Origin of the sequence: uncultured Imperialibacter sp., from assembly GCF_963974565.1 — a bacterium.
GTDB lineage: Bacteria > Bacteroidota > Bacteroidia > Cytophagales > Cyclobacteriaceae > Imperialibacter > Imperialibacter roseus.
The window spans coordinates 230,687-288,142 of record NZ_CAXBCJ010000001.1 but is presented as its reverse complement, the minus strand read 5'-3'; the positions used below and the strand labels follow the sequence as shown (position 1 = coordinate 288,142).

At 45.3% G+C, this 57,456-nt stretch carries 55 protein-coding genes and 1 riboswitch (2 of these 56 only partly in view); of the genes, 34 read left to right on the top strand and 21 right to left on the bottom strand.

All coding sequences use genetic code 11. The features are described from left to right. The 3 genes in view from AAC052_RS01345 to AAC052_RS01335 are tightly spaced (at most 25 nt apart) and all read right to left on the bottom strand, a layout consistent with a single transcriptional unit that may run on beyond the window. Nucleotides 1–1,126, bottom strand: partial view of a bifunctional UDP-3-O-[3-hydroxymyristoyl] N-acetylglucosamine deacetylase/3-hydroxyacyl-ACP dehydratase gene (locus AAC052_RS01345; RefSeq protein ID WP_151998717.1) — the 5' portion only. The gene continues 269 nt to the left of window position 1, outside the view; 1,126 of the gene's 1,395 nt are visible here — the first part of the coding sequence; the start codon lies at nucleotides 1,124–1,126; its stop codon lies beyond the left edge, outside the window. Next, entirely contained in the window at nucleotides 1,116–2,174 is a 1,059-nt protein-coding gene (lpxD, locus tag AAC052_RS01340; protein WP_339810329.1) for a UDP-3-O-(3-hydroxymyristoyl)glucosamine N-acyltransferase, read from the bottom strand. The genes AAC052_RS01345 and lpxD overlap by 11 nt, the downstream gene beginning before the upstream one ends. A gap of 25 nt (nucleotides 2,175–2,199) precedes the next feature. Then, complete coding sequence (locus AAC052_RS01335) at nucleotides 2,200–3,429, bottom strand: HD domain-containing protein (RefSeq protein ID WP_317490324.1); 1,230 nt, start codon at nucleotides 3,427–3,429, stop codon at nucleotides 2,200–2,202. A 60-nt stretch (nucleotides 3,430–3,489) separates the two neighbouring features. Between AAC052_RS01335 and AAC052_RS01330 the strand changes: the two genes are divergently transcribed. The 3 genes from AAC052_RS01330 to AAC052_RS01320 are packed head-to-tail and all read left to right on the top strand — an operon-like array spanning nucleotide 3,490 to nucleotide 6,698. Further along, entirely contained in the window at nucleotides 3,490–5,049 is a 1,560-nt protein-coding gene (locus AAC052_RS01330) for a bifunctional response regulator/alkaline phosphatase family protein (RefSeq protein WP_151998714.1), read from the top strand. A gap of 1 nt (nucleotide 5,050) precedes the next feature. After that, a complete protein-coding gene (tsaE, locus tag AAC052_RS01325) occupies nucleotides 5,051–5,479 on the top strand; it encodes a tRNA (adenosine(37)-N6)-threonylcarbamoyltransferase complex ATPase subunit type 1 TsaE (RefSeq protein ID WP_317490325.1) in 429 nt (142 codons plus the stop codon). Next, nucleotides 5,472–6,698 carry an alanine dehydrogenase gene (locus AAC052_RS01320; protein WP_317490326.1) on the top strand — a complete coding sequence of 409 codons (1,227 nt, stop codon included), beginning with the start codon at nucleotides 5,472–5,474 and terminating at the stop codon, nucleotides 6,696–6,698. The genes tsaE and AAC052_RS01320 overlap by 8 nt, the downstream gene beginning before the upstream one ends. A gap of 17 nt (nucleotides 6,699–6,715) precedes the next feature. Here the strand turns inward: AAC052_RS01320 and AAC052_RS01315 are convergent, their stop codons facing one another. After that, the gene (locus AAC052_RS01315) at nucleotides 6,716–7,270 is read right to left on the bottom strand and encodes a DUF4287 domain-containing protein (protein ID WP_339810328.1); all 555 of its coding nucleotides are present in this window, start codon (nucleotides 7,268–7,270) and stop codon (nucleotides 6,716–6,718) included. A 336-nt stretch (nucleotides 7,271–7,606) separates the two neighbouring features. Continuing rightward, nucleotides 7,607–7,798 (bottom strand): hypothetical protein, encoded by a 192-nt coding sequence (locus AAC052_RS01310; protein ID WP_339810327.1) that lies wholly within the window; start codon nucleotides 7,796–7,798, stop codon nucleotides 7,607–7,609. A 222-nt stretch (nucleotides 7,799–8,020) separates the two neighbouring features. Between AAC052_RS01310 and AAC052_RS01305 the strand changes: the two genes are divergently transcribed. The 20 genes from AAC052_RS01305 (at nucleotide 8,021) to AAC052_RS01210 (ending at nucleotide 29,630) form a co-directional block, all read left to right on the top strand. Further along, entirely contained in the window at nucleotides 8,021–8,509 is a 489-nt protein-coding gene (locus AAC052_RS01305) for a hypothetical protein (protein WP_339810326.1), read from the top strand. A 276-nt stretch (nucleotides 8,510–8,785) separates the two neighbouring features. Further along, entirely contained in the window at nucleotides 8,786–9,487 is a 702-nt protein-coding gene (gene cmk / locus AAC052_RS01300) for a (d)CMP kinase (protein WP_152000428.1), read from the top strand. 59 nt (nucleotides 9,488–9,546) lie between these two features. Continuing rightward, nucleotides 9,547–10,446, top strand: a complete 900-nt coding sequence (locus tag AAC052_RS01295; protein ID WP_317490330.1) for a 4-hydroxy-3-methylbut-2-enyl diphosphate reductase — start codon at nucleotides 9,547–9,549, stop codon at nucleotides 10,444–10,446. 136 nt (nucleotides 10,447–10,582) lie between these two features. Then, entirely contained in the window at nucleotides 10,583–11,941 is a 1,359-nt protein-coding gene (locus AAC052_RS01290; protein WP_339810323.1) for a Na(+)-translocating NADH-quinone reductase subunit A, read from the top strand. Between the two features lie 8 nt (nucleotides 11,942–11,949). Further along, the gene (locus AAC052_RS01285) at nucleotides 11,950–13,146 is read left to right on the top strand and encodes an NADH:ubiquinone reductase (Na(+)-transporting) subunit B (protein WP_339810321.1); all 1,197 of its coding nucleotides are present in this window, start codon (nucleotides 11,950–11,952) and stop codon (nucleotides 13,144–13,146) included. 28 nt (nucleotides 13,147–13,174) lie between these two features. After that, on the top strand, nucleotides 13,175–13,894 hold the full coding sequence (gene nqrC, locus AAC052_RS01280; RefSeq protein WP_339810319.1) for an NADH:ubiquinone reductase (Na(+)-transporting) subunit C: 720 nt from the start codon (nucleotides 13,175–13,177) through the stop codon (nucleotides 13,892–13,894). Nucleotides 13,895–13,930: 36 nt separating this feature from the next. Then, complete coding sequence (locus AAC052_RS01275; RefSeq protein ID WP_152000432.1) at nucleotides 13,931–14,593, top strand: NADH:ubiquinone reductase (Na(+)-transporting) subunit D; 663 nt, start codon at nucleotides 13,931–13,933, stop codon at nucleotides 14,591–14,593. A 4-nt stretch (nucleotides 14,594–14,597) separates the two neighbouring features. Beyond that, nucleotides 14,598–15,209: an NADH:ubiquinone reductase (Na(+)-transporting) subunit E gene (gene nqrE, locus AAC052_RS01270; RefSeq protein WP_152000433.1), complete on the top strand. Its 612-nt coding sequence runs from the start codon at nucleotides 14,598–14,600 to the stop codon at nucleotides 15,207–15,209. A 76-nt stretch (nucleotides 15,210–15,285) separates the two neighbouring features. Next, the gene (locus AAC052_RS01265; RefSeq protein WP_317490334.1) at nucleotides 15,286–15,870 is read left to right on the top strand and encodes a DUF502 domain-containing protein; all 585 of its coding nucleotides are present in this window, start codon (nucleotides 15,286–15,288) and stop codon (nucleotides 15,868–15,870) included. Nucleotides 15,871–16,093: 223 nt separating this feature from the next. Next, nucleotides 16,094–16,759, top strand: coding sequence for a GNAT family N-acetyltransferase (locus AAC052_RS01260; RefSeq protein ID WP_339792247.1), 666 nt, complete (start codon nucleotides 16,094–16,096; stop codon nucleotides 16,757–16,759). A gap of 35 nt (nucleotides 16,760–16,794) precedes the next feature. Further along, nucleotides 16,795–17,988, top strand: coding sequence for an argininosuccinate synthase (gene argG, locus AAC052_RS01255; protein WP_339810317.1), 1,194 nt, complete (start codon nucleotides 16,795–16,797; stop codon nucleotides 17,986–17,988). After that, complete coding sequence (argC, locus tag AAC052_RS01250) at nucleotides 17,975–18,961, top strand: N-acetyl-gamma-glutamyl-phosphate reductase (protein WP_339810316.1); 987 nt, start codon at nucleotides 17,975–17,977, stop codon at nucleotides 18,959–18,961. The genes argG and argC overlap by 14 nt, the downstream gene beginning before the upstream one ends. Before the next feature lie 71 nt (nucleotides 18,962–19,032). After that, nucleotides 19,033–19,983, top strand: a complete 951-nt coding sequence (locus tag AAC052_RS01245; RefSeq protein ID WP_339810314.1) for an N-acetylornithine carbamoyltransferase — start codon at nucleotides 19,033–19,035, stop codon at nucleotides 19,981–19,983. A 449-nt stretch (nucleotides 19,984–20,432) separates the two neighbouring features. After that, on the top strand, nucleotides 20,433–23,585 hold the full coding sequence (locus AAC052_RS01240; protein ID WP_339810313.1) for a SusC/RagA family TonB-linked outer membrane protein: 3,153 nt from the start codon (nucleotides 20,433–20,435) through the stop codon (nucleotides 23,583–23,585). 11 nt (nucleotides 23,586–23,596) lie between these two features. Further along, entirely contained in the window at nucleotides 23,597–25,060 is a 1,464-nt protein-coding gene (locus AAC052_RS01235) for a SusD/RagB family nutrient-binding outer membrane lipoprotein (protein ID WP_339810310.1), read from the top strand. A 44-nt stretch (nucleotides 25,061–25,104) separates the two neighbouring features. Beyond that, nucleotides 25,105–25,467, top strand: a complete 363-nt coding sequence (locus AAC052_RS01230; protein WP_339810309.1) for a hypothetical protein — start codon at nucleotides 25,105–25,107, stop codon at nucleotides 25,465–25,467. Nucleotides 25,468–25,614: 147 nt separating this feature from the next. Further along, nucleotides 25,615–26,397 carry an acetylglutamate kinase gene (argB, locus tag AAC052_RS01225; RefSeq protein ID WP_339810307.1) on the top strand — a complete coding sequence of 261 codons (783 nt, stop codon included), beginning with the start codon at nucleotides 25,615–25,617 and terminating at the stop codon, nucleotides 26,395–26,397. A gap of 5 nt (nucleotides 26,398–26,402) precedes the next feature. Next, a complete protein-coding gene (locus tag AAC052_RS01220) occupies nucleotides 26,403–27,482 on the top strand; it encodes a M20 family metallo-hydrolase (RefSeq protein ID WP_339810304.1) in 1,080 nt (359 codons plus the stop codon). 22 nt (nucleotides 27,483–27,504) lie between these two features. Then, nucleotides 27,505–28,842 carry an argininosuccinate lyase gene (argH, locus tag AAC052_RS01215; protein ID WP_339810301.1) on the top strand — a complete coding sequence of 446 codons (1,338 nt, stop codon included), beginning with the start codon at nucleotides 27,505–27,507 and terminating at the stop codon, nucleotides 28,840–28,842. 86 nt (nucleotides 28,843–28,928) lie between these two features. Continuing rightward, nucleotides 28,929–29,630 (top strand): head GIN domain-containing protein, encoded by a 702-nt coding sequence (locus AAC052_RS01210; protein ID WP_339810297.1) that lies wholly within the window; start codon nucleotides 28,929–28,931, stop codon nucleotides 29,628–29,630. Between the two features lie 18 nt (nucleotides 29,631–29,648). On the opposite strand, the gene AAC052_RS01205 is transcribed toward AAC052_RS01210, so the two are convergent. From AAC052_RS01205 to AAC052_RS01190, 4 genes are all read right to left on the bottom strand, one after another. After that, the gene (locus AAC052_RS01205) at nucleotides 29,649–30,218 is read right to left on the bottom strand and encodes a YdeI/OmpD-associated family protein (protein WP_339810295.1); all 570 of its coding nucleotides are present in this window, start codon (nucleotides 30,216–30,218) and stop codon (nucleotides 29,649–29,651) included. Nucleotides 30,219–30,302: 84 nt separating this feature from the next. After that, on the bottom strand, nucleotides 30,303–30,755 hold the full coding sequence (locus tag AAC052_RS01200) for a cold shock domain-containing protein (RefSeq protein ID WP_152000448.1): 453 nt from the start codon (nucleotides 30,753–30,755) through the stop codon (nucleotides 30,303–30,305). Between the two features lie 217 nt (nucleotides 30,756–30,972). After that, the gene (locus AAC052_RS01195; protein ID WP_339810293.1) at nucleotides 30,973–33,561 is read right to left on the bottom strand and encodes an ABC transporter permease; all 2,589 of its coding nucleotides are present in this window, start codon (nucleotides 33,559–33,561) and stop codon (nucleotides 30,973–30,975) included. Then, on the bottom strand, nucleotides 33,554–33,886 hold the full coding sequence (locus AAC052_RS01190) for a PadR family transcriptional regulator (protein ID WP_339810291.1): 333 nt from the start codon (nucleotides 33,884–33,886) through the stop codon (nucleotides 33,554–33,556). Before AAC052_RS01190 ends, AAC052_RS01195 begins: the two co-directional genes overlap by 8 nt. Before the next feature lie 164 nt (nucleotides 33,887–34,050). On the opposite strand from AAC052_RS01190, the gene AAC052_RS01185 reads away from it, so the two are divergent. After that, entirely contained in the window at nucleotides 34,051–35,382 is a 1,332-nt protein-coding gene (locus AAC052_RS01185; protein WP_339810288.1) for an amidohydrolase family protein, read from the top strand. A 2-nt stretch (nucleotides 35,383–35,384) separates the two neighbouring features. On the opposite strand, the gene AAC052_RS01180 is transcribed toward AAC052_RS01185, so the two are convergent. Then, a complete protein-coding gene (locus tag AAC052_RS01180; RefSeq protein WP_339810286.1) occupies nucleotides 35,385–35,777 on the bottom strand; it encodes a response regulator in 393 nt (130 codons plus the stop codon). 11 nt (nucleotides 35,778–35,788) lie between these two features. Next, complete coding sequence (locus tag AAC052_RS01175) at nucleotides 35,789–36,895, bottom strand: HAMP domain-containing sensor histidine kinase (RefSeq protein ID WP_339810284.1); 1,107 nt, start codon at nucleotides 36,893–36,895, stop codon at nucleotides 35,789–35,791. A gap of 333 nt (nucleotides 36,896–37,228) precedes the next feature. Here AAC052_RS01175 and AAC052_RS01170 point away from each other — a divergent pair, with 333 nt between their 5' ends. From AAC052_RS01170 to AAC052_RS01155, 4 genes are all read left to right on the top strand, one after another. After that, nucleotides 37,229–38,284, top strand: coding sequence for a sugar phosphate isomerase/epimerase (locus AAC052_RS01170; RefSeq protein WP_152000454.1), 1,056 nt, complete (start codon nucleotides 37,229–37,231; stop codon nucleotides 38,282–38,284). A gap of 151 nt (nucleotides 38,285–38,435) precedes the next feature. Continuing rightward, nucleotides 38,436–39,335, top strand: coding sequence for a sugar phosphate isomerase/epimerase (locus AAC052_RS01165; RefSeq protein ID WP_317490354.1), 900 nt, complete (start codon nucleotides 38,436–38,438; stop codon nucleotides 39,333–39,335). Further along, a complete protein-coding gene (locus tag AAC052_RS01160; protein ID WP_339810280.1) occupies nucleotides 39,332–41,716 on the top strand; it encodes a TonB-dependent receptor in 2,385 nt (794 codons plus the stop codon). Before AAC052_RS01165 ends, AAC052_RS01160 begins: the two co-directional genes overlap by 4 nt. 2 nt (nucleotides 41,717–41,718) lie before the next feature. Continuing rightward, entirely contained in the window at nucleotides 41,719–42,099 is a 381-nt protein-coding gene (locus tag AAC052_RS01155) for a transmembrane 220 family protein (protein ID WP_317490356.1), read from the top strand. 10 nt (nucleotides 42,100–42,109) lie between these two features. On the opposite strand, the gene AAC052_RS01150 is transcribed toward AAC052_RS01155, so the two are convergent. The 4 genes from AAC052_RS01150 to AAC052_RS01135 all read right to left on the bottom strand — a co-directional run bounded on the left by AAC052_RS01150 (nucleotide 42,110) and on the right by AAC052_RS01135 (nucleotide 46,585). Further along, complete coding sequence (locus AAC052_RS01150; protein WP_339810277.1) at nucleotides 42,110–43,018, bottom strand: phosphatase; 909 nt, start codon at nucleotides 43,016–43,018, stop codon at nucleotides 42,110–42,112. Nucleotides 43,019–43,060: 42 nt separating this feature from the next. Beyond that, nucleotides 43,061–43,663 carry a response regulator transcription factor gene (locus tag AAC052_RS01145; RefSeq protein WP_339810275.1) on the bottom strand — a complete coding sequence of 201 codons (603 nt, stop codon included), beginning with the start codon at nucleotides 43,661–43,663 and terminating at the stop codon, nucleotides 43,061–43,063. Beyond that, on the bottom strand, nucleotides 43,614–44,303 hold the full coding sequence (locus AAC052_RS01140) for a hypothetical protein (RefSeq protein ID WP_339810273.1): 690 nt from the start codon (nucleotides 44,301–44,303) through the stop codon (nucleotides 43,614–43,616). Before AAC052_RS01140 ends, AAC052_RS01145 begins: the two co-directional genes overlap by 50 nt. A 65-nt stretch (nucleotides 44,304–44,368) precedes the next feature. Next, complete coding sequence (locus AAC052_RS01135; RefSeq protein ID WP_339810271.1) at nucleotides 44,369–46,585, bottom strand: sensor histidine kinase; 2,217 nt, start codon at nucleotides 46,583–46,585, stop codon at nucleotides 44,369–44,371. A 70-nt stretch (nucleotides 46,586–46,655) separates the two neighbouring features. After that, a riboswitch (SAM riboswitch) is annotated at nucleotides 46,656–46,787 on the top strand. A gap of 103 nt (nucleotides 46,788–46,890) precedes the next feature. Between AAC052_RS01135 and AAC052_RS01130 the strand changes: the two genes are divergently transcribed. The 3 genes from AAC052_RS01130 to metF all read left to right on the top strand — a co-directional run bounded on the left by AAC052_RS01130 (nucleotide 46,891) and on the right by metF (nucleotide 51,729). Further along, nucleotides 46,891–47,901, top strand: coding sequence for a homocysteine S-methyltransferase family protein (locus AAC052_RS01130; protein WP_339810269.1), 1,011 nt, complete (start codon nucleotides 46,891–46,893; stop codon nucleotides 47,899–47,901). 105 nt (nucleotides 47,902–48,006) lie between these two features. Beyond that, nucleotides 48,007–50,733, top strand: coding sequence for a methionine synthase (gene metH, locus AAC052_RS01125; RefSeq protein ID WP_317490362.1), 2,727 nt, complete (start codon nucleotides 48,007–48,009; stop codon nucleotides 50,731–50,733). A 45-nt stretch (nucleotides 50,734–50,778) separates the two neighbouring features. Continuing rightward, nucleotides 50,779–51,729 (top strand): methylenetetrahydrofolate reductase [NAD(P)H], encoded by a 951-nt coding sequence (gene metF, locus AAC052_RS01120; protein WP_317490363.1) that lies wholly within the window; start codon nucleotides 50,779–50,781, stop codon nucleotides 51,727–51,729. A 3-nt stretch (nucleotides 51,730–51,732) separates the two neighbouring features. Here metF and AAC052_RS01115 read toward each other — a convergent pair whose 3' ends face one another. Together AAC052_RS01115 and AAC052_RS01110 are read right to left on the bottom strand one after the other, a co-directional pair. Then, the gene (locus tag AAC052_RS01115; RefSeq protein ID WP_317490364.1) at nucleotides 51,733–52,815 is read right to left on the bottom strand and encodes a PP2C family protein-serine/threonine phosphatase; all 1,083 of its coding nucleotides are present in this window, start codon (nucleotides 52,813–52,815) and stop codon (nucleotides 51,733–51,735) included. Continuing rightward, nucleotides 52,812–53,168 carry a hypothetical protein gene (locus AAC052_RS01110; RefSeq protein WP_317490365.1) on the bottom strand — a complete coding sequence of 119 codons (357 nt, stop codon included), beginning with the start codon at nucleotides 53,166–53,168 and terminating at the stop codon, nucleotides 52,812–52,814. The genes AAC052_RS01115 and AAC052_RS01110 overlap by 4 nt, the downstream gene beginning before the upstream one ends. A gap of 121 nt (nucleotides 53,169–53,289) precedes the next feature. On the opposite strand from AAC052_RS01110, the gene AAC052_RS01105 reads away from it, so the two are divergent. Continuing rightward, complete coding sequence (locus AAC052_RS01105; RefSeq protein WP_317490366.1) at nucleotides 53,290–53,715, top strand: hypothetical protein; 426 nt, start codon at nucleotides 53,290–53,292, stop codon at nucleotides 53,713–53,715. A 53-nt stretch (nucleotides 53,716–53,768) separates the two neighbouring features. After that, nucleotides 53,769–54,161, top strand: a complete 393-nt coding sequence (locus AAC052_RS01100; protein WP_317492343.1) for a DUF1987 domain-containing protein — start codon at nucleotides 53,769–53,771, stop codon at nucleotides 54,159–54,161. On the opposite strand, the gene AAC052_RS01095 is transcribed toward AAC052_RS01100, so the two are convergent. Further along, nucleotides 54,124–54,681 carry a hypothetical protein gene (locus tag AAC052_RS01095; protein WP_317490367.1) on the bottom strand — a complete coding sequence of 186 codons (558 nt, stop codon included), beginning with the start codon at nucleotides 54,679–54,681 and terminating at the stop codon, nucleotides 54,124–54,126. The two genes, AAC052_RS01100 and AAC052_RS01095, sit on opposite strands and share 38 nt — an antisense overlap. Before the next feature lie 5 nt (nucleotides 54,682–54,686). Beyond that, a complete protein-coding gene (locus tag AAC052_RS01090; RefSeq protein WP_317490368.1) occupies nucleotides 54,687–55,277 on the bottom strand; it encodes a SiaB family protein kinase in 591 nt (196 codons plus the stop codon). Between the two features lie 110 nt (nucleotides 55,278–55,387). On the opposite strand from AAC052_RS01090, the gene AAC052_RS01085 reads away from it, so the two are divergent. After that, nucleotides 55,388–56,233, top strand: a complete 846-nt coding sequence (locus AAC052_RS01085; protein WP_339810268.1) for a hydroxymethylglutaryl-CoA lyase — start codon at nucleotides 55,388–55,390, stop codon at nucleotides 56,231–56,233. A 3-nt stretch (nucleotides 56,234–56,236) separates the two neighbouring features. Here AAC052_RS01085 and AAC052_RS01080 read toward each other — a convergent pair whose 3' ends face one another. Together AAC052_RS01080 and AAC052_RS01075 are read right to left on the bottom strand one after the other, a co-directional pair. Next, nucleotides 56,237–57,292 carry a hypothetical protein gene (locus AAC052_RS01080; protein ID WP_339810267.1) on the bottom strand — a complete coding sequence of 352 codons (1,056 nt, stop codon included), beginning with the start codon at nucleotides 57,290–57,292 and terminating at the stop codon, nucleotides 56,237–56,239. Then, nucleotides 57,289–57,456 carry the 3' portion of a hypothetical protein gene (locus tag AAC052_RS01075; RefSeq protein WP_339810266.1) on the bottom strand. Its footprint extends 471 nt past the window's final position, so 168 of the gene's 639 nt are visible here — the last part of the coding sequence; the start codon falls outside the window, past its right edge; the stop codon is at nucleotides 57,289–57,291. Before AAC052_RS01075 ends, AAC052_RS01080 begins: the two co-directional genes overlap by 4 nt.

The window sequence follows — 57,456 nt, the reverse complement described above, 5'->3', positions numbered from 1 at the left end:
CCCCGGGCATTACCGGATTGCCAGGAAAATGACCCTGGAAGAAAGGCTCGTTGTAGGTTACATTTTTCACTCCCGCTACCCACTTCTCATCCAAATGAAATATTTTGTCGATCAAAAGGAAGGGATACCGATGCGGAAGTATGTTAGTAATCTTATTGATGTCTAATACAGGAGGTATTTTTGGGTCGTAGTAAGGTACGCCGTCGTTGGTAGAGCTCTGCATTACTTTCTTGAGCTTCTTTGCAAAAGCTACATTGGCAGCGTGACCTGGTCTGGCAGCCAAAATCTGGGCCTTAATAGGACGGCCAACAAGGGCAAGATCTCCCATTACATCCAGCAATTTGTGTCTGGCGGGCTCGTTTTTGTACCGTAAATCGACGTTATTGAGGATGCCTTCTTTCTTCACTTGTACCTTGGGCTTGCCAAGAAGCTTCGCAAGGCTGTCCAGTTCGTGTTCTTCAACTACCCTGTCTACTACCACAATAGCATTGCTGAGGTCGCCACCTTTGATGAGGTTGTTTTTATGCAGCGTTTCAAGTTCATGCAAAAAGCAGAACGTGCGGCATGAAGCAATCTCAGTGGCAAACTCGCCTACATTCGTCAATGTAGCATGCTGGCTTCCCAGCACTGGCGAGTTGTAGTCAACCATTACAGTCACCCTGTAGTCGTCCAGCGGGAGGGCAGCAATTTCTATTTCATTGGTTTTGTCTCTGTAGAAGATGCTTTCCGGTACCTCGAAAAAGTTTCGTTGAGCATTTTGCTCTTCAACTCCTACTCTTTGAATCGCTTCTACAAACAGCAACGCACTTCCGTCCATAATCGGCACTTCCGGGCCGTCAAGCTGGATCAACACATTGTCTATTTCCAAGCCCACCAAAGCAGCTAAAGCATGTTCGGTTGTACTCACCCTGGCGCCGTTTTGTTCCAGGGTAGTGCCACGGGAAACATCCACCACTAAGTCCGCATCGGCATCGATAGTTGGTTGATCTTCAAGGTCTACCCTTTGAAACTTTATGCCGTGGTTGGGTGGAGCTGGCACAAACGTCATTGTGGTATGGACGCCTGTGTGTAAGCCTACGCCTGAAACGGTTACTTTCTCTTTTACGGTTTGCTGCCTAATGTTCATCGTCTGTCTTTAGCGACGTCAAATTTATAATTTTTTCTTCAAGTTCTCTGATCTTCTGGTTTAGTTCAGGAAGTCTTTTGAAAAGCATGGCGGACTTCATGTACTGCAAATGATCAAATGCCGGGCTCCCAAAAAGGATTTTTCCTTCTTCCTTGATAGACTTGTTGATGCCCGACTGTGCGGCGATTTTAGTGCGTGCTCCAAGCTGGATGTGTCCTGCAAGCCCCACCTGCCCGCCAATCATGCTGTATTCGCCAACTTTCGAAGACCCCGAAATACCTGTTTGAGAAGCGATGACTGTGTGCTTCCCTATTTCCACATTATGCCCGATTTGAACAAGGTTATCGAGCTTCACGCCTTCCCTGATGATCGTTGAATCAAAAGTGGCGCAGTCAATGGTGGTGTTGGCACCAATGCTTACATGGTCTTCCAGCACCACATTCCCCACTTGCGGAATTGTTTTGTAGCTACCATCGGCTTGAGGAGCAAATCCAAACCCATCGCTACCAATGACAGCACCGGAATGTATCGTGCAGTAATTCCCAATTTTCGTTCTGGAGTAAATTTTTACGCCTGCGTATATAATGGTGTTGTTGCCAATGGTTACATCGTCGCCTATGTAGGTATTTGGATAAACTTTTACATTGTCACCAAGCCTGACATTTTTTCCAACATAAGAGAAGGCCCCTCTGTAGGTGTTTTTTCCCTCGGTGGCCGTATCAGCGAAAAAGCATGGTTGCTCAACCCCCGATTTTTGAAAGCTGACCAATTTATGGTACTCTTCCAGTAGTGCTGTAAAACTTAAATATGGATCGTCGACAAGGATTAGACCGGCCGAAATTTCGCCTTTCGGTTTAAAGCCTTTGCTGACGATCACAGCCGATGCTGTGGTCTTGTAGATGAAAGGCTCGTATTTAGGATTAGACAAAAAGGTAATTGCCCCTTCGCCACCCTCTTCAATTTTGCCTACTCTGTTTACTTTTACTTGACCGTTGCCTTTTAGCTCGCCATTAAGAATGTGAGCGATTTGTGCCAGGGTAAATTCCATGCGAAATGGGCCTCAAATTTCTGTGTTACAAAGATACAATTTTGGGCCAGCATAGATAGTGTTTAGTTACGATTTTGCTCATGGCCTTGATGTTTGGGAGGTCCGACGCAGTGGCAACATCGACAATTTGCCCTGCTTTGGTTAAAATATTGATGGTTTGCCCTTCAGCGATATACGCTTTGTTGCTGATGCTTCCCTTGCCGATAAAGTAGTTGGCTTCGTCCTCGCTTACACCCAGTTGAGATTGAATTTTCGTCTTCAGCCCTTCCGCTACCGACGCCTCAATTTTATCATTTGACATCACAATCTGAAATAGCTTGCGTTGCAGCAGCATGGTGGAGAGCATGCTCAGCACCTTGTCGTCATAACTGGTCCAGAATTTCACAGAGCCCCAAATGTCGTAGTCGTCGAGTGATGCAAAAACATCAAGTAGCTCGGGGTCGTCCTGAAGATCCTTTAGGGAGATGTTTCTTTCAAGAAAAATACTGAAAGCTGGCGTGGCTTTGATAGATGTGCCGTTTTGCACCAGCCACTTGGCTCGTTTAATGAGCTGAATCATCATTTTCTCCGAAGCCACTGAGGTTTTGTGAAGATATACCTGCCAGTACATGAGCCGCCGGGCACTCAGAAAATTTTCGATACTGTAAATGCCTTTTTCTTCCACTACCAACTGTCCGTCCCGGATGTCGAGCATCTTGATGATGCGGTCCGCACCAATGGTGCCTTCGGAAACCCCCGTGAAAAAGCTATCTCTTTTCAGGTAGTCGAGCCGATCTATATCAAGTTGGCTTGAAACCAGTTGGTTGAAAAAGGTACGATGATATTTATTTTTGAAAATATCGAAGGCAAGAGTAAGCTTTCCCTCGAAATACTCGTTAAGCTTACTGATAAGGAGTACAGATATATGCTCGTGACCTATGCCATTCATCAAGCTGAACTCCAGGGTATGTGAAAATGGGCCGTGGCCGATATCATGAAGTAGAATGGCAATGAGTGCCGCTTCGTATTCTTCCGGAGAAATTTCGTGACCTTTGCTCCTCAGGTTGTCGAGGGTAATTGTCATTAAATGCATAGCCCCCAGCGCATGATGAAACCTGGTATGAAGTGCTCCCGGGTAAACAAAGTCGCTCAACCCGAGCTGTTTGATTCTTCTTAACCGCTGAAAGTAAGGGTGTTGGATAATATCAAAAATCAGATCGCTTTGTATGGTGATAAAACCGTATACCGGATCGTTTATTATTTTCTTTTTGTTCAAACTAGTTGTACTGAATTTTGGGTGTAAATTGATCACTCAGCTTCTTAAAGTAAAGCCACTATGCAAAAATATTCCATTCTTTGGGCCGATGACGAAATAGACCTGCTTAAACCTCACATCTTATTTCTTGAAAGCAAGGGATACAAAGTCACACCGGTGATTAGTGGTGCAGATGCGTTGGATCAATGCGATCATAATGATTTTGATATTGTCTTCCTCGATGAAAACATGCCTGGAATGACGGGGCTAGAAACGTTGAGCTATATTAAATCGACCCATCCAAGTCTTCCTGTGGTGATGATTACCAAGAGTGAAGAGGAAGAGATCATGGAGGGAGCGATAGGAGCAAAAATCGCCGACTATCTTATCAAGCCACTTAATCCGAATCAAATCCTTCTGTCTGTCAAGAAAATCCTCGATAACCGCAGGCTGGTGAGCGAGCATACTAACCAAAGTTATCAGCAGGACTTTCGGAACATAAGTATGGCTTTCAGTGAGCACATGGACTACGAGGAGTGGGTGGAGGTGTACAAGAAGCTGGTGTATTGGGAGCTGGAAATAGAAAATACAGAGGATAAAAGCATGGCTGAGGTGCTCGAAATGCAAAAAGCAGAAGCGAGCAAAAACTTCACTAAGTTCATAGCGGACTATTATAAGGACTGGCTTAACGATCCGGAGTCCAAAAAACCAATGCTTTCGCATCAGCTGATGAAGAAAAAGGTATTTCCTCAGCTGAAAGAAAATGACCCGTTGTTTTTTATAGTGATCGACAACCTGAGGTATGACCAATGGGAGATATTAGAACCTGTCATTTCTCAATACTTTAATATTAAAGAGAAGGAAACTTATTTTTCTATCCTTCCCACAACCACAGCCTATGCCCGCAATGCGATATTTTCTGGTATGCTGCCGAGTGAAATGGAAAAACATCATCCTGATCTTTGGGTGGGAGAGGATACCGACGACGGAAAAAACAACCATGAAGAAGACTTTCTGAAGCGGCAAATTCAGCGCAACAGGTTGAATATCAAGTCATCATATCACAAGATAATCCATGTAAATCAGGGCAAGCATTTGTTGGATAATTTCAACAACCTGATGAATAACGACCTTAATGTGATCGTTTATAATTTTGTGGACATGTTGTCGCACGCCCGCACTGACCTGGAAATGATCCGGGAACTGGCTCCGGATGAGGCCGCCTACCGCTCGATTACCAAATCGTGGTTCGAACACTCGCCGCTTTTGGATGCGTTAAAAAAGATATCTGAAAAGAAGTGCAGGACAATTATCACAACCGACCACGGCACGGTCAGGGTGAAAAGGCCTTTCAAGATTGTCGGTGATAAAAACACCAATACCAATTTGCGCTACAAACAAGGCAAGAATCTTGGGTACGACGGGCAGGATGTGTTTGTCGCCAAAAAGCCTGAAGAGATGTTCCTGCCAAAGGTGAATGTTTCTACTTCCTACGTTTTTGCTGTGGAGGATTATTTCTTCGCTTATCCCAACAACTACAACTATTATGTCAATTTTTATAAGGACACTTTCCAGCATGGCGGTGTTTCCCTCGAAGAGATGATCATTCCTATTATTTACCTGACACCCAAGGGAGGCTGAGTTGACTACAGAATTGTTTTGTGAGGATATTGCCCAGCTTCCGGAAATTGCCAGTCAAATAATTGGACAGGCGGGCGAAGGCAAGGTGTGGATTTTTGAAGGTGAGCTGGGTGCTGGCAAGACCACGCTGATTAAGGAGCTTTGCGAGCAACTGGAGGTGGTTGACAATGTGAGTAGCCCCACTTTTTCGATCGTGAATGAGTACGAAACCACTGAAGGGGAGACTATTTATCATTTTGATTTTTACCGGATCAAGTCTGAGGCGGAGGCAGCTGATATTGGTGTAGATGAGTATTTTTATTCGGGAAATTATTGTTTCATCGAGTGGCCTTCTAAAATTCCCTCGTTGCTGCCCGAAGAATACCTCAAAATTACCCTTATCTTAGTGTCAGAAAACCAACGGAAGATTTTGCTCGAGAGATATGGCTGACAAGTACCGAAAGGAAGTGGAGGAACTAGCGAAAGAACAATCCCTGTATCCGCAGGAATCACTTCTGAAGGTAAGAGAGGGGGATAAATCGCTTTTTATCGGCATTCCTCGTGAGCGGTCACTTCAGGAGAACAGGGTAGCGCTGAAGCCATCTTCAGTAGCCGTTTTAGTGGCGGGAGGTCACGAGGTTTGGGTAGAGACGGGCGCCGGAAAAGCGGCTAAATTCCTTGATAAAGACTATAGCGAGGCTGGAGCAAAGATTGTCTATTCTGCCAAAGAAGTCTATTCTGCCGATATCATGCTCAAAGTGGAGCCACCCATGTCGGAGGAGATTAGCTACATGAAAAGTGGCCAAACGCTGTTTTCTGCCATTCAGACAGGGCGTCAATCGGCTCACTTCATCAATGCACTCAACGAAAAGAAAGTAACTGCCCTGGCCTACGAGCTAATTGAAGACAAGGTAGGCGGACTGCCGTTGGTAAGAGCTATGAGTGAAATTGCAGGCAGCACAGTCATGCTCATAGCAGCGGAATACCTCAGTAATGTGAATGGAGGGCAGGGGGTAGTTGTTGGCGGTATTACTGGCGTGCCACCGACGCAGGTAGTTATCCTTGGGTCGGGAACAGTAGCGGAGCATGCTGCGAGAGCCGCACTCGGTCTTGGAGCGGATATTCAAATTTTCGATAACCACATTTATAAATTACGGCGTGTAAAACATGCCCTTGGTCAGCAGGTGTATACATCTACCCTCGATCATACCACTTTGCTGACGGCTCTGAAAAATGCCGATGTGGTCATTGGCGCTATGAGGGTGGAAAAGGGGAGAAACAAATGTGTAGTGACAGAGGAAATGGTGATGGAAATGAAACAAGATTCTATCATCATTGACGTCACCATTGATCAGGGGGGCTGCATTGAAACAGCCGAATTAACAACTCACAACGATCCGGTTTTTAGAAAACACGGTGTTATTCACTACTGTGTACCCAATATCGCTTCCAGAGTGGCCAGAACCGCCTCAACAGCGCTTAGCAACATATTCACTCCGGTGCTGATGCAAATAGCAGAAGTGGGGAGCGTTGGCGATATGATATTTACTCACAAGTGGTTCATGAAAGGCGTATATACTTTCAAAGGAAGCCTTACCAACCCTCATCTCGCCCGCAAGTTCAATCTTAAGTACAAAGATTTGAATTTGTTAATGGCGGCGAGGTTCTGACAGTGTACTGCCTGAACTCACCCTGCCTGCTCGTAGGCTTCTTTCAACCATCCTATAGTTTCAGCGGAGATTTCTCCGGCAGACTCAAGTTTGATTTTGTGCGAACACATGGAATTAGCCGAGGTGATTTTTTCCAAAACGCCACTTGATTCGTCTCCTTTCAAGTTGACCCCAATTTCGAAGCGGGTTTTAGTAGCGGGTGTGAGCATAGCAAACTGCTTTTTGCGTCGCAGGCTCACGTAGGCCTTTTTCGGCGCTACTTCCACGTCGACGCCAAATTTCTTTATTTCCACCATCAGCTGATCGTAAATGGGCTTTAAAGCCTCTTTGCCTTTATATTGTTCTGTAACCAGGTCGGCGAGGTTGGCTGCTGAGCCCGCATCGGATCCCTTCGCCTTGTGAGCCACCAAATTGGCGTACCCGTGTGTGAGGCCGTGCATTTCCTTCAAAAGCTTGATTATTTCACCATGTTTCGAAAGCCCGGTGCTTTTTACTAGTGCTATCCATTCATCCAGCGACTTTCCGGAGTTTTTCTCCAGGTTGTCGATCATAGTTTGCGCTGCCTGATCCATTGCTCCTAAAAGTTTGATGCACTTCCAATATAAGAAGGCTGAATAAAAGATGGTAAAGCCGACAACCGAAGCCGCAAAAATGCCGCCTCAAACCTGATATTTGGTAGCTTGATGTTTCCTCCATCATCAACAGCAGGTAACCGGGCTGACCTTAAGCAATGCGAGATAGCCGTTTGTCAATCTTTCAGAGGGCTCTTATAATTTTCCTGGGTCGCTCTATTTGTGCTGTATTAAATTACGTATCTTCGGCTTGACGAAATATTCTTTGGTGTTCACAACACAATGCCGTTGATCTTCGTTAAAGTATACAATTCGACGATGAAGTTGAAAAGGACACTATTTGTTGTTACGCTTTGCTTCTGGGGGCTGTTGTCCGTCAGTGGTTTTTCGTTGCCCCACCACGGAGGTTCCAAAGTTGACAATGCTGTCCATCTTAAAAGCCAAATTCTCCACTCTCTCGATCTGCAGAGTGTACTGGCCGGAGAGGAAGTTGAAGATGATATCAGATCCAAAAATCATTTCCCTCATTTCGTTGGTCTGGTTGGACGTTTTGTTAGCGTCAGCGAATCGGTATCGCCCGAAGATCGAAGAAATCTCCCTCCTTCAAATACGTTAAAGGTATTTTCACTCTACCATCAGTTTTTTTAAAGTAGCTTTTTGATACCGGTATCCGGTTTGATCCTGCCCTGCACTATTGGTGCCAGGAAGATAGTTTTTTTCACATCTGATCATTCTCAAAAAGTTATTGCAATGAAGACAATAGAAATATTGGTCGCTTTGGCCATTTTGCTCCCAATCGTGCTTTTCTATATAAAGAAAAAGCTTAGTTCCAGAAGAACCCCACCTGATTATTTAAAGAAGATAAGCCTGGAAAACGAGTTGGATATCACAGATTTCGAGGATCTGCCAGGAAAGTTTCTGGTGATGGATACGCTCCACAAAAAACTCCTTTTTAGTAGGTATGCCAGCTCCAAAGTGCAGTCGCTGGTGATTGACCTCAGCCGGATACTTAGTTGCCGGATGGAAAAGGAAGTGATTATTACCTCCGGTCATGCCCACATAGAAAAGATCGGCCTGGTGTTCAAACACAAGTTTCACAAAGGTGAAGAGGATATTCACATTCCTCTTTACGATAGCCATAAGGATGGAATGGACGAGGCCTTTCACTACTATGAAATAGCCAAAGGGTGGGTGAAAAGAGTAGAGCAAGGTCTTGACAGGCAAGTGCAAGTCAATTGAGTGATAGGTTAACGTACACCCTTTCGGACATTTCGAAAGGGTGTATTTCTAGCTAGCTTTTTATCGTTAGCTGATCTATGATTACCTTTAAACCATGAAAAATTTCCCCCGCTCAATACAAGGACTTGCGGCTATATTATTGATTTTTGCATCATCAGTTCTTTTTGAAGGTTGCAGGGCTTCTCAGTTTAAAACCCAGAAAGCCCGCACAATTAAAAAAGGAAAACCCATACCTTGCCCGCTCAAGGACTGCTAATATTCAATAACTGATATTTGATGCAAAAAATAGTAATTGCTATCGATGGTTACTCGGGTTGCGGAAAAAGCACAACAGCACGAGCCGTTGCTGGTCTTTTGGGTTACATCTACATAGATACAGGTGCCATGTACAGATCGGTTACTTTGTATTTTATTGACAACCATGTTTCGCTTACTGACCCCAGGGCAGTTTCGAAGGCACTTGAACAAATTGATATAACATTTCATTACAATGCTACCAAGAAGGTAAATGAGGTGTATTTAAATGGGTTGAACGTAGAAAAAGAAATACGGGGAATGGATGTATCACAAAAGGTAAGCGATGTAAGTGCCATTAAGGAAGTAAGGCATGCCTTGGTAGCTCAGCAAAGAAAAATGGGCAAGAGCAAAGGGGTGGTGATGGATGGAAGAGATATTGGTACTGTGGTATTTCCTGATGCAGACCTTAAAATATTTATGACAGCCGACCTATATGTGCGTGCTGAGAGACGTCAGAAGGAGTTATTAGGCAAAGGCCAGCTCGTAGAGTTGGAGGAAGTGATTGAAAACCTGCGATCCCGAGACGAAATAGACACCTCCAGAAAAGAGAGTCCCTTAAAGAAGGCAGCAAATGCTATTGAAATTGACACCACACATATTACCTTTGAGGAACAAATAGAGCTCATTACCAACCTGGCCACGAGCAAATTAATTTCCGGAGTTGATCGAAACAAGAACTAAAAGCTTGTTTCAAAATTTTGAAATCGATCAACGAAGCAAGTAGGGCAGGAAAAAGCGTTATGAACATTACTATCGACAAAAATTCTGGGTATTGTTTCGGAGTTGAATTTGCCATTAAAATGGCAGAGGATGAAATGGAAGACAATGGTCAGTTATATTGCCTGGGCGACATCGTTCACAACGACATGGAAGTCAGGCGCCTTTACCAGAAAGGTCTCCGGATTATCAGCCGGGACGACCTGAAAAACCTCCACAATACAAGGGTGCTGATTAGAGCACACGGCGAGCCGCCGGAAACGTATCAATTGGCTCTTGAAAACAATATTGAACTAATAGACGCCTCTTGCCCGGTTGTGTTGAAACTCCAGAATAGAGTGAAGCACGCCTACGACAATATGAAAAAAGTGGAGGGGCAGATTGTCATTTATGGCAAGGAGGGGCATGCAGAGGTAATTGGGCTTGCCGGGCAAACCAGAGAAGAGGCTGTTATTATTATGACAGACCAGGATTTGGATAAGCTCGACTATTCCAGGCCAATCACGCTCTTTAGCCAAACTACCAAGTCAACAAAGGGCTTTTATCATATCAAAGCGCTCATTGAAGACCGAATTCGTGAGAATAAGGGTGAGCTGCGAATTCAGGATTTCGATGCCAACGATAGCATTTGCCGCCAGGTGTCGAACAGAGAGCCTCAAATGAGGAAGTTTTCGGAAGAGCAGGATGTGGTGTTGTTTGTTGCCGGAAAAAAGAGTTCAAATGGACGGGCTTTGTACGAAGTATGCCTTTCCATCAATCCAAGAAGTTACTTTATTGAGAGCGAAGAGGAGCTGGACTTGAACTGGCTTGTCGATGCTGAAAATATAGGTATTTGTGGAGCTACGTCCACTCCCATGTGGTTAATGGAGCGGGTAGCAGAATTCATCAAGGAAAAAAGTCCTAGTGAACCAACAATTGCTTAAATGTGCTGTTTATGTAAGTGAAAATGAGGGTGGTAAAAAACCTTCACACGAATAATTTCACTTACCTTTTAGTTGAGTTAAATTTTATTAATTTTGCCACGTTTTAAAGGATTTCGGTCTATTTTACCTATTGAAAATGTCTAAATTCGTAAAGCTCAAAAAAGGGTTTAATATCAATCTCGCAGGCAAGGCCGAGGAAAAAATTGGTGAAATTCAACAACCTGAGACTTTCGCAGTCAAACCAACCGACTTTCAGAGAATTACTCGCCCCAAACTACTGGTGGAAGAAGGAGCCAGCGTGAAGGCTGGTACACCCCTGTTTTTCGACAGGCTTCAGGAAAACGTAATGTACACTTCGCCTGTTAGCGGGGAGGTAGTTGAAATAAAGCGGGGTGAGAAAAGAAAGCTTCTTGAGATCAAGATCCTTGCGGACAAGAAAATAACACACGAGCAGTTTACCAAGTTCACGGTGTCCGAAATGAGCTCTCTTACAAAGGAAACAGCTACGGAGCTCCTGACTAAGAGTGGTGTATGGCCAAATATTATTCAGCGCCCCTTCGGAAGTATAGCCGACCCAACTGCCACACCGAAGGCGATATTTATTTCAGCATTTGATACCAACCCCCTTTCTCCTAACTATGGCATCTTATTTAAGGGGCAGGATCAATTCTTTCAGGCTGGTATAGATGTTCTTAAGAAATTCACACCAGGCGTTGTACATGTTAACACCAATGCTGACGCTGAAGTGCTTCCCATGTTTGCGCATGTGAAAGGTGCCGAAGTCAATAAGTTTTCCGGGCCGAACCCTGCTGGCAATGTGGGTGTTCAAATCCACCACCTTGATCCAATTAATAAAGGAGACCTTGTTTGGACTGTTTCGCCTTATGGCGTGATTCAGATAGGAAAGCTGTTTCTTGAGGGAATATACGATGCCTCTAAAGTGATAGCAGTTTGTGGTTCTGAGGTGAGCAATCCACAGTATTACAGCACATACTCAGGAGCCAATGTAGGCAGGTTCTTAGAAGGTAACCTTAAATCGGATCACGTCAGAGTGATTTCAGGGAATGTGCTTTCAGGCGAAGCAGTTGGAAAAGACGGTTTCTTAGGATTCTTTGCCAACCAGGTAACTGTTATCCCGGAAGGAGATAAGGAAGAGTTTTTGGGTTGGATACTACCAACTTTCAATAAGCTGAGCTTTCAAAGGGCATTTGGGCTGTTTGCCAATACAAAAAGAGAGTTTGTGCTGGACACAAATACCCACGGTGAGCAACGCTCATTCGTTCAGTCTGGCAACCTCGAAAAGGTGCTCCCAATGGATATTTATGTCACTTACCTCATGAAAGCTATTTTGGCTGAGGACTATGATGACATGGAAGCTTTGGGTATTTACGAGGTTATCGAAGAAGACTTGGCACTTTGCGAATTCGTCGATGTTTCGAAAAACGATATCCAGAAAATACTAAGACAAGGACTTGACTTAATTCAATATAGCTAATCGTATTTATGAAGTTCTTACAAGATTTCTTCGATAAACTAAAACCTTTTGTAGAGAAGGGTGGGAAGTATGAAAAGTATCATACGCTTTATGAAGGCCACAGAACTATTGTGTTTGCCCCAGACCTTACCACCGGAAAGAAAGGTTCCCAGGTAAAAGATGCTGTAGACCTGAAGCGAATGATGTTTACTGTTATCATCGCTATGATTCCGTGTTTGCTGTTTGGCATGTGGAATGTTGGTCATCAGCATTTTCTGGCAACAGGGGTTGAGGCTGAACTAATAGATAAAATATTGATTGGAGCATTGAAAGTGGTTCCTATCATCATTGTTTCTTACGCAGTAGGCCTTGGTGTTGAATTCGTTTTCTGTGTGATCAGGCAGCACCCCGTAAGTGAAGGGTTCCTTGTGACGGGCTTGCTGATACCGCTTGTGATGCCAGCCACCATTCCTCTTTGGCAGGTAGCATTGGCTACTGTGTTTGCAATAGTTATAGGAAAAGAAGCCTTTGGAGGCACAGGGATGAACATACTTAACGTGGCGCTTGTAGCCAGGGCGTTCCTTTATTTCGCCTATCCAACTGCTATTAGCGGCGAGGTTTGGACATATCTTGGTGATGCTGCGCCAGTAGCAGCCTACTCGGGTGCCACACCTTTGGCAATTGCTGCCAGCACTGTGGGCAACCCCGGGGCTACCCCGGTTGTGGATTTACTCAACGATTCATGGTCAGCAGGTATTTATGATTTCTGGAATATGTTCCTGGGTATAATGCCAGGCTCAATAGGTGAAACGTCTACTTTGATGTGCCTGATCGGTGCAGCCATCTTGGTTTTAACCGGAGTAGGTAGCTGGAAGATAATTGTGGCGGTTTTTGCTGGTGCTTACTCAATGGGACTTATCTTCAATCTCGTTGGCCTTAATGAGTTTATGTTGATGCCGGCACAGTACCACTGGGTAATTGGAGGTCTGGCTTTTGGTGCCGTATTTATGGCTACCGATCCTGTTACAGCTTCTCAAACTGAAACTGGCAAATGGATTTATGGATTCCTGATAGGATTATTAACAGTCTTGATCCGTGTGTTTAACCCGGCATATCCGGAGGGAATCATGTTGGCGATACTTCTTATGAATGTATTTGCGCCACTTATCGATTATTACGTAGTACAAGCAAACAAAAAACGGAGGCTACAACGTGCGACAGTCTAACGCTTATGTTCTTTTATTTTCGGGAGTGATGACCATCATACTTGGTGGCGCTTTATCACTTGCCTCGGTTGGCCTTAAGCCAGCCCAAACCAAGCAGATTGAGCTTGATACCAAGAAGAAAATCCTGGGTGCGGTGATGGATATTTCCAACCTCAAGACAGGAGAGGAAGTATTGGCACTGTATGACAAGCGATTTAAGTCTGTGGTTGTAGATATCAACGGTAATCCGGTTGAGAAGGACGCTAAAGGCAATCCTTTGATCGCTGAAAAGATCGATATTCAGAAGAACCACAAAGTAGCCAAGGAGGAAAGAAACTACCCAGTTTTTATGTTCCTTGACGAAAACGACCCATCGAAAGTGATTGCCTACGTTTTCCCGATGTTTGGTAGCGGCCTTTGGGATTGGATTTCTGGTTACATGGCTTTGGATGGTGACCTGAATACTATCAAAGGAGTTGCATTTGACCATAAATCGGAGACTCCCGGACTTGGAGCGAGAATCACTACTCCGGAGATTCAGGGACGCTACGTTGGAAAGGAAATATTTGAAAATGGTGATTTGGTGTCTGTTACCATGGTGAAGGGAGAAAGTGGCAAGCCACAAGACGCTCACCATGTAGATGGAATGTCGGGTGCAACACTTACTGGAAAAGGGGTGAATGCAATGCTCGAAAATTACCTTTCGTCTTACACTGCATTTATTAAAAAGCAAAAGTCAGCTAGCGGGCAATCTGCAATGGCTTTTTGATTAGAAGAGATTAATAAACACTAAAATCAGTTTGCGATGAGCACTGAAACGCTAGAAAAACCAGTAGTTAAAGAAGCGGAACCTTTATTCTCGAAAAGGCGGAAGAAGTTTGTTACCGATCCGCTGAACGACGATAACCCGGTTACTGTTCAGGTGTTGGGTATTTGCTCGGCATTGGCAGTAACTGTGAAAATGCAGCCTACTCTTGTGATGGCGATTGCCGTTACGCTGGTAATTGTATTTTCTAACCTTCTTATTTCTCTTATGCGTACCCTTATTCCCAACAGGGTGCGTATCATCGTACAGCTAGCAGTAGTGGCAACGCTCGTGACATTGGTAAGTGAGGTGCTAAAGGCCTATGCTTTCGATATGTATAAGGTTTTGGGAGCTTACGTGGGTCTGATCATCACCAATTGCATTGTGATGGGTCGCCTTGAGGCCTTTGCGCTGGCTAATAAGCCATACGATTCAATGCTTGACGGTTTGGGTAGTGGCCTTGGTTATTCATGGATCATCCTGGCCGTGGCTTTCTTCAGAGAGCTTTTTGGATCGGCTTCTATATTTGACTTCAAAGTATTTGCCGCCATGGGACTGGACTTTCCAACCAACGGATTGATGGTTGACCCAATCGGCGCATTTATGATACTTGGGTTGATCATTTGGGTACAGAGAACTAAAAACGGTTACGTAGAACACTAAGAACATGGAAGCATTAAACATATTCATTAAGAGTGCATTTATCGATAATATGATATTTGCCTATTTTCTTGGCATGTGTTCATTCCTGGCCGTTTCCAAAAAAGTGAGCACGGCAATTGGTTTGGGTGCTGCTGTAATTTTCGTTTTGGGTATTACCGTGCCGATCAACTGGGTAATGCAGACTTTCATACTGAACGAAGGGGCACTTAGCTGGCTTGGGGCTAGTTTTGAAACGATAGACCTAAGCTTCCTTACCTTTATCATGTTTATTGCCATCATTGCAGCCATTGTGCAGCTGGTGGAAATGATCATTGAAAAAGCTTCTCCTGCGCTTTATGGCTCCCTGGGTATATTTCTTCCCCTGATCGCTGTAAACTGCGCCATTCTTGGGGCTTCTCTTTTCATGATCCAGAGAGACTATACGATTGTGGAAGCAACAGCCTACGGTTTGGGATCCGGAGTAGGGTGGATGCTCGCCATTGTGGCACTGGCCGCAGTAAGAGAAAAGCTCAAGTACTCTCACGTGCCAGATGGCCTCAAAGGTCTTGGTCTTACGATGTTGATTACCGGATTGATGGGGATTGCATTTAAGTCCTTTATTGGAATCGCTATTTGATTGCCGCAAAAACAATAACAAAACTTCGATATCAAAGAAGGCTTTGCACTAAATTGCAAAGCCTTTTTTATTGTATATGAGTAGAGTAGTAAGTTATTTCTTAAAGGGATTGGTGTTTGTGGTGCCACTGGCGCTTACTGTTTATGTGAGTGTGGGGGTGGTGCGATGGCTTGATGGGTTGATTCCAATCGACATTCCAGGCCTTGGTATCCTGGCGATACTGGCAGGCACGCTCATGATCGGTTACCTGGCTACCTATTTTATCACCAAACCCTTTTTTGAGTATTTTGAAAAGATTCTGAAGAGACTGCCGCTGGTCAATATGATTTATTCGTCGTTTAACGACCTGATGACGGCTTTTGTAGGCGATAAGAGGAAGTTTGATAAAGCTGTAGTGGTCAATATGGATGCGCACGGCATACTTCAAAGAATTGGTTTTATAACTAATGAGGATCTCAAAGCAATCAACTTACCAGGGAAGGTGGCTGTTTATTTTCCCATATCTTACAGCATTGCTGGCGACTTGTATATTGTGGACAGGGCGAATATCACACCGTTAGATATTCCTGCGATGGAGATCATGACTTTCCTGGTTTCAGGAGGAATGACTGACTCTTTCGGGAAATACAAGAAGAAATTTCGGGATACCACCAAAAAATGAAACAATTGCTTGTATTGATTCGTTGAGCGACATACATTTGTGCCCATAATTACCAAACAGTTGTTTACAATACTTACATATTGTCCCTCAGTAAACAATTTTAGGCCAAGTACTCCGAGGCCATAGGCCTTGCTATACCCCAGTGGTACCTACGTGGTATCCTTTTCTCCCCAGTCTGTTTTTTCTTTTTTCTCAAAACTATTAACCGTAGGGTTTTTGTACAATGACACAATTTTCTGTCAGGGTAGCGACAGCTGCCGACGTTCCGTTTGTTGAAACAATCTGCCAGCAGATAGAGGAAAGCGCTCTAAAGAGAGGTACCGGCATCGCCAAACGTTCTCCCGAGTATATCGCTAAAAAGATGCTGGAAAATAAAGCAATTGTGGCCTTTACTAAAGGTGGAGACTGGGCCGGCTTTTGCTACATCGAAACCTGGAGCCATGGCAAGTTTGCTGCCAACTCCGGCCTGATCGTTCACCCGGATTTCCGCAAGGAGGGGCTCGCCAAGAGAATCAAAGAAAAGGCGTTCGATCATTCACGTAAAATGTTCCCGAATGCGAAGCTTTTTGGCTTAACCACCAGCTTGCCGGTGATGAAAATCAACTCCGATCTTGGCTACGAACCCGTAGTTTATTCAGAGCTTACTGAAGACGAGGATTTTTGGAAGGGCTGTGCCAGCTGCGTGAATTACAGCATTCTGATGAGTAAGAACAGAACCAACTGTATTTGCACCGCTATGCTTTTCGACCCAAAAGAACAGTCGGAGAAAAGGTGGAATTTCATTAAGAAATCAAAGGTTTATGAGCGTCTTGTGAGGCTCAAGCGGGCAGCTTTTCTTAAATTCACGGGAAAGAAAGCTGCTGAGCAGGTAAGCTTGCAGAGAGCTTAGAAAATCATCGGGTAGCATCGTTCAAAATATTACTAATGAAGAAGAAAGTTTTATTGGCCTATAGTGGAGGGCTTGATACCTCCTATTGTTTGATCTATTTGCAGTCGTTGGGTTACGAGGTGCATACGGCCTTAGCTGACACGGGAGGGTTTACCAAAGAGGAGTTGGATGTGTTGGCAACAAAGGCCAACAAACTTGGAGCGGCAAGCCATCAGGTGCTCAATATTGTAGAAGAGTATTATCAGGAAGGTATCAGGTTTTTGCTCTATGGCAACGTGCTGAAAAACCAGGCTTATCCACTGTCTGTGAGTGCGGAGCGGGTTTTTCAGGCTAGGGCAATTGCCAGGCTGGCTAATCATCTGAATGTGGATGCGATTGCCCATGGTTCTACCGGCGCTGGCAACGACCAGGTCCGCTTCGACCTTGTTTTTCAGGCGCTTTGCCCTGGCAAGGAGATCATAGCACCGATAAGGGAGAAAAAACTTAGCAGGGAGGAAGAAATCCAATTCCTGAAAGAGCACAAGGTAGATATGAACTTCGATAAGGCTCTATACTCAGTAAACCAGGGGCTTTGGGGTACGTCAGTAGGAGGAAAGGAAACGCTTGGCTCAAACGGCTTTTTACCCGAGGAAGCTTTCCCGAGCAAGGTTACTGAGTCGGCGTCAAAGTCCATTGTCATCGAATTTGAGAAGGGACAACCAGTTGGATTAGATGGAAAGAAAATGAAGCCCGTGGAAGTTATTAAAGCGCTCAATGCGCTGGGAGGTAGCTACGGTATAGGAAGAGATATCCACGTGGGCGATACGATACTAGGTATTAAAGGAAGAGTTGGTTTTGAAGCGCCAGCACCGGCCATTCTCATCAAAGCCCATCAGGGACTTGAAAAGCATGTGCTGAGTAAATTTCAGCTTCAGATCAAAGAACAACAATCGCTGTGGTACGGACAGCTGATGCATGAAGGCCTTTGGCTGGATCCGGCATGCCGCAATCTGGAGGCCTTTCTGGAAAGCTCCCAGGCAAGGGTAACGGGTAAAGTCTTTGTGGTGCTGGCTCCCTATCGTTTTCAGGTGCATGGTATCGAGTCGAAGTTTGACTTAATGAATAACCTGTTTGGTAAATATGGAGAAATGAACAGCCTTTGGTCGGCAGACGATGCGAAAGGCTTCGCCAAGATATTTGGAGTGCAACAAATGATCATTCAAAAAGTAGGGGAGCATGCCGGAGAGTAAAGAATCGAAAATAACAGCAGGTATATGGGGTGCCGCTGGCTACACTGCCGGGGAGCTTGTTCGGATACTCCTTAATCATCCCAAAGTATCGCTCGGCCATTTGGTGAGCGAAAGCCAGGCTGGGTCGCCTATTACCAGTATCCACACCGACTTACTTGGAGAGACCGACCTGGTGTTTGCTGAGAAGTTTGACAGCTGGCCTGATGTCATTTTCTTGTGTAAGGGCCACGGCGCTTCGGTAGGTTTTCTAAAAGAGCAGGCCATCCCCGAGTCAACCAAGGTGATAGACCTCAGTCATGACTTCCGGTTATCGTCCAACCCTCTGGGTTTTGTATATGGACTTCCCGAGCTCAATGCCGATAAGGTGAAAAAAGCAAGACTGATTGCCAATCCGGGTTGTTTTGCTACAGCAATGGAATTGGCTCTGCTGCCAGCTGCTTCTGCTGGTTTGCTGAAAAGTGAAATACATATTTCCGGCATCACAGGGTCTACAGGAGCAGGCCAGTCGCTTAGCCCGACCAGCCATTTCACATGGAGAGAAGGTAACATGTCTGCCTACAAAGTGATGGAGCACCAGCACCTGGCTGAAGTGGCTGAAACACTTTCTTTCGCTTCGCTGGCAGAGGTTCCACCCATCAATTTTATTCCTTACCGGGGCAACTACACCAGAGGGATTATCACCACGGCTTATTTCGACTATGCTGGTGATGAGGCAAAACTTGTAAAGCAGTACACTGATTTTTACAAGAAAACGCCCTTCACACATGTCTCCTCTGTGAATCCCGATTTGAAGATGGTAGTAAACACCAACAAGTGTGTGGTTTACCCAAAAAAGGTGGGCAACAAAGCGGTGGTTATTTCTATTATCGATAACCTCTTGAAAGGTGCGTCGGGTCAGGCGGTTCAAAACATGAATCTTGCTATGGGTTGGGAGGAGAGGACGGGCCTCCAGTTGAAGGGAGTGGCTTTCTAGCAAAATAAAAAGCCTTGCAACTTCCCAAAAGTTTGCAAACTTTCGTGACTCATAGTAAACCTACCTAAGCAATGAACAATTTCTTATCCTTAGACGACTTAAGTGACCCGATGGCTTTTGCGAGAGAAGCTATTGAATTGAAGAAGAATCCATTGGCAGACATGCACCTTGGAAGAGGAAAAATGCTGGGAATGGTTTTTTTTAACTCGAGTTTAAGGACAAGAATGAGCGTGCAAAAGGCCGCTTTTAATCTTGGCATTCAAACCATGGTGCTCAACGTGGGGGGCGACTTGTGGACACTTGAAACTCAGGATGGAGCCGTAATGAACGGAAAGGCTGCTGAACATATCAAGGAAGCTGTGCCGGTAATGGCTAATTATTGTGATATACTTGCCGTTAGGTGCTTTCCGGGGCTGGAGAACAGAGACATTGATTCTGAGGAAAAAATTTTAACCGCCTTCGCCACTAAGTCGGGGAAGCCGGTAGTTAATATGGAGTCGGCTACGCTGCACCCGCTGCAATCACTGGCTGACTTGATAACGATATTGGAGCATCAACCAAAGCCGAGGCCAAAGGTCGTGCTTTCGTGGGCGCCCCACATCAAACCACTTCCCCATTGTGTTTCCAATTCGTTTTCTCAATGGATGAATAAAGCTGATGTAGAGTTTGTGATTACCCACCCAAAAGGGCTTGAGCTTGGAACGAAATATACCAAAGGTGCGGTAATAGAGTTTGACCAAAAGAAGGCGTTTGAAGGGGCAGATTTTATTTATGCTAAGAACTGGTCGTCATATAACGACTATGGCAAATTTATGGACGCTCCGGAGTGGATCATCGATGCTGAGAAGATGGCGTGGACAAATCAGGCCAGGTTTATGCATTGTCTGCCGGTTCGACGGAATGTGGAGGTGGCCGATGATGTGTTGGATGGGCCACATAGTATCGTGGTGAAACAGGCAGCCAACCGGGAATTTGCTACGCAACGAGTTTTAAAGGAATTATTGAAAGAGTTAAAGCATTGATTTGTGTTCAATGAATCATTTTTATTTTAATGAAAATAACAATTTTTTCACCTTTTAGGTGATAATTTATCAATTTCAGATGTTTTAGGTCTAGCCGATTTGCAAAAGTCTAGACTCGTTGGATTTATATTTGGCTTTTTTGCATTTAGTAGGTTGAAAATTTCATTTTATACCGATCCGGCGATATTTTTGATATACAACAATGCTCTATTGAAGATCAACACCCACGATCGAAAAAGTAGTTAGGTAGTATATAGTACAGTATAATCCTCTTATCAGATTGGTGATTTAGTGAGCTCAAGCAGTGCACGCTTTTCAGTAGCTCCTGGATCAGGCTCAACACCCGAGCTTTAATACGCAGACATTTTAGCAGCACCCCTCGACCTCACGCCGCATTTGCGGTTCGTGCTTGAATTCTATTGATCTATCTGTAACGAAAACTGTAATCTATGAAAAACAATTCTACGACGTTGATGTTGGCAAGAAGTTTTCTGCTAATGTTATTCATTAAGTGCATCTCTGTTTTTCCTGCAAGTGCTCAGGAACGCATTATCAGAGGCAAAGTGACTTCAGAAGAAGACAAGAGCGGTATTCCAGGAGTAAATATTGTGGTCAAAGGAGCCACAACTGGCACCATTTCCGACGGTGACGGAAATTACTCGCTTGGAGTGCCAGCGAACGCTGAAACCCTGGTTTTTTCTTTTATCGGCCTTGAAACCCAGGAAGTGGCCATCGGCTCGCAGTCGGTTATCGACTTAGCGATGAGCTCAGATGTAAAGCAGCTTACGGAGGTAGTTGTAACTGCCTTTGGTATGGAGCGTAACAAAGCAGCGCTGGGCTATTCCATACAAAGTGTTGGAGGGGATATTGTTAGCAAAGTACCCAACCAAAATATTGTGAATAACCTTTCGGGCAGGGTGGCTGGCTTGCAAGTGTCGGGCAACAGCGTGCCTGGAGGTAGTCCGGAGTTTATCATTCGTGGTTTTTCGTCTGTAAGCGGCAACAACCAACCGTTAGTTGTCATCGATGGCGTGCCCATTCAACAAACGTCGAATAGTACATCGACAGAAAGAACAAATAACCAAAGATTTGGAGGTGGTCTTTCGGAAATCGACCCGAACAACATTGCCGAGATCAGCTTACTGAAGGGGCCAAATGCAGCGGCGCTTTATGGGTCAAGAGCTGCTAATGGTGTTATTCTTGTTACGACCAAGAGCGGGAAGAACAACAAAGGTATTGGCGTTGATGCCAACTTCAGCACCACTTTCGAAAACCCTTTGGTGAAGCCAAAGTTCCAGAACACCTATGCAGGTGGCTACGGATATAATTCATGGTATGCGGACGGCTGGAGCGGTACTGTGGATGGCTTCAAGGGCACCCGTGGTACAGATGAAAGCTGGGGTGCACCTATGGACGGCAGACTTGTTCGGCAGTGGTGGACCGGCACAGAGACAGCGCCACTTGTGCCTCAGCCAGACAACTGGGAACAGTGGTGGGAAACAGGAAGAACCACGGTTAGCACGGTGGCCATCTCAGGCGGCAACGATAACGGAAACTTTCGTCTGGCCATTGGCAGAACCGATCAGGATGGTATTGTCCATAATAATAATTTCTGGAGAAATAACTTCAGGTTGAATTCAACCTATAAGTTCACTGATAAACTGTCGATCACAACGATTGGCGAGTATATTAAATCAGGATCTGATAACAGGAACTTTCTGAGTAATCAAACTTTCATTTGGCACCATAGGGATGTTGACTATGATAAGCTTCGCAATTATAAGGACTATGAAGATGTGCATATCCAGAGAGCGGGCAATACCGAGCCGCCTAACTGGCAGCACACCTATTTCACCAATCCTTACTTCATCGAAGAGGTGCTTGTGCGGCCCAATGAAAAGGACAGGTTTCTTGGCAATGTCGCATTGAACTATGAGTTCAACGAGTGGCTGAGTTTGATGGTACGGTCGGGCACGGATGTTTGGACTGATACAAGATTGAATATCATAGCCTACGAAAGAACGAGAAACTCTTTTGGTAGAGGCTCTTACAGCGAAGAGGTGCTAAGGAGACAAGAAACTAACTCTGACTTCATTTTCACACTGAACAAAGATTTGACCCCCGACCTGAAACTGACGGCGCAAGCCGGAGGCGTTTCAAGGGTTAATTATTATAAACGCAACTATTCAGAGGTGCAGCAGCTCACCATCGACAAGGTGTACAACCTTGGAAATAATGCTTCACCCAATATCGATGCGAGTGCAGTAGAAGAATCCCAGGTAAATAGTTTGTTCGGGTCGTTTCAGATTGGATACAACAACTACCTGTTTCTTGATGTAACAGGCAGAAATGATTGGTCAAGCACCTTACCAGCTTCAAATAATTCCTTCTTTTACCCTTCTGTGTCATTGAGTGGTGTTGTTACTGAAATGCTGGGGATAAAGAACTCAGTGCTTTCATTTGGAAAAGTAAGAGCAAGCTGGGCGCAGGTGGGCAACGATGCTGACCCTTATTTACTGCAGCAGGTATTTAGTCCGACAGGTTTGTGGGATGGAGCTATCCCGAAATTTGCGGAAAGCAAGGAGATTGCTAACTCCAGCCTCAAGCCAGAAATTACCACTGGAATTGAGCTGGGTGCCGACTTACGCTTTCTTTCCGGCAGGATTGGTCTGGATCTCACCTATTATAATCAAACCACCCGGGATCAGATTCTTGGTGTAGATATCTCAAGAGCTTCCGGATATACCCGCCGAGTCTTGAATGCAGGAGAGATTCAAAACAAAGGCGTGGAGGTTCAACTCAATGGAACACTGGTACAAGTTGCCAACAGCCTGAGATGGGATATAGGGGTTAACTTTTCAAAAAACAGAAACGAAGTCGTTGCTCTGGCCGATGGGCTTACCTCTCTGACTTTATGGTCTGAAAGAGGCGCTTCACTGGAGGCACGTGTCGGCGAGCCTTATGGCAACCTTTATGGTAACAAGTTTGCCAGGGCCGATGACGGTCAGTTGCTCTATAAAAATGGCTACCCTTATAACCTTGCCGGACAGCATGTGATTGGCAATATTACGCCTGATTGGCTGGCTGGAGTGTCTAATACATTCAGCTATAAAGGTGTTGCCCTCAGCGTGCTTTTCGACATGAAGAAAGGTGGGGCACTTTACGACATGGGGGTGAGCTTGCAAAGGGTGACTGGTGTGCTGGAAGAAACCGGCGTTGGTCGTGAGGAAGGTGTGATTGGTGCTGGTGTCAAAAACATGGGGACTGAGGAAAGCCCACAGTATGTCAACAACGACGTGGTGGTTCCTGCTCGTAACTTCTACGGGTACTACAGCGGTCGCCAGTATCATGAGGCTGCTGTTTTTGATGGGACTTATGTGAAGCTTAGAGAGGCATCGTTGTCCTATACCCTGCCTGCAAAATGGATGAGCAATAACTTCCTTCAGTCGGTTTCAGTGTCTGTGGTAGGCCGCAATCTTGCTATCCTTTTCAAAAACACGGTTCATGCTGATCCTGAAATTAGCAGTGCAAGCCTGGGCTATAGCTACGGTCAGCTGCCCAGCACAAGAAGCATGGGTTTCAGCGTAAATGTTAAATTTTAAATAGCCATACAATGAAGAAATATATATCAATTACACTGAGTGCTGTGGTGCTGATACTGGCTTCATGCACAGGAGATTTTGAAGAGCTAAACACAAACCCCAACCGGCCTGTAAGTGTAGGTGCGCAGTTTTTGTTGCCGCAGGCATTGCAAACTACAATTGATAACTATTGGGGAAATAAGACCAGAAACCAAAGGCTCAACTTTGACCATGCGATGTCGTGGGTAGGGTATATTTCCCGTAATATTTATGAAAATGAGGGAGACAATTACAATGTGCAACCCTCGGTAAATATATCCAACTGGGAGGTTTTCTATACAGATGGGCTTATCAATTTTCAGAAGATTGTTGAAATAGCGGGGCCCGATGGCGGTAAGTACAATCCTAACTACATGGGAATTGGGATTGGTATGAAGGCGTGGATATTTTCTATGTTAACCGATGTATGGGGCGCCATTCCCTATTCCGAGGCAGCCAGAGGTACGGATGCAGAGGCGATTTTCTCTCCGGCCTACGACTCGCAGGAAACTGTGTACGCCGGCATTATTGCCGACCTTGAGGAAGCTAATAGCCTCCTTGACGCTTCAGGACCAAGTGTTTCCGGGGATATCCTTTTCAATGGAAATATCCTTATGTGGAAGAAGTTTTTTAATTCCCTTCGCTTTCGACTGTTGAACAGGCAAGCGCATATTGTGACAGGTTCGGGGGCGATAATGCAAGCGATGCTAGATGATCCGGCCACCTATCCGATGATGGAAAGCAATGCTGAAATGGCTGCCTTGACTTATGGATCACGTCCGACCAACAACCCCTGGCATGATATACTCATCCTTCAGGGCAGAACCGACTGGAATATGAGCAGCACACTTGTTGACAAAATGGGCGAAATGGGAGACCCAAGGCTGTCAGTTTTTGCGACGCCGGGAGAGTTTGCTGAGGGTGAGATTTTGGGAACGCCCAATGGACTTCCGGGTTCTGTTGGCTCAAATTACCTGGGTTATAGTGCGATCATTAATCCAGATAATTTTGCTCAGGAAACGTCATCGGTTATCCTGATGAGCTATGCCGAACTGCTGTTTTTGAAGGCAGAAGCCGCTTTGGAGGGGGACATCACGGGAGACCCTCAGATGTATTTTGATCAGGCTGTTCAAGCTTCATTTGACCAGTATGATACAACCATGTCGACGGGATTTGTTGCGTCTTTAGGCCCTGTTTCAAAGGAAAATATTATCACTCAAAAGTGGGTGGCACTATTTGGTCAGGGTATAGAGGCATGGACTGAGCTGAGACGCACAGGTTTTCCAGTGCTTCCTGCGGCCGATCCAAGGGCTTTGTTTCAAAACGACGGTGTGCTTCCTACAAGGTTAGTGTATCCTTCCACTGAGTATTCACTAAATGGGACAAATGTTGAAGCCGGTGCAGCACTCAATGGTGGCCCCGACGACATGAAAACAGCTCTCTGGTGGGTGGAATAATCCGACGTGAAAAAATGATGATAACAAAATCAAGCGTAGAAAAGATGAAAAAGATATATATAGTTGCTCAAATCTTTGTAGTGGCACTTGTTTTCTCAGCCTGTGAAAAGGAGGATGAACTCATTTTGCCAAGGGTAGCGTCGCCAGTGCTGTTGGTGACCGAGGACGGAACGGACAATGTGATGGCGTATTTTTATGAGCTTGACAAGTCCGGTATTTTGAATCAGTCAGTTGGGATTGATACGATTCCGGTTGCCGGGTTGTCGATTGAAGTTTTTGCTGCCGGAGTAGCTTTGGGGAACTTTGAAACGGGAACTGACGGAGCCATTTCTATTGACTTTACAGATACTAAGCCAAATGAATACGTTGGAGAATATAAAGGAATCGCCTTTAGAATCTTCAAATAGCAAAAAAAGGAACTTGTAAACTTTAGCATCCGGGAACCCATGAGTGAAAGCTCATGGGTTTTTTTCTGTTTTATTCCTTTTACTGCATATAGAAGTATATTTTTGAAGCTGCATTCGAAAGATGATTTTGTAGAGGCCTAAAGAGTAATGAAGAATTTAACGGTAGTGAAAGTTGGTGGTGGGGTACTGGAAAATGAGGAGTCTTCCAGCCAATTTCTTAAAGCATTTGCAGCGCTGGAGGGGAATAAACTGTTAGTACATGGTGGAGGAAGGCTGGCGGACCAGTACCTTCTCAAGCTTGGCCTTAAGCCAAACATGGTGAATGGCAGGCGGGTAACTGATAAGGATACGCTTGAAGTGGTGACTATGGTGTATGGTGGCCTGGTGAACAAACAGTTAGTTGCAAACCTGCAAAGCCGCAAGGTGAACGCCATTGGATTAACAGGTGCCGATGGCAACCTGATAGTGAGCGTAAAGCGTCCTTCTGATGATGGAGTTGACTGGGGCTTTGTCGGTGATCCTATCGAGGTAAATGCCGATACCCTGAATGACCTTGTTGCGCAGGGTACGGTGCCAGTGATTGCGCCACTCACTCACGATGGGAAGGGGACATTGCTTAACACCAACGCCGATACCATGGCAACGGTGGTGTCAGTGGCTTTGGCGAGGCATTATGAAGTGACTCTCATCTTTGCCTTTGATAAGGCCGGAGTGCTCACCGATGTGGACGATGACAATTCTGTGGTTGAAAAGATAGATGAAGCGGGCTTTGCTGAAATGAAAGCCTCCGGACAAATTCATTCGGGAATGATACCCAAGCTTGAAAGCGCTTTCGAAGCCCTGAATGAAGGAATAAGGAAGATACGAATTGTGGGCTTTGCTAATATTTCAAATGAAAAAGCGGGCACAACGCTCCAGCTAGAAAAATAGAATACATGACAGTAAAAGAGTTGACCGAAGGGTCAGTCCAGCTATTGAAAGACCTCATTGCTATTCAGTCTTTTAGCCGAGAAGAAGACCGGACTGGTGATGCTATTCAGAATTTTTTTGAGGAGCACGGCGTGCCTGTACAAAGGGTGCAGAATAATATCATTGTAAAAAATAAGCATTTTGAGTCTGGCAAACCTGCGATCTTGCTCAACTCTCACCATGACACCGTCAAACCCAACAAGGGTTATACCAGGGATCCATTTCTAGCTCATGTGGAAGAAGGCAAACTTTTCGGACTGGGCAGCAACGATGCTGGGGGCCCCTTGGTCTCGCTTATAGCTACTTTTTTGCATTTTTATTACAAAACCGATTTGGCCTATAATGTTTATCTGGTGGCCTCCTCGGAGGAGGAGGTGTCGGGCAAGGAGGGGATAGAAATCGCCTTGCCGGTGCTGGAAAATGTGGAAGTAGGGGTAGTGGGTGAGCCCACTGGCATGAATATGGCAGTGGCCGAAAAGGGACTGATGGTGTTAGACTGTGAGGCCAAAGGTGTGGCCGGTCATGCTGCAAGAGACATTGGAGAAAATGCTATTTACAAGGCGATAAAAGATATTGAATGGATCAGAGCTCAGAAGCTGCCCAAGACTTCGCAATGGCTTGGTCCCGTGAAGATGTCGGTGACCGTAATCAATGCCGGGTCGCAGCATAACGTGATCCCCGATTCCTGCAAGTTTGTGGTGGATGTGAGGGTCAACGATTGTTATACTTTGCCTGAGATAGTTGACTTTATAAAACAGGGCGTTAGTTCAGAAGTGGTTCCCAGGTCGATGAGGATGAATCCATCGACTATTCCCGTTGAGCACCCACTTGTTTTGGCCGCTAAAAACCAAAACATCCATTTATTTGGCTCTGATACCACGTCAGATCAGGCGCTCATGCCATTTAGTACCGTAAAAATGGGGCCTGGACTGTCGGAGCGTTCTCATACTGCCGACGAGTTTATCTACCTTTCAGAAATAGAAGAGGGGATAAAAATATACATTCGTCTTCTGGAAGAAGTGTTAACCAAACCAACGCCTGCTTGACCAGGTGTTTTTATCGTACGAAATGAAACTTTGGGATAAGAATATAACCACCAATCAGGCAGTGCATCAGTTCACTGTCGGCAACGATCAGGTGCTGGACATGCAGCTTGCAGCTTTCGATATTTATGGCAACATGGCCCACAGCAGGATGTTGCAATCTATTGGCATCCTTACGGAAGGCGAGTCAAAAGAGCTGCATAAAGGTCTGCTGAAATTGTTGGCTGAAGTGGAAGCGGGCAATTTCTCCATTGCACCCGACACTGAAGACATCCACTCTGAAGTAGAATTTCGGCTCACCGAAACGCTCGGCGATCTTGGTAAAAAGATTCACACAGGGCGCTCCAGAAACGATCAGGTGCTGGTGGACTTGAAAATGTATGTGAGAGCTGAGATCGAAGAAGTGGTTCGGCTTATTGAACAGCTGGTCAGGCTTCTGGGTGAAAAAAGCGAGGCATACAAAGAAGTGCTTCTGCCGGGCTACACACATTTTCAGGTGGCCATGCCATCTTCAGTGGGGTTGTGGCTTGGAGCCTATGCTGAGTCCCTTACAGATGACCTTGAGCTACTTTTGGGGGCTTACAAGCAGGCCAACAAAAACCCACTTGGTTCCGGTGCGGGTTATGGCTCTTCCTTTCCTTTAGACAGAGACCTTACAACCAGGCTATTGGGTTTCGATGCCCCCAATGTGAATGTGGTTTATGCACAAATGACCCGTGGCAAGCTTGAGCGTTCTACACTCTACTCACTGGCGGGGGTGGCGCAGTCGCTTGCCAAGCTGGCTTATGACAACTGCCTTTACATGAGCCAAAACTATGGCTTTCTGTCTTACCCCGATGAGCTAACAACGGGCTCCAGCATTATGCCCCACAAGAAGAACCCTGACGTGTGGGAGCTGATCCGGGCCAAATGCAACGAAGTATCTGCGACTCCAACGGTGATTCAGCAGGTGACTGGCAACTTGCCCTCTGGTTACCACCGTGACTTTCAGGTGCTGAAAGAGTACCTGATGCCATCCATTCAAAAAGTGAAAGACTGCCTGGCGATGACGCACCTTATGGTGTCAAATGTGAAAGTCAAAACGGACCTGGTAGCCAAGCCGGAATACGACTACCTGTTCACGGTGGAAAAGGTAAATGAATTGGTGCAAGCTGGCATGCCGTTTAGAGAGGCCTATCGTGAGGTGGCCAAAGAAATAGGTGCCGGCACCTACAAGCCCAACCGGAACATCAAGCACACTCACCTGGGGTCAGTCGGCAGTTTAGGGAACGAAAGAATAAAGGCCATGATGGAGGAGCGGGTGGCTGCTTTCAACTTTGGTAAAGTGCATTCGGCATTGGACTCCCTTAAGAAGGGGCAGTAGTCTCTGGTGCATATGTTCACTGGCGCATTATCAGCTTAGCGGAAACCTTTCAATAGTTCATGGTACTTTAATAGAAAGCAGGTACAATGAAATCGATAGGTTTATTTCTTCTTCTTTCTCTTTCTCTGGTTTTCGCTGGCCACGCACAAAATGCCATGGTAAGTGAGCGCCGGGATTTGAGGCCGTTTAGTGCCATTTATGCCAGGGGGGGCATTGATGTGTATATCAAGCAGAATGACTCCACCACCACACTTGTTGAGGGCACCTTGCCAGAGATGAAATATCTTATGACAGAGGTTGTGGAGGATGTTTTGTATATCTACTATTCAGATAAAGGGCTGAAAGATGGAAGAAACCGCAAGGGCCGGGTGTATATTACTATCCCAACGATAGCCGGAATAAAAAGCAGAGGAGGTTCTGATGTGTATGGAGAAGGCGTTTTTAGATTGGATGCCCTGGAACTCATAGCCACTGGAGGAAGTGACATTCGAATGGCGGTAGCAGCAAAGAAGCTTGTTGCCAACTCTTCAGGTGGGGCCGACATTATTCTCAGTGGAGAAACCGATTTCTTCAAGGCTGATGCATCTGGCGGCAGCGACATCAATGCTCATGATTTGAAGGTAAAAAGGGCAGAGCTTCAAGCCGGAGGCGGAGCCGACATTCACATATCTTTCGTAGACGAATTGTCAGCAGAAGTTCACGGCGGTGCTGATATTACTTACAGAGGCACACCTGACAAAGTGTATGTTGTGCAGAAGGGCGGCGGGGATGTGAAGAGAAGGAATTGAGACTTTTTACCTTTTACCCTATCTTCTTAGTTGCTTGATCTTTATGTTGGCGGCCGAATCCTCAATCAGCGTCGTCAGTCTTTTCAGTCGTGTGACTTCCTGTTTGGCACTAATCACCCACCAAATAGCAGGTTTTTTATAAGAGGGAATCATTTTGCTGAAATTGCGCCACGCTGTTTTATTTGCTCTGAATATGCGTTCATAGTCTTTACCAAGGGTAACTTCTTTTTCTCTAAAGGAATAAAGATCTGACATTTTATCTTCCCTCATCCTAAATATTTCAAGGCCTGCCGGGAGCATGAGTCCCAGTTTTGTGAGCTCGTCAATCTTTTTGATATTCACCGGACTCCAGATGCTTTTTGGCCTGCGGGGTGTGAAACGAATGGAGTAGCTCTCTTCGTCTATCGACCTCCTTATGCCATCTATCCAGCCAAAGCAAAGCGCCTGATCAACCGACTCTGGCCAGGTAATGCTCGGCTTGCCTGAACCGACTTTGTAAAACCCAATCACTAGCTCCTTTTCTGAATCATGATTGCTTTCGAGCCACTTGCGAAAGTCTTCCGGCGTAGCAAAGAAGGTGGGTGACATTGTTTGGTATTCTAAAGCAGAGATAGAAAAATGATCATCCTCCCGCAGAAGGAGGATGATGGGCTACCGCTAGAGGTTAATCGATTATTTCACCAACTTAACGTTGATGGCATTCGCTCCTTTTGGAGTCATTTCAGTTTCGAAAGTGACTTTATTGTCTTCTTTAATCGGCTCCATTAAGCCTTTGGCATGGACAAAAACACTTTGTTGAGATTCCAGGTCTTTGATAAATCCGTATCCTTTCGATTCATTGAAGAAGGTGACGATACCTGTTCTGGTGGGGTCTATAGGCTCGTTGGAATGTTTGGGAACTCCAATTTCTATGTCGCCGGCTTTGGTGACTTTCTTTTTCTTTGGGTCGGGTGGGGTGGAAGTAAAATTGCCATCTTCATCGATATACATTAGCATATCTTCCAGGCTCTGGCCTTTAGATGAGTTGGCTTTTCTTTCTTCTTTCTTTTCTTCTTTTTCCTTCCTCTTCTTTAACTTTTTCTTCTCTTTCTCTTTCTTGTTAAACGTTTCTTGCGATTTACCCATTATAAGTATTTTGGTTTTAGTTGAAATTACCTGAAACAACCCGAGCGGCGATTTTCGGCGTTTTGCAACTCGAATGTAGATCGCAGCGAAAGAAGAAGAGCCCGGGAAAGCAATCCAGCAACCACAGATGTGTGGCTTTTGCAAAGGTAGTGATAAAAGAAATGAACCCCGCCTAATTGGCAGGGTTTATCTATCGACTGAGGTAGGGGCTGGTTGCCTATTCCGATTTGAGCGTCCTGGCTGGGTTGATGGCAGTCAGCCGGAATACCTGGGTTAACACGATGAAGATTGAAATAATAAGGCAGCAAGCAGCGGAAATGGCCACCACCTCAACACTCAGCTCGATGTGTAAAGGATAGTCAGAAAGCCAGTTGTCAGTAAACCAATATACCGCTGGCCCTGCGATGAGAACTGCGACGGCAAATAATTTGACAAAGTCTGATGACAGCAGATAGGCCAGCTGAAAAACAGACGCACCAAGCACTTTTCGAATACTTATTTCCTTGATCCTGCTTTCAGCCAGGAAGATAATCAGGCCAAATACTCCACAGAGGGCAATGATGATAGCAATGGCTGTGAATGCGCTTACGACCCGGAAAAATTGCTGCTCAGATGCGTAGGTTCTGGCGAAGGCGTCGTCAACGAAGGCCATCTCGAAAGGGTCGGTAGAAAATTCTTTCCAGGTAGTTTCTAGCTGTTCCATAAGCGCAGGTAAATTTCCTGTTGTTACCCTCATCAACACATTGTCGGGGCTCACCCTGTAGCCAGCTCCGTAGACCATGTAGGCCACAGGAGCAATGGTACTGTGAAGCGATGTGTAATGATGATCTTCAACCACGCCGATTATTTTTCTGTTTTTGCCGCCAATCTCCACCACTTCACTAAGAGCTGATATTTTGCCCATGAAATCCCTCGCTTTTTCATTGATGACCACCGACCTGCCTGAATCGGCCTCGAAGGGCAACGTAAAGGTAGCGCCTTCGGTCAGGTGAAGGCCTACGACGTCGAAATAGTCTTTATCGACCCCCACAATGTCGATACCCCTTTCTGTATCAGGCTCGGCTCCCTGCCAGTAAAATCCCCACGTGTTTTGCATTCTTGCTGGCAAGGGTTCTCCTGAAGTTGCCGCCTTGTCAACACCCGGGATATTTTTGAACGATTCCTTGAGTACATCGATTCTTTGCTGCAGCCCACGATCATTCACCGCTATATTGATCAGTTGCTTCTGATCAAACCCAAGATCAAACGTCTTCATGTATTGAAACTGAAGGTAAACAACAACGCTGCCCGTTATAAGGAAAATAGTGATGCAATATTGAATAGTGATCAACACCTTTCTTGGCAGGCTGCTTGTTTTGCCCGAGCTATGCCCGCTGAGAGCAGCCACTGGCGAATACCTTGTGAGCACAAAAGCAGGGTAGAACCCGGAAAGAGCTCCAATGGTTACTATCCCAATTGCTGACCAAATCACTTCCCTGAACCCGAAGACAGAGGCGGATAGTTGCAGACTCATCCAGCTGTTGAGAAGCGGAAGCGCAAGTATGATCAGGGCAATGGCAAATGTAGATGCCACCAATGTGTAAAAAACCGATTCAACGAGGATCTGGGCAATCAAGTCTGCACGTCCGGCGCCGATGGTTTTTCTTAACCCAATCTCTTTGGCTCTGGAGAGTGCCCTTGCCGTGGAAAGATTCACGTAGTTGAGCACGGCGATGAGTAAGATGAAGAAACCTATGGTGGAGAAAATGATGATATTGCCAATGTCTCCGGCGAGCTCATTTCCACCCATATTTTTGCTATGGAGATAGACGTTCTGCATCGGCTGAAAATCCATCCCGAGTCTCTCCACCATGTCTTTGCCAAGGTATTTCTCAATAATAGCCGGCGTCTGTTCCCGGATGCCCGAATGTGCCAAATCAGGAATGAGGGCATAGGTTCTCACCCAGCTAAACCCCCAATGAGAAGCCAGGGAGGCGTACATTTTATCAGCAACGGCCATCGAGCCGAGCCCCGAAAACTGAATGTGTGAGTGCTGCGGGGGATCAGCCACCACGCCCGTTACCTTCATGTTCAACTCTTCATTGCTGTCATAAATCTTCACCTTTACCACTTTATTCAAGGGGTTCTCGGCGCCGAAAAGCTTTTGACTCAGGCTTTGAGTAAGCACAAGTCCGCTGGGATCTGATAGAGCAGTTTTTGGGTCGCCATGGATCAGTTTGAACGAAAAGAGGTCAAAGAAGGTAGAATCTGTCCAGTAGAAATCCTCGACAAGTATTGGATCGATATCACCAATTTTCACAGGATCACTTCCCATACTGCAGATTTTGATTCCCGGAAACTCACTGCTAAGCACCTTGCCAAATTGAGAGGAGAGTGCGGCTGTGGGAGGGTCGACGGGATCGGTTCGCAATACCCGGTAGAGTACGTCTTTTTTCTTATGAAACTGATCGTAACTGGTTTCATTCTTAACATACAACCCAATGTAGAAAACGGAAGCGATGCCGAAGAAGAGGCTGAGTAAGTTTACCGCTGTGAACACCCTGTGCCGGAGTGAGTGACGAAAGGCAACTTTGAAATGATTGATGAGCATAATGTTCGTGTTTAGTCCTTTGAGTTTCTTTATTCTGTAGAGCCTGACTGACCCCAGTACGCCAAAAATGAAGAGCTTGTTAGCTTTACGTTCACCGTAAAGTGCAAGGTTTCTATCGTAGAGCTCGCATAAGTCCCCTTCCAACTCGTCGATGAAACGAGCCGAGCAGTACCAGCGCAGTAGCTTTACTGCCCACCTTGGCGGCGTATTATTCATAGTTGAGTTTTAAGTTGGGCAACAGGTTCCAGAGCTTCTCCCTTTGTTCTTTCACTTCGGCAAGGCTCCGCTCCCCGGACGCCGTTACTTTGTACAGCCTTTTTTTTCTACCACCTCGTTCTTGAGTGGCTCCGCCAAAGTAGGATTCGACAAAACCCTTTTCCTCCAACCTGTACAGCGCAGTATGAACTGTGCTCACTGTCACCTTGCGATCAATATTCTTTTCAATTTCATCCATCACAGTAATGCCGTATGCATCGCCATTTAAAATGGCCACCGTCAATAGCACGAGTTCCTCAAACTCACCCAGGTATGTTCCCTTCATATTTCAATCGTAAATGTCAATCAAATAAAATGATTAGATTCTTAAATGTCAATGAAATAAGAATGAAGTTTATTGACCCATTGTTCTTGCCATGTTTAGGATTAGAAAAAATAGCTTTCATATGTAACGGAACTTTCGCTATACTAGGTGTAAAATTCATTGTTATGAAAAGGCTTTCCGTTTGTTTGTTGCTTCTTATTTCTGTTTTCTCATTAAAAGCCCAATCCCTCAAAGCCCTCGTCGGCGGCACACTCATTGATGGCTTTGGCGGCACCCCCATTCAAAACAGCGTCATCATAATAGAGGGCGAGAAGATCAAAGCAGTTGGAACGGTGGGCAGCCTGGAGATACCACCCGATGCTGAAATCATTTCTACTGAAGGGATGAGTGTGCTGCCCGGCCTATGGGACATGCATGTGCATTTGATGATCAATGGCCACTCGGATTACGCTTATTGGGACAAGACTTATCCTCCATTATTTAAGGATGTGATCATGCCAGCGTCGGCTCATCAGCTGCTAATGGCAGGAGTAACAAGCGCCAGAGACCTGGGAGGTCCTCTGGAGGAAAGTTTGGCAGTGAGAGATGCTATCAATAACGGAAAGATCGCAGGGCCGACGATGTATATGTCGGGGCCGTTTTTGCAGCATGCACCTTATCCGGGCACGGAGCAGTTTCGCTGGGGAGTAAGTGGAGAAAAGGATGCAAGGGAGAAAGTGCAAAAACTCGCCAAAGCAGGAGTGGACTGCATCAAGCTGATAGACCAGGATCAAATGACCTTTGCTGAAGTAAAGGCGATTGTAGATGAGGCGCACAAGCATAATTTAACGGTAGTAGCCCATTCGCACCGGCCGGAGGAAATAAGGATAGGCCTGAAAGCTGGTGTTGATTGCTTCGAGCATACAGGGCTCTCTTCGGCGCCTGAGTACCCGGCCGACATTATGGTAGCGCTTAAAGAACGCACTGCCAATATGAGCACCGGGCCACTATTTTGGACGCCGACCATCGAAGGACTTTGGAATTATGAGTACTTGCGTGATCACCCTGAAAAGCTCGATAACGACTCCTGGCACCTTGATCTTCCCGATACGGTTATTGCTGACATAAAGGCATCGATAGAATACCCTGGCCGGCTTCCGTACTTTCAGTTGACTCCGATTAGGAAGCCAACTTTGGAGAAAAAGTTCAGGCAGTTGCAGGAAGCTGGAGTTGTAATGCTGGTAGGTACGGATAGTGGCATTCCTATGAAATTTCATAGCCAAAGTACCTGGAACGAGCTCGATATATGGGTGAGGGAGTTGGGGGTTGATCCGCTGCAGGCCATCAAAGGTGCTACCTACTGGCCGTCAGTCATTATGGGAGTAGACAAGCAAGTGGGCACGGTGAGCGAAGGAAAGAACGCCGATATTATTGCCGTTAAAGGCGACGTGCTAAAGTATATCAACCTGCTGCAGGACGTTGACCTCGTGATGAAGAAGGGTGAACGGGTGAAGTAGCTTCAACCAGCCAAACTCAGGTAGGTACTGATAGATTCCTCTTTCAAAGGTTTGTTGATATACCCCAATACCTTAAAGCTTTTTGCCCTCTCAAGGTCTCTGGGGTTATCGGATGACGAAAGCATGACTACCCTCATTGAGTCTTTTATTCTGAGATCGGAATTATGTACCTCCTCCAGAAACTCGAAACCATTCATTACAGGCATTCTTATATCAAGAAGAATCAGATTTGATCTTCTTTTTGAAAGGCTTTCATTTTGAAGGTAGTCGAGCGCCTCTTTGCCGTTTCTGAATGGAATTATTTCTATTTCAGGATCAATTTTTTTAATCAATGAAATGCTAAGAAAATTGCTTATTTCGTCATCATCGACCAGGATTATTCTGTTAACTGGCATAGTTAGAAGCTTTAAAATTTGACTGTAAAGGTTGTTCCCTTGTTCTTTTCGCTGGCAACGCTGATATCGCCGCCTTTTTTTTCCACAAGTCTCTTAACCATAAAAAGCCCTATACCGCTGCCTTCTACATGGTCGTGAAATCGGGAAAAAATGGAGAACAGCTTCTCCCTGTTTTGATTGAGGTCTATTCCAAGGCCATTGTCCTCCACTGAGAGATAGGTGTGATTTTCTCTCGAAAATGTCCGTACGTGTATTTCAAGATCTCTTTCTGCCGATCGGTATTTTAATGCGTTGGTGACCAGATTGTACATGATGCTTTTTAGCGTTGTATGTGAAAAGTGAATCGAGTCGACCGCAAAATTTTGTATGATCTGCGGTTTGGCAGTTTCCACCAAGTTCACATTTTCCTCTAATACTTCCTCCAATACCTTGTTGAAAAACACCTCGCCAATATCTTGTTCTTCGGTTCGCTGTATTTTGACGACAGACGAGATCTGATCAATCGTATGCCTGACTTTTGATACCGATTGTTCTATTTTTTGAAAGACCTCATCCGCCACTTCCTTATTATCCGTACTCTTTAACATGGCTATCAGCCCCTCTATATTATTGATAGGCGATTTTAGGTCGTGGGAAGCAGCGTAGACGAAATTGTCCAGGTCTGAATTAATTTCTCGCAGCTTCTTATTAGACGCCTGTAATTCGTCTGTCCTCGCTGACACAATAGTCTCAAGCTCGTCAGTTGTTTTCAACTGGAGGGCTTCTGGTAGCACTTTAACTAAACCAACTACTGCAACCCAGGAGATAATTCCCGTAATGAAAAGGATCGTTCCACTAAGATGATAAGCGGGAAACCAGAACAACGCTGCATCTACGAAATGCGTGGTACCACATGCAAGTATAAATAAGATGAAGAGCCAGAATATTTGCACAAAGGGCAGGTCGTTTTTTCTCTTTCGAATGAAATAGAACAAAATGAAGGGGATAGCAAAGTAGGCCAGGCCGATGGATAGGTCGGAAAGTATATAAAACCATCCGTGAAGTGAAGTCCACTCGCCACAAACCCACCGTGGAGGCCATTTGTTTGTAGTCAATAGTCCAAAGAAATCATCTTCCATAACTTTTGTCTTTTTAAAGAATAAAATAGCAGCGCAAGATTGATAATGTACTGTTAACCGGAGTACAAAGAGGTTCCTTAAGGCGCAATGATGATAAGTGATTAAATCTATATTTTCAATTTAATCATTACCAAAAGACAAATAAATGCCGAAGTCAACTTTATTTGCCTGGCACGACAGTAAAGTGCTGACAAGGGAACGAACCCTACTAATTTTTAGCGCCACTCCTGCCCTTTTTAATTTTTCGTGCACTGTAGATTCACTATATTTCGATTCACAGATTGATTCGAGTGAATCTTAAGTTTTTTCTTGAACTACAAAACCAAAAAAAGCATGAATACCATTAAAGGCCCTGCCATTTTTCTGGCGCAGTTCATGGGCGATACGGCACCGTTCAACAACCTGGAAAGCATTTGCAAATGGGCAGCCAAGCTCGGCTACAAGGGCGTTCAGATTCCTACCTGGGATCCTCGCTGCATTGATCTTAAAAAATGTGCAGAGAGCAAAACTTACGCCGACGAGTTAAAAGGGAAGGTAAAAGCCTGTGGAGTTGAAATTACTGAGCTTTCAACGCATTTGCAGGGACAGCTTGTGGCTGTGCACCCTGCTTATGATATTATGTTTGACGGGTTTGCTCCGGCCGAATACCATGGAAACCCAAAGGCAAGACAGGAGTGGGCAGTGCAGCAAGTGAAGTGGGCAGCCAAGGCTTCGCAAAACCTTGGAATCAACGTCCATGCCACATTTTCAGGCGCTCTTGCATGGCCTTATTTATACCCATGGCCTCAGCGTCCTGCTGGTTTGGTGGAGGCAGCTTTCAAAGAACTGGCCAACAGATGGAAACCTATTTTGAACTACTTTGACGAGTGCGGAGTAGACGTTTGTTACGAAATTCACCCCGGAGAGGATCTTCACGATGGGGTAACTTATGAAATGTTTCTGGAAGCCACTGGCAATCACTCAAGGGCTAATTTGCTTTACGATCCCAGCCACTTTGTGTTGCAGCACCTGGACTACATCCAATACATCGATTTTTATCACGAACGCATCAAGATGTTCCATGTGAAGGACGCTGAATTTAACCCGACAGGAAAGCAGGGGGTATACAGCGGATTCCAGTCGTGGATCAACCGGGCCGGCAGGTTCCGTTCTCTGGGCGACGGCCAGGTAGACTTCAGCTCTATTTTCACCAAGCTTTCGCAGTACGGCTTCGACGGTTGGGCGGTGATGGAATGGGAGTGCTGTATCAAAAGCCCTGAGCAGGGAGCCGAAGAGGGGGCGCCTTTCATTCAGAGCCATATCATCCGGGTAACTGAGAAGGCGTTTGATGATTTTGCCTCTTCTGGCATGGACGACGAGACCAATAAAAAGATACTTGGTATCAAGTAGTCTATGACGTTACTACCAGTAACCTCCATCGGTTTTTAAAAACATTTGCAAGGGATGCTAAGACATTCCTTGCATTTTTTTGTTACAGAGTAGCGCAAAGATCTATTTGGGGCTGTGACATTAATCTGACTAAGCTGATGAATAAATAACCATGAGAGATTTTACAGAAGTCCATTCAGGTGGAAGAAGGAAATTTATTCAAACATCAGGCTTGGCCCTGGCGGGGTTAGCCTTGCTTCCCAGCTGCTCGCCATCCAGCCCGGGTAGAAGATACGGGTTGCAGTTGTATACGCTAAGAGAACAGTTGTCGGCAGATTTGGAGAGTACGCTCAAGGCCGTGGCAAAAATTGGCTATAAAGACCTTGAGATTTTTGGTTATGCTGATGGCAAAGTATTTGGGGTGACTCCTTCGGAGTTGAGGAAGATGGTGGAAGACCTTGGGATGAAGCTGGTGAGCGGCCACTACCTTACAGGGAATATTGATGCTCCCTGGCAGGGAACATTATCTGCGGGATGGGAAAAGGCCGTGGACGACGCCAATACAATGGGGCTTAAGTACATGGTCAACGCATTTCTTTTTCCCGAAGAAAGGCAGTCAATTGATGACTATAAGAGGTTGACGGACTTGTTGAACCTTTCAGCCAGAGTCGCAAAAAATGCAGGCATCCAATTTGGCTACCATAATCATGATTTTGAATTCCTGGAACTGGAAGGCCAGCTTCCTATGTATGTTATTATGGATGGAACGGACGACGACCTGGTTGTTGCCGAGCTGGATCTTTACTGGGCAACAAGGGTCGGCTATAACCCCATGCATTTTTTCAAAAAATACCCAAAAAGAACGGCCTTGTGGCACGTAAAGGATATGGCTGACACCGATGATAAAGAATTTACCGAAGTGGGTAACGGCGTGATAGACTTTAAAGCTATTTTCGAAAAGTCTATGTTGTCAGGAATGAAACACTTTTTTGTAGAGCAGGATGTGTGTCAGCGGCCTCCTGTCGAAAGTATAGCAATAAGCTACAAGAACTTAATGAAGTGGGGGATTTGAAGACTTTGATCAAGACGATGAAGGGTTGGCTTGGTATTGCACTGCTGGTAATGAGTGTCGGCACGGCCGTTTCCGCCAGGCAGCTGACTCAAACGGTTAGAGGAACGGTTGTAGACAACACAACAAAAGAGCCACTGGCAGGTGCTTCGGTAGCGCTTCTTCCATTGGCGGGTGGTGTGGGTACGTCAACAAACGAGTTTGGGGAGTTTGAGATAAAGGATGTGCCAGTCGGTCGACAGTCCATACAAATTACCTACACAGGTTATAAGTCCGATATTGTAAGAGAGCTACTCGTAGTGTCGGGAAAGCAGAATGTGGTGCATGTGACATTGGAACAGTCCCCAATGGAATTGGAAGAGGTGAAGGTATCTGCAGCTTCCGACATACAGGAGTTTGAACAAATGAGCAAGGTTGATATCACGGCCGAGCAGTTTCAACGCATTGCTGCCAACTACCTCGATCCGGCCAGGGTGGTAATGAGTAGCCCCTCAGTAGCCAACACCAACGACCAAAATAATGCAGTGTCGGTGCGTGGTAATTCACCCATTGCCAACACATGGCGACTGGAGGGGGTTGAAATTGTGAACCCCAACCACCTGGCCAATGCCGGGACAATAAGCGACCGCCCGACCCAAAATGGTGGGGGCGTGAACGTGCTGAGTACACAAATGCTCGACAAATCTTCTTTCCTGATGGGCTATATGCCGGCAGGATACGGCAATGCCATTGGTGGCATTTTCGACATGAACCTGCGCAGAGGGAATAACCAACGGCAGGAGTATACTGCTCAGGCAAGCCTCATCGGGCTCGATTTTGCCGCTGAAGGGCCGTTCAAAAAGGGTGGCTCAGCGTCCTACCTGGTCAATTATCGTTATTCATTCACTGGCATTCTTGCTTTAATGGGTGTCGACTTCGGAGGAGAAACGATCAAATTTCAAGACCTTTCGTTCAATGTGTCGCTGCCGGAAACACCTATTGGCAAGGTAACTCTGTTTGGAGTGAATGGGTGGAATAGTAATGTATATCGGAGGCCGAAAGGGAGACCTACTGTTGAAAAGGAATTGTCGGACATCGACTATGCTTCATCTATTTATGCCTATGGTATCACGCAGGAGGCTACACTTGGAGGCAAAAACAGTTGGAGGAATGTTTTGGTGTATTCTTCAACGACGACCGAAAGAGACCAAATAACTCATGAATTGAATGATCCATCGCTCACTTTGTCTACTAAGGACAACGAACAGGTAGCAAAGCTATCTTTTGCTTCAAGCGTAATGACCAGATGGGGGGATCGCATAACCTCCAAGGCGGGCGTAAGGGGAACTGCCTACCAATGGGGCATTGATCGCTTTGGACCTGACTCTTACGACCAAACATTTAATGGCGTCCAACTACCAGATTTTAACTTAGACATCAAAAGCTTGCTTCTGCAGCCATTTGTAAGCGGTAACTTTGCCATAGGCTCGAAAGTTGATCTTGATCTCGGTTTAAATTCCTCCTGGTTTGGGTATACCAAAGAGTTTTTGCTGGAGCCCAGGGCTAACCTGGAAGTAAGAATGGCACCAAAGACATCCTTCTCCTTCAGAAGCGGTATTTATAGCCAGGTGCTATCACCCTATGCCTATTATACAGCCACCTCTTTTCCAGCGTCGGGACAGCCAGTCACTTTATCAGACCGGGGGAATCCAGGTCTTCGATATGTCAAATCCTGGTCGAGCGAAATCGGCTGGACTCAAAAGATAGGTAATTCTTCTACTTTGGGTGCGACTGCCTTTTACCAATCGTTATATGATCTCCCTAATTCATACGATGGCTACTATGACTATTTCAATTATATGAACTATGACGGCACTTATCCACTTGATGTGCTTGCTTCGGGGGGAAGGGGAAGAGTATATGGAGTCAGTCTGGAGCATCGGCAGCAAATAGTGAACGGGTTTTACATTTGGTGGGGTGGTTCAATGTATCGCTCCGAATACCAGGATTTATTTGGGAAATACAGGGCGTCTAATTTTGATGGTAGATACAGTGTTAATGCCACTTTTGGAAAAGAATGGATGACAACGAAGAAAAACGGCATTGAAAGACTGTTCGGGGTTAATTCGAGAATGCTTTATCAGGGAAGTTTTCTACAGCAGGGGCCAGATGGAATAGGCGGAATTTTCTACGCAAACCGACTTGGCGATTATTTCAGAGTCGATATGCGGGTGCAGTGGACCAGATTCAAGAAAGGTCATACACAAATGTTTGCGATAGATATTCAGAATTTACTGAATACTGAAAACCCATCATATTATTATTTTGATACAGTCCAAAACAGACAAGTGCTGATGACCCAGCTTGGAATGATACCAGTATTAGTTTACCGAATAGATTTTTGATCATGACAAAGAAAGTAATTCACGGAATTCTCGCTGCCCTTTTTGTGGTTTTTACCTACGTGCAGTTCAACGATCCAGACCCTGAAAGATGGGTAACATTGTACGGCATGGTAGCCGGATTGAGCCTGTTACATGGTTTTTGGAAGCCGCTGCCGTATGTGACCGTGGCGCTGATGGGACTATGCCTGATATGGGCGCTCACACTTATTCCCGGTATGCTGGAATGGTTCGCCTCAGATGATAAGTCGGAAATGCTGGGGCACATGATGGACGATAAGCCCTATATAGAGCAAACCCGGGAGCTGGGTGGGTTGTTAATTGCCTCAGCCGCCTTGTTCTACCTTTGGTGGAGCTCAAGGCCTAAAAAGGAAGAACAAGCCTGATTGTACCAACTCACCAGCTTGACTTCACAATGTAGGGAGCTATGCGGTGCTTGTTTTTTTCAAAAAGGTAGTGCATAACGCCGTCTTTCAGTCCCACATCCGGCACTATGATGTATCGGGCGTGGGCTGCTCTCATGGCTCCCAAATAGATTTCTGAAGCCGGAATGATCACATCGGCCCGGTCGTGATTTAGCTGAAGCTTGAAAATGCGCTCTTCAAGTGTAAGCTGAGATAGTCTTTCAACAACTTCCTGAGCTTTTTCATAGCTTAGCTTCTTGCCTTTCTTAATGCCAGATAGCTCAAATATTTTGGAGATGTTTCCGCCTGTGCCAAGAGCGGTGATTTTTTGTGAACGAGTCGGAATTTTCTCTTCAATCCAGGTCTCCATTTCCTTCCAGACTTCTGGCGAGTCTTTTTTGTCGAGCCTCCTGACCCCACCCAGCCGGAACGACCTTGATGCTACTTTTTCTTTTTGCAAATAAACGTTCAGTTCTGTGCTTCCACCGCCCACATCGATGTGTAAAAAAGGAGCATCGGTGATATGAATGTTGACTGCCCGGTTGACCAGCTCTGCCTCCGTGTCTCCTTCGATAATGGTTATTTCCAGCCCTGTTTCTTCTTTTACTATTTTCTTCAGCTCTTCCCCATTGCTTGCTTCACGCATGGCAGAGGTGGCGCAGGCCATGTAATCATCTACCTCGTACAAGTCAATGAAAAGCTTGAAGGCTTTCATTAGCTTGATAAACTTGAGGCTGGTTTTCTCACTTATTTGGCCCTGGGAAAACACATCATGACCCAGGCGCAGTGGAAAGCGGATGTACTCAAGCTTTTTGAAGACCACATCGTTGTCATATTCGATCACGTTAGTGACCTGCATTCTAATGGCATTGGAGCCAATATCTACGGCAGCTAGTTTCACGCTGCGAAATTAGAAGAATTCCGATTAGGAAGCGCCGCCCGGCTAAATTATCCCTTCTCTAATGGCAAATTTTACCAGCCCAACGGTGGTGGTGTTCAGCTTGCGGCGAATGTTGTTTTTATGCTTTTCGACTGTTAGATGGGAAATAAAAAGCTGAGTGGCAATTTCTTCCGCACTATACTCCATGGCAATGAGGCGCACGATTTCAATTTCCCGTTTGCTAAGTAAAATACCCTCTCTGTGACCAGATGGCATCTTCATAGTTTGTGCAGGAAAGTACTTTTTTCCGTTTGCAATCATTGTCACAGCCTCCATGAAATCTTTTACGTCGGCAGTTTTCAAAATATAGCCATCAGCGCCAGCCTCTATCATTCCAGCGATATCTGCAGGGTCGTCCGACATGCTTAAGGCCAGCACTTTAATTGAGGGGAAGTCCTTTTTGATAGATTCTGTTGCCTTTATGCCGTCAATGGCCGGCATTTTTACATCCATTAACACCAGCCCGGGCTGCAATTCTTCTACGGCCTTCAACACATCAAGCCCATTTCTGCAGGTAGCCAGCACCTCATAACCTCCTTTTCCTGTTAAAAGTGAGCTAATACTTTCTCTGAAAATTTCGTGGTCGTCGGCTATTACTATCGTCATCTTTCGTCTCAGTCACACCAATTACTAACCTTTCACCTAAGCGGGTTGTTTCATGGGATATGATTTCCAGTGATGAAGATTGCTGTATTTCTTCAACAACCAAAGAATAAATGGAAGATTCATTCACTCTCATACCCGAGGTAGTTATCGAGAGTTGAAAGGGAGTTGTAGCCAGAACGAAGAGACTTGTTTGCCCGGCCTCACTGTGACTGCTGTCACTCACCAATGAATGGATACTCGTTAGAAGTAAAAGACTGTCTTTAAACGATAAATTGCATTGCCCTTTTACGATGGTTAGTTCTATACTTTTATTATTCTTGAGATTGAACTGAGTCACATACAACGATACGTGGTCGATGAATTTGTTGGTGATAAGCTCGCTAAGAGTTGTTTTAATACGAGGAAGGGTAATAGCTGGGGTTGGAAGGGAGGGGAGGCCAGGATTATTTTCAAGAGTTGTCAATTGATAAACGTCCTCTACGAAGTTTTTTCCAGGCAGCACTATTGCGTGCAGCTTAGGGTTGGGCTGTGAGCTTTTTTTTAAAGATTTAAGTTTCCTTCTTAGCCGTAAGCCGCTTGCTAGCAGGTAAGTGTAGCCGCCAATCAGCAATCCGGACACAGCAACGATCACGAAATTCATACGTGTAATTTTCCGTCAATTACACGCTTTTGGCAAAGGAAATAAATACCCTAAAACGGGTAATTTTAAGTTAGTTGATTGACCACAATTGGCACCTCGATAAAATAAGTGCACCCTCTACCTTTTGATGACTCCACAGAAAGTTTAGCGTGCAGCGCTTCTGCCCGATCCCTGATATTGTCCGTGCCAATACCGTTCATTACCTTGTTGGGATCAAACCCAACGCCATCATCTTCGGTGGTAATGTGAATGGTATCATCCTCCTGATGAATTTGAATACTTAATTCACTGGCCTTTGCATGCTTCAGACAGTTGCTTATAATCTCTTGAAGCATCCGGAATAAGTGTGTTTCTGCTTCTGGGTTCAATGTGTATTCATCCCGGTCGCAATAGAAATTGAGCTTTAGGTTTGTGCTTTCCTCTACCTGACGGCTTAAGTCCTTGAGCGCTTCCACCAAACCGTATTTCTGAAGTGCTCCAGCCATCAAATTGTGAGATATTTTCCTAACCTCATCGGCCGACTTTTCCGCAAGCATTACAGCCCGGTTATTGGCTGAGCCACCTTTTACATCACTTTGCAAGCTGATTTTGAGGGCCGCCAGCATACCGCCCAGCCCATCGTGAAGCTCTCTTGCCATTCGCTTCCGTTCTTCTTCCTGGCCTTTTAGCAGCGACTCTATCCTCGTTATTTCAGATTCCTTCAGCAGCTGTTTGATTTTCTGATCGAATACAAGCTTTTCCTTTTCAGCCAGAAAAAGATCCGCCTGGTGTTTCTTTCGCTGCAGGTAAAAGAAGCCAAAACCCCAGCCAATGATGAAAATAACGCTAATGATGTAGATGATTCTCTCAGTCTCCGTTTGAGCTATTTTTTGTGCCTGGAGCTCATTGTCTTTGGCCAGCAGGGCTATTTCGTTGTCCTTCTTCTCCGATTCATATTTCTTCTCCAGTTCTTCAATCCTTTTTTTCGTTTCTTCACTTCTTAAAGTGTCTTTCAGGGCTATTAACCTGGTTTGGATGTCGAGGGCAGCTTTGTAATTTTTTCTGGCCTGATAGTGATCGAACAATGTTTTGGCAGCCTCTTCTTCCAACACGGGACTCACCTCCCTGGCCATATCGTAGCCTTTCAGTATGTATTCTTCGGCTTCCGCCCGGCCAAGAAGCGACAGTATCGAGCCAGTATTGTAGTAGGCCGAAGGGATGCCGTATTTGTCGTTGGCTTCCAATTTGCTTTGGAGGGCCAGTTCATGATAATGAAGGGCACTATCGAGGTTGCCTAAATCACGGTACACGTTGCCAAGGTTATTCTCCGACATTCCGATTTCCATTCGATTTCCGAGCGTCTTTCTAATGTCAAGCGACTTTTTGAAATAAAAAGCTGCGGAGTCGAAGTCTTTCTGCCGGGCTTTGTTGGTGCCGATGTTGTTGTACGCCATTGCCATGCTTTGCTTGATGCCCATGGCTTCAGCCTCCTTGATAGCCTTGTGATAAGAGGCTTCCGATTTGTCAAATTGCTCAAGCCTTGAGTAAATCACTCCCATATTGATGTACGAAGACATCAGGCCTCTCCGGTCGTTCAGTTCTTCTTTTATTTTCACCGATTTCAGGTGATATACCACCGCCTCTTCATACTCGCCTTTTTGAGCCAGCACATTTCCAATATTCATAAAAGCGATTGCCTGAAGCGTAGCGGTATCGGTAACGTCGAGAGCCGTTTTGTAAAAGAACAGGGCCGAATCCAGCTCTCCAAGGTTTCTTTTGGCGTTGCCGACACCGTTTATAGCGGAGGCATATTTGCTTGTTTCTCCGGCTTGAGAAAAATAGCTGGAAGCCTTTTTGTAAGCGGAGATGGCGGAAGGAAAGTCCCCACTTTGCCTGTTCAGGTTGCCGAGGTTAAGGTAGGCACCTCCAAGGCCGCTGAGGTCTTTTGTTTTTTGGTAGGCGAGAATGGTTTGTTCAATAAAATAGCTCGCCGAGTCTAATTTTCCCTGACTGTTATAATATACCGAGAGGTTGTTGAGCCCCTGTGCGAGGCCTTTGCTCAGCGATTCCTTTCCCGCTAAGTTGATTTGGAGTTGTGCATAATTTTTTGCCTCATCTGGTGAAAATTTGATGGTTTCTATAAAAAGGGAATTGTACAAGTCCGACTTAACTTCGGCGGAAGAGGCCTGTGACAGGGCAGCTTTTAAGGAATCAAGTGGCGTAAGGGTCTGGTTTTTAGCAGATAGTGGAATGGTTGGCGAAAATGAAATCGAAATAATTAAAATAATCAGTTGGCGGCGCATATAGTCAAAATTTAAGCTCAGTTTAAATATGCAAATATTTTTAGTTATGCCAATTGTGGTATATTTGCACCTCTTATCAAGAAAGACTGAGGGATGGGCCCTTTGAAGTCTTGGCAACCTTCCACCTCCCTGGGGAATAGGTGCCAACTCCCACTTGGAAAATGTAATGTGTAAAGCATTATTCATCCGAGACAGATAAGCGTAATCCTTCCTTTGGATACCTTTCCTGATAAGAGAATTAATGTGGCTGGTAAAGTGTTCTATGCTTTCGCTGGAATATTTCAAACCAAAACAAAAACACTTTTATGAATATAGAAGAAATCTTAAAGGAAAGAATTCTTGTGCTTGACGGTGCCATGGGTACCATGATTCAGCGCTACAACCTGGAAGAAAAAGATTTCAGGAATGAGGCACTCAAGGATCATCATATCCCCTTGAAGGGAAACAGTGATTTACTCAATATCACCAGGCCCGATGTAATCAAGACTATTCACAAGAAATACTTCGAAGCAGGAGCCGACATAGCAGAAACTAACACCTTTACTGGTACATCCATCGCTCAGGCTGACTATGCTTTGGAGCATATGGTATATGACATCAACTTCCAGGGGGCAAGGCTTGCCAGGGAGGCTGCCGACGAAGCAACCGCTCTTGATCCCTCAAAACCAAGGTTCGTCGCTGGCTCCATAGGGCCAACCAACAGGACCGCCTCACTGTCTCCGGATGTAAACAACCCCGGTTACCGGGCCATCGATTTCGACGGATTGAAGGATGCCTACAAAGAACAGTTGCGTGCATTGATGGACGGCGGTGTTGATATTATACTGGTAGAAACAATTTTTGATACCCTGAATGCCAAGGCCGCTCTTTTTGCCATCGAGGAAGTGTTTGAGGAAAGAGGAGTGAGGCTGCCTATCATGGTGTCCGGCACTATTACTGACGCCAGTGGCCGCACCCTGTCAGGGCAGACGACGGAAGCGTTTTTGATCTCCATGGAGCATATGCCATTGATGAGTGTTGGTCTTAATTGCGCCCTTGGAGCAGCTCAGCTGAGGCCTTATCTGCAAATTATGTCTGAGAAATCCACTTTCAACGTAAGCGCTCACCCCAATGCCGGGTTGCCTAATGAATTTGGGCAGTATGACCAAACGCCGGAGCAAATGGCTGCGCAAATTGAGGAGTTTTTGAAGGAAGGTATGATCAACGTAATCGGCGGTTGTTGTGGCACCACTCCAGACCACATCAAGTTAATTGCCGAAACGGCAGCGAAGTATCAGCCAAGGAAGGTGGGCTCACTCCAAGCTGTTACTAGCTAGCCGGTTTTTGAATGAAGTCAAATAGAAATTAGTATCCAGACAGCAACGAACCCGAAATCGCCATCCGATAAGGGCTCGGAGGATTTTTACAACAGAAACTAACAGATGTCAAGTAAAGTCGAAGAAACTGTGGACGGTGGAATTGCCGCCAACAACCCTCGCCCACTCAAGCTCAGTGGCCTGGAACCCCTCATTATCAATCAGGAGACGAACTTTGTGAATATTGGCGAGCGGACTAACGTAACCGGTAGCAAGAAGTTCGCACGATTGATCCTGGAGGGTAACTATGAAGAGGCTGTTAGCATAGCCCTGGAGCAAGTACAAAACGGCGCACAAATCGTCGATATCAATATGGATGAGGGCATGCTCGATGGCGAAAAGGCCATGGTGACCTTCGTCAACCTACTGGCTGCCGAGCCGGAGATCGCCAGAGTGCCGTTTATGATTGACTCTTCTAAGTGGCATATTATTGAAGCTGGACTAAAATGCTTGCAAGGCAAGGGTATTGTTAATTCCATTAGCTTGAAAGCAGGCGAGAAGGAGTTCCTTGATCAGGCTAAAAAGGTAAAACGTTACGGTGCCGCCGTGGTAGTAATGGCTTTCGACGAGGATGGTCAGGCCGACTCCTACGAGCGCCGTATTGAAATTTGTGAGCGTTGTTACCGTCTTTTGGTCGATAAAATTAATTTTCCTCCTGAAGATATCATTTTTGACCCCAATGTGTTTCCTGTCGCCACGGGCATGGACGAGCATAACAACAATGCGCTCGATTTTTTCAGGGCCACCAAATGGATCAAAGAGAACCTGCCTCATGCCCGGGTAAGCGGTGGTATTAGTAACGTTTCCTTCTCATTCAGAGGCAATGACTCGGTTCGTGAAGCCATGCATACTGTGTTTCTTTATCATGGCATCAAGCACGGCCTTGATATGGGCATCGTAAATGCCGGACAGATTGAAGTCTACGATGAGATTCCCAAAGACCTTTTAGAGAGAGTAGAAGACGTGCTGCTTAACCGCAGACCAGATGCCACCGAAAGAATGCTGGAGTTTGCCGAGACAGTGAAGTCGAAAGGCAAAGTGAAAGTGGTGGACGATGCATGGCGGAAGGGCAGTGTTGAGGAGAGATTAAGCCATGCACTGGTAAAAGGAATTGTTGAGTTTGTGGAGGCCGATACAGAAGAGGCTCGGGCCAAGTACCAAAGCCCCTTGAAAGTAATTGAAGGGCCTTTGATGGCAGGTATGAATATCGTGGGCGATCTTTTTGGCGAAGGGAAAATGTTTCTTCCCCAGGTGGTGAAAAGTGCCAGAGTAATGAAAAAGTCGGTGGCCTACCTGATTCCTTTCATGGAAGAAGAGAAAAGAAGAACAGGAAATACGTCCTCTAATGCAAAAATACTTCTTGCCACGGTGAAGGGCGACGTTCACGACATCGGTAAGAACATAGTAGGTGTGGTGCTGGCTTGTAACAACTTCGACATTGTCGACCTGGGTGTGATGGTGCCAGCCGAAAAAATCCTGGAAGCTGCTGTTCGTGAAAAGGCCGATGTGATTGGCCTCAGTGGTTTGATTACGCCATCACTCGACGAAATGGTGCATGTGGCCAAAGAAATGGAGAGAATGGGAATGAAAACACCATTGCTTATTGGTGGGGCTACCACCTCCCGTATTCACACAGCAGTAAAAATTGCTCCCAACTACTCAGGGCCGGTGGTTCACGTGCTCGATGCATCCAAAAGTGTGCCCGTAGCCAGCGAGCTCATAAGTCCGGATACGAGAGAAGCTTTTGCCAGTAAAATTCGAAAGGAATATGACGAAGCAAGAACAGACCACGCTGGCAGGCAGAAGGAGAAGAACTACATTTCGATAGCTGAAGCGAGAAAGAAAAAGGCACCTGTCAATTGGGATGATTTTGTACCGAAGAAACCAAATGCACTGGGCGTTAGTGTATTCAAGAATTATTCTCTCGAAGAGATAAGGCCCTACATCGACTGGACGCCATTTTTCTCTACCTGGATGCTGAAAGGGAAATATCCGGCTATTTTTGACAATGAAGTAGTGGGCGAAGAGGCCAGAAAGCTCTACAACGATGCCAATGCCATGCTTGACGAGATCATAGCTAAAGGCTCTCTGAAGGCCCATGGCATCGTTGGCTTGTTTCCAGCTACAGCGGTTGATCATGAAGATGTGAGGATTTTGGATGAGTCAGGAAAAGAGCTTACCACGTTCCATTTCCTTCGCCAGCAGGGCAAAAAGGCAGCAACGGTGCCCAACCTGAGCCTGGCCGATTTTGTTGCGCCGGCAGAGACTGGCAAGCAAGACTATATGGGAGGATTCGCAGTGACAGCCGGCGACGGGCTCGACGTTATCGTCAAGAAATACGAAGCGGATCAGGATGACTACAATAGCATCATGGCCAAAGCGCTTGCTGATCGGTTGGCTGAGGCTTTTGCAGAATTGCTTCATGAAAAAGTAAGGAAGGAGCTATGGGGCTATTCACCAGATGAAAAACTAGATACCGAACGGCTCATCAAGGAGGATTATGCCGGCATTCGTCCGGCACCGGGCTACCCCGCCTGTCCTGACCACACGGAAAAGAGGCTTTTGTTTGACCTGCTGGATGTAGAAAAAAAGACTGGCATCATCCTTACAGAGTCTTTTGCCATGTACCCTGCGGCTGCGGTAAGCGGTTTTTACTTCTCACATCCTGATTCGAAGTATTTTGGTTTGGGCAAAGTAGAAAAGGATCAGGTAGAGGAATATGCACAGCGCAAAGGCTTTTCTTTGGAAGACATGGAAAAATGGTTAGCGCCAAATCTCAATTACAATATTTAATCAAAAACACTTCAGAGTAACCCGAAGTGCTGCAATAGCTGAAAAATGAAAGTAGTAGATCATATTAACAACGCTAAGAAAACCCTGTTCTCTTTTGAGATTTTGCCTCCGCTAAAAGGGCAGAGTATGCAGGCGATCATCGATACTATAGAACCCCTGATGGAGTTTAAGCCTCCTTTTGTAGATGTAACTTACCACAGGGAGGAGTACATGTACAAAAAACGCCAGGACGGGCTTTTGGAGAAGGTGACGATCAGAAAAAGACCCGGCACAGTCGGTATTTGCGCCGCCATTATCAATAGGTTTAAAATCGACGCAGTTCCTCATATTATTTGTGGAGGATTCAGTAAAGATGAAACTGAGGATGCACTTATTGACCTGGACTTTCTTGGTATTGATAACGTGCTGGTGTTAAGGGGTGACCCAATTAAGTCGGAGGGGGCCTTCGTAGCGGATCCCAACGGGCACAGATATGCTTCGGAACTGCTGGAGCAGGTGATCAATATGAATAATGGTCGTTACCTCCACGAGGAAACGGAAGGCAACCACACCAATTTTTGCATCGGAGTGGCAGGGTACCCTGAAAAACATTTCGAAGCGCCTAACCTGTCGACGGACATTCGCCATCTGAAGCGAAAAGTTGAAATGGGAGCGCAGTATATTGTTACTCAAATGTTTTTTGACAACAACGAGTTTTTTGCTTTTGAGAAAAAGTGCAGGGAAGAAGGCATAACAGTGCCCATTATTCCCGGCCTCAAGCCGATTACCTCTGTCCGTCAAATGACGGCATTACCTCGGTCGTTTTTCATCAACTTGCCCAACGACCTGGTGAATGAACTGGAAAAATGCAAGGACAATAAGGCTGCCAAAGCGGTGGGTATTGAATGGTGTATTAATCAGTCGAAAGAATTGATGGCCAGCGGAGTGCCGGTGCTGCACTACTACACCATGAGCCGTGCTGAGTCGGTGAAGGACATTGCATCTGCCTTGTTTTGATTTTCATTTTGAAAATCCGAACACCACAATATCGTCAGTTTGATCTGCTTGCTCCCTCCAATTGTTGAATATTTGGGAAATAGCGTTAGCGGATAATGGAGTTGTTGAGCGAAGGGCCTCAGCTAATCTTACTCTGCCCATTTTTTTACCTGTTCTGCTAAGTTGATCAGTTAAGCCGTCGGAATGAGTAAAAATGGTGGTGCCGGGCTTAAGTACCAAGCGCCGGGATCGCAAGTATCGAAGTACCCTATCGGGTTCAAAATGAGCACTTTTCATTTTTAGAAACTGAAATTTAGAGCCTATTACATAAACTGGGAGGCCCGTGCCGGAATATTGCACTTCATTTGACTGAAGGTTGAATTTGAATACAATCATTTCATTTCCAATACCGTATCCCTCAGCCAGTTTTTGATGCTGCATGTTGTTAAGGCTGGAGTATAATTTTTTTATGAGCTGATGGGGCTTCATTCCATCGTCAAAAATTTGATTGATAATTGAAAGAATACTTACCGTAGCGAGAGCGCCTTCCACGGAATGACCGGTGCAATCTCCTATTGCAACCCATATTGCTTCTTTCGTTTGTTTACTCCAATAGTAGTCGCCGCCTATTTTATCTTTTGGCTGGTGCCATAAAATAGTTTGTTCCTCTCCAAGAAACTTCCCGGGGTGTTGAAACAGCATTTCCTGAATTCTTTTAGCAGATCCGAACTTGTCTGATGATGCGCCTTTGTCTGAAAGCTGGCTTCTATCCACTTGGAGGCTCTCATTGTCAGGAAGTAAGAATTTCAGATAAAAATGGAGTTTTGAGAATGCTTCTGCGGTACTCAGTAGAAAAAACCAAATATTATCATTTAGACGGGTACAGTAAATATACTTGCCGTCATTGTATTGATTAATGAAATATCTAATTGCCTTCTCATCATCATTGGCGGAAAAGTATAGCCGCATAATGATTCCCTCCAGGACATCAGGATCGGTATCACTTCTCTGAAGATAGATGTCCAGTTTTTCGTCGATGATAAAGCCTGCATCTTTCACTTCTGGAAAATGATTACGAACATTCTCTACCAATTCAACTGTGGTCATCTTGTTTGATTTTCAGACGTAAATTCATTAAGAAATACTTTTTGGTAGGTGTCGAACATCTGTTTAGCCAACGCCTTATTAGGAAACTCATCGGTGGTGAAAACAGATAGAAATGTGGTAGGATCTATAAAAAAAACGATAACAGTGCCATGATCGCTAAAAATATATGAGAACTCAATGTCAAATGACTCATCAATCCCAAGTATGGTCATCTCATTCAGAGATCTTATGATCTCAGTATTTTCACCGACACTAATATCTAGTGAAGTTTCAAGACTTTGCAATGTTGCCCCTTTTGCCCCTGGGTAGGCTTCGAGAAAGCTGTGCGTTAGAGTTATTAAATTTTCGGTCATCGAAAACGATTTAAGTAATAATGATTTGTGTCAGGATTTGTTTAAAATTTTTTTCATCCCGCTCAACAAATTGTTAAACAATACAAAACAGTAAATGTTACTACACATATAAAGAAGCATTATGGAGATTGAAGGTTTTACTAAGGTTTTTGAAAGTGAATTTGCCAGGTGTTACGTAGCACCTGAGAGGGGGATAGTCTTGTGTAATATGAAAGTGGGGTATGTGCCAATTTTGAACTTTAAAGAGACATTTCAGGTGCTGGCAGAGGAGGTGATGAAAGGCGGCTTTACAAAATTTGTTTTCGATAAGTCGTCACTCAAAACTTTTCACCAACCATCTATGAAATGGTACTTTACAGAGTGGAAAACAAAAATGCTCGAGTACGGACTTCACAAACATTTCAAAGTCCTTCCTGAGATAGACTGGTTCAAAAAATCGGTTGAGGCTGCGAGAAAGCCTCTGCTAAAGCAGTTTCCTGACGAAGTTCTTAGCAAATTAAGAATAGAGTACTTTGATACCGTTCAGCAGGCAATTGATGCCGAATGAGCGAGGCTATATACAAGTTCGATACTAACTAGTACAACATCCAGCCTTTGACTATGAAAAGATTCAATATCACGGGAACGAAATACACCCCGGATATCTCGTTCGACCCGAACGTTGCTTCATTCAGCATCAGTGGAGTTTCCACCCCTGAGAATTCGTTAGATTTTTATCAAAGCACCTATCGAATTCTTGAACAATATGCTCTGGAGGGTTCACAAAAGCTGGAGGCGAATATTCGTCTGGTATACTTTAACACCAGCAGCGCCAAGTGCCTTTACGACATTTTCCGAAAACTGGTATCAGTTAGTTCTAGCGGTAAGCAAGTTATTGTCAACTGGATTTATGATGACGATGATGAAGATATACTAGAATCCGGGGAGGATTACAGTGAGCTTTTACCGCTCGAATTCAGGTTCGTTCCAGTTCCGCCAGGCTCAGATCGTTGAGGCTCGGTTTTAATTTCTTGGATACTTCAACTCTCTCCCTGTCCCGGATTATTTTTTTCTTTTCACGGGTCATGAAATAATTCTCCAGACGGGATTCAAGAAGTTTCATGCCAACAGCGATCATAACTTTAATTGACAGGTCGATTACGAAGCCCATGTTGATTGTATTCAAATAATCATCCAGCAGGTACTCTTCCAATACCAGTAACAGTAAACCTACTGATAGCATGACCGAACTGGCCTTCTTCCCAAGTTTGGCCTTTGCCAGGTTGATTAGCGTTTCCTCCAGCTCTTCATTTTTTGCTTTAATTTCCTCGTTTTTTGATCCAATCTCATTATTGGCCTCTGCCAGCTTTCGCTGAAGCCTGTCACTTACTTTTGTTACCAGCGTTATTTGATCTAATACGCCTGAGTAGTCTTTAGAAATAAGCCTGACATCTTCGTATTTAAGCTTTTTCTGATCCAGTTTGTTATTGAAGTCATCAAGCTTGGATCTCTCCTGTAGAAACAGATCTTTCATCGTGGTTACTTTGTTAAATTTTGTCGATCAACTATTTCAGTCCTGGGAATCCTAGCCGTGAGAGTAAAGAGGGAGTAGCTGTCATTTATTTTCTGGAATAGATATTCCAGCTTCTGTGTTGTTTTTCGGGCAATCTCAATGTACCCAAGACCCGCCGTGCCCTTTTCGCTGAACCCTTGTTCGGATAGTTTATTCAGATACAGCTGCCTGAGCTCCTCGGCACTTTTGCTATTTATTTCATCGATTTTTCTTCCGATTTCCTGCTCTTTCAAGTGCGAGACGAAGTTGCTTGTTTGAATGACAAAGTGACGTTTCAGCATATACACTACCACAGTGACTGACTTTGCGTCTATTTTGGTAATATTTTCATTATCAGGCGCTACTTCCTCGATATGGTAATAGAGATTCTGCAAACACTCCATTGCCACAGAGTAAAACCTCTTTTTTACCTTTTTTTCCTCTTCAAGTGAAGTAAGCTTGTTTTCCAGGCAAGCGGTAATGGCATTAAGTAGTTCAAAAGTCATGTCTCCTGAATACAAAATGATTATATTTTCGCCATGTATATTTTTGTACTTTTTGAGTTCTGTTTTGCTCATGTTTGAAACTTTGAGACTACGCTGCGCTGGGGATTCAGCCCTGCATTCATACCACACCTAACCAGCAGATAAGGATTATGTTTTGTTGTAATTAAAATGAAACTAACATCATGAAGATTATTGAATGCCCCCGGGATGCGATGCAAGGCTGGAAAAGCTTTATTCCCACGCAAAGTAAAGTTGATTACATCAATCAACTGCTTAAGGTAGGCTTTGATACGATAGACTTTGGGAGTTTTGTTTCTCCCAAAGCTATCCCGCAAATGAGGGACACAGCGGAAGTGCTTTCACAGCTTGACCTTTCCAATTCCCCGACAAAGTTATTGGCCATCGTTGCCAACCTGAGAGGGGCCGATGAGGCCTGCCAGCATCCGGAAATTCATTATCTGGGGTTTCCACTTTCACTCTCAGAGACCTTCCAGCAAAAAAACACGAACAAGTCTATTTCGGAGGCATTAGACACAGTTCAGGAGACTCAAAACCTGTGTTCCAAATACGATAAGGTGTTGGTGGTATACCTTTCCATGGGGTTTGGTAATCCCTATGGCGATCCGTATGAGCCGAGTCTTGTGGCGGAGTTTGTTAATAAGCTGGATGCAATGGGCATTGAAATTATTTCGTTGTCCGACACAATCGGCGTTTCGTCGCCGGCTAATATCAAAGCTTTGTTTCAGGAGGTCATCCCAGCGTTTCCCCATATCGAGTTTGGTGCTCATTTACATTCGACAAAGGAATCGGCGTGGGAGAAGATAGTAGCTGTGTATCAGGCCGGGTGCCGACGAATGGATGGAGCCATCAATGGCTACGGCGGTTGTCCCATGGCGGAAGACGACCTCGTCGGGAATATTGCTACGGAAATTGTAGTTGACTACCTGATCACGCATAATCACAAACTGATTTACAACTCTTCGGAACTCTCGAAATCTTTGTTGATGTGCCAAAAAGTATTCAGCTGAGGATCACTGAATTTTTGTGGCAGTCCAGGTACTTGTTCTTCTGAGGGTGACTCCATCCCAAGATCCGTCATATCTGATAGTTCCGGCAGAACCTGTCGTTGAACTAACTATCCCCCGGTAGACTACGTCTGCCACAGCTCCACTTCGTGACCAGCTAAAGTTACCTACGAAATTACCGTATTTGTCTATTTTGAAACTAAAAGGGATGTTGGTTCTCGTGACGTCAAGTGGTGGCAGCACCTTCCAGTTGTAGAGCCCGCTGGCGTCAAACTCATCGGGGTCGGTTGTGCTTAGCGTCACGGTGAAGGTGAAATCTGATCCGTCGGAAGCGGTGCCGGCCCAATTGCCAAGGATTGTTTCGGGCGTGGCCCGGGTGTATTTTTTAGTTTTCACAGTAAAAGCCTCAGGTACAATTGCGTCTGTTGCTTTTACTACCACCGAGTTTACACCATCAATAGGTAATTGCACAACTTGCTCAAAATAGCCAGACGGATCGAACGAAGCTGGTTCCCCCTGAATGTATAGTAAAGCATCAGTAGCGACGTGGCCACTGACGATGCCTTCTGAAGTAAACACGAGCTGGTCTCCTGGAGAATCAATGCTGAGGAAGGGAAGTCCAACAACGTTAAAATGGCTGGAATTTGAAGTGATTTGCTTTGAAGCGAGTCTGCAGCGGACGTCAGCGTCGCCACCACCTATTGGAGTTACCACGCCATTTTCTACTGTTACTACCGAATTATCAGAGGATGACCATTCCAGTTTCATGGCATCTATCGTCCTGTAAGTAGTATCGTATGTGATGGTTATTTGCGTTTTTTTACTGAGGAGACCGGCTACCTCCAGCGTATCAAACTGCGCCACCACAAACTCGCCTATTGCAGCAACAGTTTTTGTGTTAGAATACTGGACAAGCACCGTGGTGTCCCCTGACGGGTTGAGCCGAATAGATTTCAAATCTTTAAATTCGTCAGGAATTTCCTCCACTGGGTTTATTGGTGTGTCGGTGCAGGAGAAGAGGCCCAGAAGTGTAAGTAAAAAAAGTAGCTGGAGATTTCTCATCTGCTAAAGTCTGCGATGGTTTCAATTTTAGCATTTAGCGCAAGCCCAAGTAAAACGCCACCCATTTTAGACGAACTGCCAGCTAAACCAGGCAGGTTTTCCTTGTAGTTGGCGTTCATCCATTCAACTTGAGCATTTATCGACATGTATCGGAAAATATCCTT

Coding starts and splice junctions, on each gene's coding strand:
- lpxD (WP_339810329.1), bottom strand. CDS start 2,174: ATGGAATTTACCCTGGCACAAATCGCTCACATTCTTAATGGCGAGCTA.
- AAC052_RS01330 (WP_151998714.1), top strand. CDS start 3,490: ATGCAAAAATATTCCATTCTTTGGGCCGATGACGAAATAGACCTGCTT.
- AAC052_RS01320 (WP_317490326.1), top strand. CDS start 5,472: ATGGCTGACAAGTACCGAAAGGAAGTGGAGGAACTAGCGAAAGAACAA.
- AAC052_RS01315 (WP_339810328.1), bottom strand. CDS start 7,270: ATGGATCAGGCAGCGCAAACTATGATCGACAACCTGGAGAAAAACTCC.
- AAC052_RS01310 (WP_339810327.1), bottom strand. CDS start 7,798: ATGAGGGAAATGATTTTTGGATCTGATATCATCTTCAACTTCCTCTCC.
- AAC052_RS01305 (WP_339810326.1), top strand. CDS start 8,021: ATGAAGACAATAGAAATATTGGTCGCTTTGGCCATTTTGCTCCCAATC.
- cmk (WP_152000428.1), top strand. CDS start 8,786: ATGCAAAAAATAGTAATTGCTATCGATGGTTACTCGGGTTGCGGAAAA.
- AAC052_RS01295 (WP_317490330.1), top strand. CDS start 9,547: ATGAACATTACTATCGACAAAAATTCTGGGTATTGTTTCGGAGTTGAA.
- AAC052_RS01290 (WP_339810323.1), top strand. CDS start 10,583: ATGTCTAAATTCGTAAAGCTCAAAAAAGGGTTTAATATCAATCTCGCA.
- AAC052_RS01285 (WP_339810321.1), top strand. CDS start 11,950: ATGAAGTTCTTACAAGATTTCTTCGATAAACTAAAACCTTTTGTAGAG.
- nqrC (WP_339810319.1), top strand. CDS start 13,175: ATGACCATCATACTTGGTGGCGCTTTATCACTTGCCTCGGTTGGCCTT.
- AAC052_RS01275 (WP_152000432.1), top strand. CDS start 13,931: ATGAGCACTGAAACGCTAGAAAAACCAGTAGTTAAAGAAGCGGAACCT.
- nqrE (WP_152000433.1), top strand. CDS start 14,598: ATGGAAGCATTAAACATATTCATTAAGAGTGCATTTATCGATAATATG.
- AAC052_RS01265 (WP_317490334.1), top strand. CDS start 15,286: ATGAGTAGAGTAGTAAGTTATTTCTTAAAGGGATTGGTGTTTGTGGTG.
- AAC052_RS01260 (WP_339792247.1), top strand. CDS start 16,094: ATGACACAATTTTCTGTCAGGGTAGCGACAGCTGCCGACGTTCCGTTT.
- argG (WP_339810317.1), top strand. CDS start 16,795: ATGAAGAAGAAAGTTTTATTGGCCTATAGTGGAGGGCTTGATACCTCC.
- argC (WP_339810316.1), top strand. CDS start 17,975: ATGCCGGAGAGTAAAGAATCGAAAATAACAGCAGGTATATGGGGTGCC.
- AAC052_RS01245 (WP_339810314.1), top strand. CDS start 19,033: ATGAACAATTTCTTATCCTTAGACGACTTAAGTGACCCGATGGCTTTT.
- AAC052_RS01240 (WP_339810313.1), top strand. CDS start 20,433: ATGAAAAACAATTCTACGACGTTGATGTTGGCAAGAAGTTTTCTGCTA.
- AAC052_RS01235 (WP_339810310.1), top strand. CDS start 23,597: ATGAAGAAATATATATCAATTACACTGAGTGCTGTGGTGCTGATACTG.
- AAC052_RS01230 (WP_339810309.1), top strand. CDS start 25,105: ATGAAAAAGATATATATAGTTGCTCAAATCTTTGTAGTGGCACTTGTT.
- argB (WP_339810307.1), top strand. CDS start 25,615: ATGAAGAATTTAACGGTAGTGAAAGTTGGTGGTGGGGTACTGGAAAAT.
- AAC052_RS01220 (WP_339810304.1), top strand. CDS start 26,403: ATGACAGTAAAAGAGTTGACCGAAGGGTCAGTCCAGCTATTGAAAGAC.
- argH (WP_339810301.1), top strand. CDS start 27,505: ATGAAACTTTGGGATAAGAATATAACCACCAATCAGGCAGTGCATCAG.
- AAC052_RS01210 (WP_339810297.1), top strand. CDS start 28,929: ATGAAATCGATAGGTTTATTTCTTCTTCTTTCTCTTTCTCTGGTTTTC.
- AAC052_RS01205 (WP_339810295.1), bottom strand. CDS start 30,218: ATGTCACCCACCTTCTTTGCTACGCCGGAAGACTTTCGCAAGTGGCTC.
- AAC052_RS01200 (WP_152000448.1), bottom strand. CDS start 30,755: ATGGGTAAATCGCAAGAAACGTTTAACAAGAAAGAGAAAGAGAAGAAA.
- AAC052_RS01195 (WP_339810293.1), bottom strand. CDS start 33,561: ATGAATAATACGCCGCCAAGGTGGGCAGTAAAGCTACTGCGCTGGTAC.
- AAC052_RS01190 (WP_339810291.1), bottom strand. CDS start 33,886: ATGAAGGGAACATACCTGGGTGAGTTTGAGGAACTCGTGCTATTGACG.
- AAC052_RS01185 (WP_339810288.1), top strand. CDS start 34,051: ATGAAAAGGCTTTCCGTTTGTTTGTTGCTTCTTATTTCTGTTTTCTCA.
- AAC052_RS01180 (WP_339810286.1), bottom strand. CDS start 35,777: ATGCCAGTTAACAGAATAATCCTGGTCGATGATGACGAAATAAGCAAT.
- AAC052_RS01175 (WP_339810284.1), bottom strand. CDS start 36,895: ATGGAAGATGATTTCTTTGGACTATTGACTACAAACAAATGGCCTCCA.
- AAC052_RS01170 (WP_152000454.1), top strand. CDS start 37,229: ATGAATACCATTAAAGGCCCTGCCATTTTTCTGGCGCAGTTCATGGGC.
- AAC052_RS01165 (WP_317490354.1), top strand. CDS start 38,436: ATGAGAGATTTTACAGAAGTCCATTCAGGTGGAAGAAGGAAATTTATT.
- AAC052_RS01155 (WP_317490356.1), top strand. CDS start 41,719: ATGACAAAGAAAGTAATTCACGGAATTCTCGCTGCCCTTTTTGTGGTT.
- AAC052_RS01145 (WP_339810275.1), bottom strand. CDS start 43,663: ATGACGATAGTAATAGCCGACGACCACGAAATTTTCAGAGAAAGTATT.
- AAC052_RS01140 (WP_339810273.1), bottom strand. CDS start 44,303: ATGAATTTCGTGATCGTTGCTGTGTCCGGATTGCTGATTGGCGGCTAC.
- AAC052_RS01135 (WP_339810271.1), bottom strand. CDS start 46,585: ATGCGCCGCCAACTGATTATTTTAATTATTTCGATTTCATTTTCGCCA.
- AAC052_RS01130 (WP_339810269.1), top strand. CDS start 46,891: ATGAATATAGAAGAAATCTTAAAGGAAAGAATTCTTGTGCTTGACGGT.
- metH (WP_317490362.1), top strand. CDS start 48,007: ATGTCAAGTAAAGTCGAAGAAACTGTGGACGGTGGAATTGCCGCCAAC.
- metF (WP_317490363.1), top strand. CDS start 50,779: ATGAAAGTAGTAGATCATATTAACAACGCTAAGAAAACCCTGTTCTCT.
- AAC052_RS01115 (WP_317490364.1), bottom strand. CDS start 52,815: ATGACCACAGTTGAATTGGTAGAGAATGTTCGTAATCATTTTCCAGAA.
- AAC052_RS01110 (WP_317490365.1), bottom strand. CDS start 53,168: ATGACCGAAAATTTAATAACTCTAACGCACAGCTTTCTCGAAGCCTAC.
- AAC052_RS01105 (WP_317490366.1), top strand. CDS start 53,290: ATGGAGATTGAAGGTTTTACTAAGGTTTTTGAAAGTGAATTTGCCAGG.
- AAC052_RS01100 (WP_317492343.1), top strand. CDS start 53,769: ATGAAAAGATTCAATATCACGGGAACGAAATACACCCCGGATATCTCG.
- AAC052_RS01095 (WP_317490367.1), bottom strand. CDS start 54,681: ATGAAAGATCTGTTTCTACAGGAGAGATCCAAGCTTGATGACTTCAAT.
- AAC052_RS01090 (WP_317490368.1), bottom strand. CDS start 55,277: ATGAGCAAAACAGAACTCAAAAAGTACAAAAATATACATGGCGAAAAT.
- AAC052_RS01085 (WP_339810268.1), top strand. CDS start 55,388: ATGAAGATTATTGAATGCCCCCGGGATGCGATGCAAGGCTGGAAAAGC.
- AAC052_RS01080 (WP_339810267.1), bottom strand. CDS start 57,292: ATGAGAAATCTCCAGCTACTTTTTTTACTTACACTTCTGGGCCTCTTC.